This is a genomic window from Haloarcula vallismortis ATCC 29715 (assembly GCF_000337775.1).
Taxonomy (GTDB): Archaea; Halobacteriota; Halobacteria; order Halobacteriales; family Haloarculaceae; genus Haloarcula; species Haloarcula vallismortis.
This window is the reverse complement of record NZ_AOLQ01000022.1, coordinates 1-53,742: the sequence shown is the minus strand read 5'-3', so window position 1 is coordinate 53,742 and position 53,742 is coordinate 1. Positions and strand designations below refer to the sequence as shown.

57 protein-coding genes, 2 tRNA genes and 1 pseudogene are annotated in these 53,742 nt (G+C 64.0%); 22 read left to right on the top strand and 38 right to left on the bottom strand.

Features of this window, described 5'->3' with window-relative positions; translation table 11 throughout:
* From C437_RS06520 to C437_RS06510, 3 genes and pseudogenes are all read left to right on the top strand, one after another.
* Positions 1-232 (top strand): annotated as a pseudogene (locus tag C437_RS06520) (hypothetical protein); the annotation flags it as partial.
* 57 nt (positions 233-289) lie between these two features.
* Positions 290-955: a potassium channel family protein gene (locus C437_RS06515; protein WP_004516117.1), complete on the top strand. Its 666-nt coding sequence runs from the start codon at positions 290-292 to the stop codon at positions 953-955.
* A 373-nt stretch (positions 956-1,328) separates the two neighbouring features.
* Complete coding sequence (locus C437_RS06510) at positions 1,329-1,805, top strand: PIN domain-containing protein (protein ID WP_004516115.1); 477 nt, start codon at positions 1,329-1,331, stop codon at positions 1,803-1,805.
* Between the two features lie 6 nt (positions 1,806-1,811).
* On the opposite strand, the gene C437_RS06505 is transcribed toward C437_RS06510, so the two are convergent.
* The 9 genes from C437_RS06505 to C437_RS06465 form a co-directional block, all read right to left on the bottom strand.
* A complete protein-coding gene (locus C437_RS06505) occupies positions 1,812-3,515 on the bottom strand; it encodes a methyl-accepting chemotaxis protein (protein ID WP_004516114.1) in 1,704 nt (567 codons plus the stop codon).
* Between the two features lie 133 nt (positions 3,516-3,648).
* Complete coding sequence (locus C437_RS06500; RefSeq protein ID WP_004516113.1) at positions 3,649-4,446, bottom strand: SDR family NAD(P)-dependent oxidoreductase; 798 nt, start codon at positions 4,444-4,446, stop codon at positions 3,649-3,651.
* 99 nt (positions 4,447-4,545) lie between these two features.
* Entirely contained in the window at positions 4,546-5,217 is a 672-nt protein-coding gene (locus C437_RS06495; RefSeq protein WP_004516112.1) for a non-canonical purine NTP pyrophosphatase, read from the bottom strand.
* A 45-nt stretch (positions 5,218-5,262) separates the two neighbouring features.
* A complete protein-coding gene (locus C437_RS06490; protein WP_004516111.1) occupies positions 5,263-5,538 on the bottom strand; it encodes a DUF5808 domain-containing protein in 276 nt (91 codons plus the stop codon).
* Between the two features lie 265 nt (positions 5,539-5,803).
* Entirely contained in the window at positions 5,804-7,465 is a 1,662-nt protein-coding gene (locus C437_RS06485) for a bifunctional N(6)-L-threonylcarbamoyladenine synthase/serine/threonine protein kinase (RefSeq protein ID WP_004516110.1), read from the bottom strand.
* 9 nt (positions 7,466-7,474) lie between these two features.
* Positions 7,475-7,609 (bottom strand): 30S ribosomal protein S27ae, encoded by a 135-nt coding sequence (locus tag C437_RS06480; RefSeq protein WP_004516109.1) that lies wholly within the window; start codon positions 7,607-7,609, stop codon positions 7,475-7,477.
* Positions 7,610-7,918, bottom strand: a complete 309-nt coding sequence (locus C437_RS06475; RefSeq protein WP_004516108.1) for a 30S ribosomal protein S24e — start codon at positions 7,916-7,918, stop codon at positions 7,610-7,612.
* 185 nt (positions 7,919-8,103) lie between these two features.
* Complete coding sequence (locus C437_RS06470; RefSeq protein ID WP_004516107.1) at positions 8,104-9,111, bottom strand: AAA family ATPase; 1,008 nt, start codon at positions 9,109-9,111, stop codon at positions 8,104-8,106.
* 728 nt (positions 9,112-9,839) lie between these two features.
* Positions 9,840-9,910 (bottom strand) — tRNA-Gly (locus tag C437_RS06465).
* Between the two features lie 219 nt (positions 9,911-10,129).
* On the opposite strand from C437_RS06465, the gene C437_RS06460 reads away from it, so the two are divergent.
* Positions 10,130-10,963 (top strand): NAD+ synthase, encoded by an 834-nt coding sequence (locus tag C437_RS06460; protein ID WP_004516106.1) that lies wholly within the window; start codon positions 10,130-10,132, stop codon positions 10,961-10,963.
* Between the two features lie 21 nt (positions 10,964-10,984).
* On the opposite strand, the gene C437_RS06455 is transcribed toward C437_RS06460, so the two are convergent.
* Both C437_RS06455 and C437_RS06450 read right to left on the bottom strand, forming a co-directional pair.
* Positions 10,985-11,755, bottom strand: a complete 771-nt coding sequence (locus tag C437_RS06455) for a DUF3105 domain-containing protein (RefSeq protein WP_004516105.1) — start codon at positions 11,753-11,755, stop codon at positions 10,985-10,987.
* A gap of 38 nt (positions 11,756-11,793) precedes the next feature.
* A complete protein-coding gene (locus C437_RS06450; RefSeq protein WP_004516104.1) occupies positions 11,794-12,468 on the bottom strand; it encodes an enoyl-CoA hydratase/isomerase family protein in 675 nt (224 codons plus the stop codon).
* Between the two features lie 60 nt (positions 12,469-12,528).
* Between C437_RS06450 and C437_RS06445 the strand changes: the two genes are divergently transcribed.
* From C437_RS06445 to C437_RS06435, 3 genes are all read left to right on the top strand, one after another.
* A complete protein-coding gene (locus C437_RS06445) occupies positions 12,529-13,185 on the top strand; it encodes a DUF7114 family protein (protein ID WP_004516103.1) in 657 nt (218 codons plus the stop codon).
* A gap of 67 nt (positions 13,186-13,252) precedes the next feature.
* A tRNA-Thr gene (locus tag C437_RS06440) sits at positions 13,253-13,324 on the top strand.
* A gap of 205 nt (positions 13,325-13,529) precedes the next feature.
* The gene (locus C437_RS06435; RefSeq protein WP_049919649.1) at positions 13,530-14,537 is read left to right on the top strand and encodes a restriction endonuclease; all 1,008 of its coding nucleotides are present in this window, start codon (positions 13,530-13,532) and stop codon (positions 14,535-14,537) included.
* 37 nt (positions 14,538-14,574) lie between these two features.
* Here the strand turns inward: C437_RS06435 and C437_RS06430 are convergent, their stop codons facing one another.
* The 8 genes from C437_RS06430 to C437_RS06400 form a co-directional block, all read right to left on the bottom strand.
* Positions 14,575-15,018, bottom strand: a complete 444-nt coding sequence (locus C437_RS06430) for an acyl-CoA thioesterase (RefSeq protein WP_004516101.1) — start codon at positions 15,016-15,018, stop codon at positions 14,575-14,577.
* A gap of 124 nt (positions 15,019-15,142) precedes the next feature.
* A complete protein-coding gene (locus C437_RS06425) occupies positions 15,143-15,691 on the bottom strand; it encodes a KH domain-containing protein (RefSeq protein ID WP_004516100.1) in 549 nt (182 codons plus the stop codon).
* 120 nt (positions 15,692-15,811) lie between these two features.
* A complete protein-coding gene (locus tag C437_RS20800) occupies positions 15,812-16,912 on the bottom strand; it encodes a hypothetical protein (RefSeq protein ID WP_170832127.1) in 1,101 nt (366 codons plus the stop codon).
* 230 nt (positions 16,913-17,142) lie between these two features.
* Positions 17,143-18,192: a sensor histidine kinase gene (locus tag C437_RS06415; RefSeq protein WP_004516098.1), complete on the bottom strand. Its 1,050-nt coding sequence runs from the start codon at positions 18,190-18,192 to the stop codon at positions 17,143-17,145.
* Positions 18,193-18,467: 275 nt separating this feature from the next.
* Positions 18,468-19,403, bottom strand: coding sequence for a serine/threonine-protein kinase Rio1 (rio1, locus tag C437_RS06410; RefSeq protein ID WP_004516097.1), 936 nt, complete (start codon positions 19,401-19,403; stop codon positions 18,468-18,470).
* A gap of 41 nt (positions 19,404-19,444) precedes the next feature.
* Entirely contained in the window at positions 19,445-19,732 is a 288-nt protein-coding gene (gene eif1A / locus C437_RS06405; protein ID WP_004516096.1) for a translation initiation factor eIF-1A, read from the bottom strand.
* Between the two features lie 122 nt (positions 19,733-19,854).
* On the bottom strand, positions 19,855-19,983 hold the full coding sequence (locus C437_RS21060) for a hypothetical protein (RefSeq protein WP_275040378.1): 129 nt from the start codon (positions 19,981-19,983) through the stop codon (positions 19,855-19,857).
* Positions 19,976-21,499 (bottom strand): aldehyde dehydrogenase family protein, encoded by a 1,524-nt coding sequence (locus C437_RS06400; RefSeq protein ID WP_004516095.1) that lies wholly within the window; start codon positions 21,497-21,499, stop codon positions 19,976-19,978. Before C437_RS06400 ends, C437_RS21060 begins: the two co-directional genes overlap by 8 nt.
* A gap of 189 nt (positions 21,500-21,688) precedes the next feature.
* On the opposite strand from C437_RS06400, the gene C437_RS06395 reads away from it, so the two are divergent.
* Entirely contained in the window at positions 21,689-22,405 is a 717-nt protein-coding gene (locus C437_RS06395; RefSeq protein ID WP_004516094.1) for a helix-turn-helix domain-containing protein, read from the top strand.
* A gap of 1 nt (position 22,406) precedes the next feature.
* Here the strand turns inward: C437_RS06395 and C437_RS06390 are convergent, their stop codons facing one another.
* Together C437_RS06390 and C437_RS06385 are read right to left on the bottom strand one after the other, a co-directional pair.
* Positions 22,407-23,243 carry a proline dehydrogenase family protein gene (locus C437_RS06390; protein WP_004516093.1) on the bottom strand — a complete coding sequence of 279 codons (837 nt, stop codon included), beginning with the start codon at positions 23,241-23,243 and terminating at the stop codon, positions 22,407-22,409.
* A 71-nt stretch (positions 23,244-23,314) separates the two neighbouring features.
* Positions 23,315-24,280: a proline racemase family protein gene (locus C437_RS06385; protein WP_004516092.1), complete on the bottom strand. Its 966-nt coding sequence runs from the start codon at positions 24,278-24,280 to the stop codon at positions 23,315-23,317.
* Between the two features lie 140 nt (positions 24,281-24,420).
* Between C437_RS06385 and C437_RS06380 the strand changes: the two genes are divergently transcribed.
* The 7 genes from C437_RS06380 to C437_RS06350 all read left to right on the top strand — a co-directional run bounded on the left by C437_RS06380 (position 24,421) and on the right by C437_RS06350 (position 30,100).
* Positions 24,421-25,728, top strand: coding sequence for an ABC transporter substrate-binding protein (locus tag C437_RS06380; protein WP_004516091.1), 1,308 nt, complete (start codon positions 24,421-24,423; stop codon positions 25,726-25,728).
* 29 nt (positions 25,729-25,757) lie between these two features.
* The gene (locus C437_RS06375; RefSeq protein ID WP_004516090.1) at positions 25,758-26,675 is read left to right on the top strand and encodes a branched-chain amino acid ABC transporter permease; all 918 of its coding nucleotides are present in this window, start codon (positions 25,758-25,760) and stop codon (positions 26,673-26,675) included.
* Positions 26,672-27,781 (top strand): branched-chain amino acid ABC transporter permease, encoded by a 1,110-nt coding sequence (locus C437_RS06370; protein WP_004516089.1) that lies wholly within the window; start codon positions 26,672-26,674, stop codon positions 27,779-27,781. Before C437_RS06375 ends, C437_RS06370 begins: the two co-directional genes overlap by 4 nt.
* Positions 27,774-28,586 (top strand): ABC transporter ATP-binding protein, encoded by an 813-nt coding sequence (locus tag C437_RS06365; protein ID WP_004516088.1) that lies wholly within the window; start codon positions 27,774-27,776, stop codon positions 28,584-28,586. The genes C437_RS06370 and C437_RS06365 overlap by 8 nt, the downstream gene beginning before the upstream one ends.
* Positions 28,583-29,305: an ABC transporter ATP-binding protein gene (locus C437_RS06360; RefSeq protein WP_004516087.1), complete on the top strand. Its 723-nt coding sequence runs from the start codon at positions 28,583-28,585 to the stop codon at positions 29,303-29,305. Before C437_RS06365 ends, C437_RS06360 begins: the two co-directional genes overlap by 4 nt.
* A gap of 106 nt (positions 29,306-29,411) precedes the next feature.
* Positions 29,412-29,822: an SCP2 sterol-binding domain-containing protein gene (locus C437_RS06355; RefSeq protein ID WP_004516086.1), complete on the top strand. Its 411-nt coding sequence runs from the start codon at positions 29,412-29,414 to the stop codon at positions 29,820-29,822.
* Positions 29,823-29,860: 38 nt separating this feature from the next.
* The gene (locus C437_RS06350; RefSeq protein ID WP_004516085.1) at positions 29,861-30,100 is read left to right on the top strand and encodes a DUF7470 family protein; all 240 of its coding nucleotides are present in this window, start codon (positions 29,861-29,863) and stop codon (positions 30,098-30,100) included.
* Positions 30,101-30,111: 11 nt separating this feature from the next.
* On the opposite strand, the gene C437_RS06345 is transcribed toward C437_RS06350, so the two are convergent.
* Together C437_RS06345 and C437_RS06340 are read right to left on the bottom strand one after the other, a co-directional pair.
* Positions 30,112-31,155: a PAS domain-containing sensor histidine kinase gene (locus C437_RS06345; RefSeq protein ID WP_004516084.1), complete on the bottom strand. Its 1,044-nt coding sequence runs from the start codon at positions 31,153-31,155 to the stop codon at positions 30,112-30,114.
* Between the two features lie 109 nt (positions 31,156-31,264).
* Positions 31,265-33,241, bottom strand: a complete 1,977-nt coding sequence (locus C437_RS06340; RefSeq protein ID WP_004516083.1) for a DUF460 domain-containing protein — start codon at positions 33,239-33,241, stop codon at positions 31,265-31,267.
* 379 nt (positions 33,242-33,620) lie between these two features.
* On the opposite strand from C437_RS06340, the gene C437_RS06335 reads away from it, so the two are divergent.
* The 4 genes from C437_RS06335 to ddh all read left to right on the top strand — a co-directional run bounded on the left by C437_RS06335 (position 33,621) and on the right by ddh (position 36,513).
* Positions 33,621-34,181 carry a sugar O-acetyltransferase gene (locus C437_RS06335; RefSeq protein WP_004516082.1) on the top strand — a complete coding sequence of 187 codons (561 nt, stop codon included), beginning with the start codon at positions 33,621-33,623 and terminating at the stop codon, positions 34,179-34,181.
* 78 nt (positions 34,182-34,259) lie between these two features.
* Positions 34,260-34,607, top strand: a complete 348-nt coding sequence (locus C437_RS06330) for a thioredoxin family protein (RefSeq protein ID WP_004516081.1) — start codon at positions 34,260-34,262, stop codon at positions 34,605-34,607.
* Positions 34,608-34,669: 62 nt separating this feature from the next.
* Entirely contained in the window at positions 34,670-35,437 is a 768-nt protein-coding gene (locus C437_RS06325; RefSeq protein WP_004516080.1) for a hypothetical protein, read from the top strand.
* A 149-nt stretch (positions 35,438-35,586) separates the two neighbouring features.
* On the top strand, positions 35,587-36,513 hold the full coding sequence (gene ddh, locus C437_RS06320) for a D-2-hydroxyacid dehydrogenase (RefSeq protein ID WP_004516079.1): 927 nt from the start codon (positions 35,587-35,589) through the stop codon (positions 36,511-36,513).
* 20 nt (positions 36,514-36,533) lie between these two features.
* On the opposite strand, the gene C437_RS06315 is transcribed toward ddh, so the two are convergent.
* Positions 36,534-37,169 carry a DsbA family oxidoreductase gene (locus C437_RS06315; protein WP_004516078.1) on the bottom strand — a complete coding sequence of 212 codons (636 nt, stop codon included), beginning with the start codon at positions 37,167-37,169 and terminating at the stop codon, positions 36,534-36,536.
* Between the two features lie 71 nt (positions 37,170-37,240).
* Positions 37,241-38,629 (bottom strand): bifunctional hydroxymethylpyrimidine kinase/phosphomethylpyrimidine kinase, encoded by a 1,389-nt coding sequence (gene thiD / locus C437_RS06310; protein WP_079992054.1) that lies wholly within the window; start codon positions 38,627-38,629, stop codon positions 37,241-37,243.
* 205 nt (positions 38,630-38,834) lie between these two features.
* Here thiD and C437_RS20510 point away from each other — a divergent pair, with 205 nt between their 5' ends.
* The gene (locus tag C437_RS20510; protein ID WP_004516076.1) at positions 38,835-38,999 is read left to right on the top strand and encodes a DUF7331 family protein; all 165 of its coding nucleotides are present in this window, start codon (positions 38,835-38,837) and stop codon (positions 38,997-38,999) included.
* Positions 39,000-39,004: 5 nt separating this feature from the next.
* Here the strand turns inward: C437_RS20510 and C437_RS06305 are convergent, their stop codons facing one another.
* The 8 genes from C437_RS06305 to C437_RS06270 form a co-directional block, all read right to left on the bottom strand.
* The gene (locus C437_RS06305; protein ID WP_049919650.1) at positions 39,005-39,886 is read right to left on the bottom strand and encodes an EamA family transporter; all 882 of its coding nucleotides are present in this window, start codon (positions 39,884-39,886) and stop codon (positions 39,005-39,007) included.
* Between the two features lie 40 nt (positions 39,887-39,926).
* Positions 39,927-42,233: a M61 metallopeptidase family protein gene (locus C437_RS06300; protein WP_004516074.1), complete on the bottom strand. Its 2,307-nt coding sequence runs from the start codon at positions 42,231-42,233 to the stop codon at positions 39,927-39,929.
* 217 nt (positions 42,234-42,450) lie between these two features.
* Entirely contained in the window at positions 42,451-42,744 is a 294-nt protein-coding gene (gene yciH, locus C437_RS06295) for a stress response translation initiation inhibitor YciH (protein ID WP_004516073.1), read from the bottom strand.
* Positions 42,745-42,788: 44 nt separating this feature from the next.
* Positions 42,789-45,023, bottom strand: a complete 2,235-nt coding sequence (locus C437_RS06290; RefSeq protein WP_004516072.1) for a transglutaminase family protein — start codon at positions 45,021-45,023, stop codon at positions 42,789-42,791.
* Positions 45,020-45,994, bottom strand: a complete 975-nt coding sequence (locus C437_RS06285) for a DUF58 domain-containing protein (protein WP_004516071.1) — start codon at positions 45,992-45,994, stop codon at positions 45,020-45,022. Before C437_RS06285 ends, C437_RS06290 begins: the two co-directional genes overlap by 4 nt.
* Positions 45,991-46,950, bottom strand: coding sequence for an AAA family ATPase (locus C437_RS06280; protein ID WP_004516070.1), 960 nt, complete (start codon positions 46,948-46,950; stop codon positions 45,991-45,993). Before C437_RS06280 ends, C437_RS06285 begins: the two co-directional genes overlap by 4 nt.
* A gap of 194 nt (positions 46,951-47,144) precedes the next feature.
* Complete coding sequence (locus C437_RS06275) at positions 47,145-47,414, bottom strand: DUF7573 domain-containing protein (RefSeq protein ID WP_004516069.1); 270 nt, start codon at positions 47,412-47,414, stop codon at positions 47,145-47,147.
* An 82-nt stretch (positions 47,415-47,496) separates the two neighbouring features.
* Positions 47,497-48,180: a class I SAM-dependent methyltransferase gene (locus C437_RS06270; RefSeq protein ID WP_004516068.1), complete on the bottom strand. Its 684-nt coding sequence runs from the start codon at positions 48,178-48,180 to the stop codon at positions 47,497-47,499.
* A gap of 162 nt (positions 48,181-48,342) precedes the next feature.
* Here C437_RS06270 and C437_RS06265 point away from each other — a divergent pair, with 162 nt between their 5' ends.
* Entirely contained in the window at positions 48,343-49,686 is a 1,344-nt protein-coding gene (locus tag C437_RS06265; protein ID WP_049919648.1) for a tryptophanase, read from the top strand.
* Positions 49,687-49,784: 98 nt separating this feature from the next.
* Positions 49,785-50,003, top strand: coding sequence for a hypothetical protein (locus C437_RS06260; protein ID WP_004516066.1), 219 nt, complete (start codon positions 49,785-49,787; stop codon positions 50,001-50,003).
* Here the strand turns inward: C437_RS06260 and C437_RS06255 are convergent.
* The 5 genes from C437_RS06255 to C437_RS06235 form a co-directional block, all read right to left on the bottom strand.
* Positions 49,960-50,937 (bottom strand): 5,10-methylenetetrahydromethanopterin reductase, encoded by a 978-nt coding sequence (locus C437_RS06255; protein WP_004516065.1) that lies wholly within the window; start codon positions 50,935-50,937, stop codon positions 49,960-49,962. The genes C437_RS06260 and C437_RS06255 overlap by 44 nt on opposite strands.
* Positions 50,924-51,697 (bottom strand): coenzyme F420-0:L-glutamate ligase, encoded by a 774-nt coding sequence (locus C437_RS06250; RefSeq protein ID WP_004516064.1) that lies wholly within the window; start codon positions 51,695-51,697, stop codon positions 50,924-50,926. Before C437_RS06250 ends, C437_RS06255 begins: the two co-directional genes overlap by 14 nt.
* A 107-nt stretch (positions 51,698-51,804) precedes the next feature.
* On the bottom strand, positions 51,805-52,293 hold the full coding sequence (locus tag C437_RS06245; protein WP_004516063.1) for a metallophosphoesterase family protein: 489 nt from the start codon (positions 52,291-52,293) through the stop codon (positions 51,805-51,807).
* A 68-nt stretch (positions 52,294-52,361) separates the two neighbouring features.
* Positions 52,362-52,658, bottom strand: coding sequence for a winged helix-turn-helix transcriptional regulator (locus C437_RS06240; protein WP_170832126.1), 297 nt, complete (start codon positions 52,656-52,658; stop codon positions 52,362-52,364).
* Between the two features lie 111 nt (positions 52,659-52,769).
* Complete coding sequence (locus C437_RS06235) at positions 52,770-53,423, bottom strand: hypothetical protein (protein WP_004516061.1); 654 nt, start codon at positions 53,421-53,423, stop codon at positions 52,770-52,772.
* Positions 53,424-53,742: the final 319 nt, after the last annotated feature.

The window sequence follows — 53,742 nt, the reverse complement described above, 5'->3', positions numbered from 1 at the left end:
AGCGGACGAGACCGAGGAGCCACCAGCGAACGAGACAGAAGAACCGCCAGCGGACGAGACTGAGGAGCCACCAGCGAACGAGACAGAAGAGCCGCCAGCAGACGAGACTGAAGAGCCGCCAGCGGACGAGACCGAGGAGCCGCCCGCTAACGAGACTGAGGAGGGTGACGAAGGCGACGAGACTGACGGAACAGACAACGCGACCGAAGAAAACGCGACGACAGAAAGCTAACTCGCGCCACCCTGTCACCCGTTCACATTTTTAATGCTGGCCGTCGTACCGTAGGCCATGAAGTTCGTTATCGTTGGCTATGGCCGCGTCGGCATCCGGACCGCACGGATTCTGCAGAGTGAGGGCCACGAAGTCGTTATCGTCGACAACGACCCTGTGAAGGTCGAACGGGCCAGGGAAACCGGGTTCGAGACTATCCAAGGCGACGGCAACGAGGAAAGCGTCCTCGTTGATGCCGGCATCGAAAGTGCGGACGCCATCGGCGGTCTCACGGGCGACCTGAACACGAACTTCACTGCCTGTATGATCGGCAAAGAGTTCGGCTGTCGGACCGTCCTGCGGATCGACGCCGACTACCGCGAGGAGATCTACGAAAAGTACGCCGCCGACGTGGACGAGATTATCTACCCCGAGCGGCTGGGCGCGGCCGGCGCGAAGACGGCGCTGCTGGGCGGTGACTTCAACGTCCTCGCCGATCTGACCGAACAGCTCTCGGTCGCCAGCATCCGCATCCCCGACGGCTCGCCGTTCGTCGGGAAACGGGTCGTCGAGGTGGAGCTTCCCGGCGACGCCCACATCTATGCACACGGGACGGACCACGAACCGATGACGATTCCGCTCCCACAGACTGAAATCGAACCCGGTGACAGTGTCGCAATCATGGCCGACCCCGGCGGGCTAGACGAGATCCGAGCGTCGCTCCGTGGTGACGCGTCAGCCTGACATTCACGGCATCCGGTCCGCTCCTTGCAGTCGCGCTCAGACTGACAGAACTCGCTGTATTCGACGAAAGCCGGGGGGAGTAGGATATGAAAGGGAGGATCGCGGTGTCCGGGCGCGCCTGGGGAGGATAGGATGGCACGCAGTGTCACCGACATTCACTGGAGCCGTGGAAGCACGCCCGTACCGGGTGAAATGCTACCGGTAGACATAAATGCCCGTCAGACAGGTGGCAGACAGCACGGGTTTTTCATTGTTCGACGACTGCGTACCCCTATGACATGGGCGACGCTGTTTGAACGTGCAGCGGACCACCAGACTACGGTTGACGCTGTCTGTACGGCTCTCGAAGAGCACCGGGCGGAGGACGAAGACGATGTCTGAGCCGTCGCCAGCGCGCGTCGTCGCGGACGCCGATGTTCTCGCCGCCGACCTGTTGTGTGGGCCAGACAGTGACGCCCGTAGCGCTCTCGACCACGTTCGCCGCCACTCGTGGGTCACGCTCGTCGCAAGTGACCATCTGTTAGACGACGCCACCGCCGTCATCGCCGATCTCGCCGATGACGCTCTGGCAACAGACTGGCGGGCGCGGATCGAACCCGACTGTGACATCGTCGACCACCCGGCTGGTGACCATCCTGCGCTGGCTTCGGCATACCGTGGCGGCGCACAGCATCTCCTTTCTTACAATGACGGCCTGCGGAGCGCCCGGACTGGCGCGTCGCTCAACCGTCACATGTCCCTGAGTGTCAGGCCGCCGGACGCCTTCGCTCGCCTGTTTGACCCGGAGTCACTGTACCCGGTCGTCGAAGGCGGTGAGTATCCCGGCCCGGATCGAGACCCACGCGCGTAGCGATACTCAGTCGTCAGCCGTCGTTACTGTGGCTGCGGAGACCGTTCCCGACGGCGCGGTCGTGTCCCCCGAAACGTCGAACTCTGCAAGCACCTCACGCAGCTCGTCGGTCTGGGCTGCCATCTCCTGTACCTCGGTGGTCACTTCGGTAATCGTCGCGGTCTGTTCTTCAGTCGCGGCGGCAACGGCCTCGGACTCCTCGTTCGTCTGCTCGCTCACTGCCGCGACCTCGTCGACCATATCGACGACCTCCTGCGTGGTCTCTGCCTGCTCGGCGGTGGCTCCTGATATCTCCTGAATCGAGGCGTTGACCTCGCCGAGCACGTCGACGATATCCTCGAAATCTCGGAGTGCCGACTCGATGGTTGCGGCGCTGTCGGTCACTTGCTGGTTCGTCGCTTCCACGTCGCTGACGGTCTCGCTGGCCTCGTGCTGGACTGCCTGGATACGGTCCGATACGTCCGTTGCTGCGTCGCGGGTCTCTTCTGCGAGTGTCTTCACCTCATCGGCGACGACGGCAAATCCGTCTCCGCTTGCGTCCGCTCGGGCCGCCTCGATTGAGGCGTTCAACGCGAGCATGTTCGTTTGCTCAGCGATATCGGTGATGACCTCGACGATGTCGTCGATTTCGCTGATCTGGTCGACCAGACTTTCGACCGCGACGGCGATATCGTCGATGCGAGCTTCCATCTCGTCGAGTTCGTCGATCGCCTGCTCGGCGTCTGCACGTCCCTCGCGCCCTCGCTGAGTCGCCTTCTCCGCGGTGTCAGCCGCGTTTTCAGCGGTCGCGGCAATCTCTTCGACAGTGGCAGACAGCGTGTTCATCTCTGAGGCGACGTCGTCGTGACGCGACGCCTGCTGGCTGGCGCCGGCTGAGATCTCCTGAATCGACCGAGAAATCTCGTCGCTCGCGTCGTCGATCTCTTCGATGCTTCGGGTGACGTGATCGCTTGTCTCGTCGACGTCTTCAGCGAACGCGGCAACGGTTGCCACCGTTCCTCCAAGCGTCGTCACGAGGTCGTTGTAGTTCTCGACGACAGCATCGAACTGTTCGTCGTCGGCCTCGAAGTCCTCGTCGATGGTGGCCGTCAGATCCCCGTCTTTCGCCTGTTCGGCGGCGTCACCGAAGGCGACGACGAGGTCGTTAAGCGCCTTGGAACGCCGTTCGAGGTCGCTGGTCATCGTCTTCAGTTCGGTGGTGTAATCGTCCATACTGGCGGCCATCTTCTCCAGTGACTGGCCGAAGGTCCCGGGCACGTCCTCGTCGAGAATGTCGGCGTCGAACTCCTGCCGGGAGAGCGCGTCGGCCTGCTCGGACACTGTCAGCAGATACGATTGCATCGAGCGAAACGACGAGAGCAGTTCGGCAACCTCGTCGTCGCGCTCGCTCTCTGGCAGTTCCACGTCGAGTTCCCCGGACGCGATATGATCTGCGCCTGCAGCCATCGCTGTAACTGGTTCGACGAAATCCTCGCGGGTGATGAACACCGTGTTGGCGAATGCGACGATAGCGCCAGCCAGCAACACGCCTGTGACGACGAACCGGACGGTCCCGCTGGCGACAAGCGAGACAACTGCCAGCGCGACCGACGCGGCAAACTGCAGGCCGACGGCTGCAAGCACCTTCCGTTCGACTGAACCGGAGACGCCGAAGAGGTCAAGTGATCCACGTATCACCGATTTGTACTGTCCGACCGGGTCTGTGAGCATACGCTCCTTTTTCTTACAGTGTATAATAAGGTTCGAGTCCAATTCTCGGAGATTGAAAAGGCATTGATGGACGAAAACCAGACAGGTGGCAGTGGTGAACACTGGAACCAACGGCAGTCTCAGAGCTGATTCTCTACCTGTCCTGGTTGACCAGCGCTGTAACGCGCCGGACGACCCAGCGCGGTGTCACTCTCACCAATCGGTCGATAAGCCGCATCGACCGCCGCGGAATGACGACAGTCTCGCCAGCCGCGGCCCCTTTATACGCCGCCGATGCGACCGTCTCGGGTGAGTTCGTGGCAACCGACCCGACAGTTGAGTCCGTCATCCCGGCTCGTTCCTGAAACTCTGTGTCGACCGGGCCGGGACAAACCACTGTCACGTCGACCGGCGACCCTCGGAACTCCTCTGCGAGCGCCTCGCTGAAGCTGTTGATATACGCCTTGCTCGCGTAGTACCCGGCGAGGTTCGGCCCCGGCTGGAACCCGGCGACTGAACCCATGTTGATAACCGCGCCACCCTCGTCGAACTCGTCTATGAATAGCCGGGTCAGTTCGACGGGAAGCATGACGTTCAGGCGTAACTGCGTCCGTTCTTCCGACAGATCACTCTTCGCGAACGGGCCGTAGGTCCCCACGCCGACGTTGTTGACGAGGATATCGATGTCCAGACCGCGCTTCGTCACCTCTTCGTACAGCTCTTCGGCAGCCCCAGAGCGGTCGAGGTCGATAGAGATTGGCGTTGCCGTGACACCCCTCGTTTCGAGGTCCTCAGCCAGTCGCGCCAGTTTCCTCTCACTTCGGGCGGCCAGCACCACATCGTGGCCGCGTGCGGCGAACTCACGCGCCAGCGCTTCACCGATGCCCGCTGACGCACCGGTTATCAGGGCGGTACCGCCGGTCCCGACGACCGGCACGTCGCTACCGCTCACCGTCCCACTCCGCGACTGTTGTCGCTTCGGGTTCCAGCGCCGTCGGTCCCTCGCCGCTGGAACTTCCGAGGGATGGGACATCCCTCGACGGACGGTTCGTTACCGCTCACCGTACCACTCCGCGAACTTCGCCAGCGCCCGCCCGCGGTGGGAGATTGCGTTCTTCTGCTCGGTGCTCATCTCCGCGAACGTCGTCCCGTCGTGCTCGAAGATGGGGTCGAAGCCGAACCCGCCCTCGCCGCGCGGGGCGACGATCTCGCCGGCGACGCGCCCTTCAAACAGCTTTACCGGTACTGTCTTGCCGCTCTGTTCCTCGTTCCCGCTGTGTACCTGTTCATCCGTCGTCGCCACGCCGCGGTCGTCGGCCGCCAGGTCCTGTCCGCGACGGTCCTCACGGTCGATGCCGTCCGGGTCCGGCGTCGCCTCGAACCCATCGCCGTCGCAGTAGGCGATGACCGTCTTGAACGCCGCGCCGCGGTCGTCCTCCGGCTCCGTCATGCGCCAGACGCGCTCCACGCCAACAGTGTCCTCGACGTAGGAGGAGTACGGCCCGGGGAACCCGTCGAAGGCGTCGATGAACAGCCCCGCGTCGTCGACGATGACCGGCCCGTCAGCCGTTCGGTAGGCCGCCCGCGCGCCCTCGGCCGCGACCGTTCGCAGGTCGTCGGCCTGAACTTCCGGGTAGTCGAAGTCGAACTGGTTGACCTCGTCGTCGAGATATTCGGTCGCCTCCCGGACTTTCCCGGGATTGGTCGTGACAAAATTGAGCATACCGGCACACGGCGACCGGTGATAAAAGAGGCGTCGAAACAGCGGTCAGTCGACGACGACTTCGACCGGCTCGTCCTCGCTCTCGGACTCGAACTCCTCGCTGCTGCCGCCGCGTTCCAGATACAGCATCACGCCGGCGACCGCCAGCACGACCCACGAGCGCCAGTTCGCCAGGTTCAGCGTGTAGCCGATGCCAAACGGCTTTTCGACCAGCATGTCTTCGCCCGGCTTCCAATAGGCTGACACCAACCGCTTGAGACTCGGTCGTTCGAAGTTGTACGGCACGCCGAACAACGTTCCCGACTGGGGTTTTTCTGCCATACTGAGTGCTATTCGTGCCGAGGTTAAAACCATTTGTCCACCACCTTTTTCCTCGTCGGGTTTCCTCGCGGCGCGAAGCGCCGCTGCGGGAACCCTCCTCGAAAAACGTGGTCTTGCTGAACGGAGTGAAGCAAGGCTCGAAAGACGAGCGGCGCGAGTCTTTCGGTGGCGAAAAATGCGCGAATCGCGACGCGATTCGCGTGAAACCGCGGTCGAAGACCGCGGTATGCTTGCTCCGCCGACCGCGACTCAGATAGTCCTTATATTACTGATACCGCCCGCGCCCCTCGATGTCGTCGAGACTGGTGAACACCGCGTCGGCGTGATCGCTCTCTGTCCGGTAGGCGTCCTCGGCGGCCGACAGCAGCGTCTCGGGGTCGTCCGCAGTCCCGGCGAGCGACTGTGCGAGGACGTGGAGGTCCATCGCGTGGTCCTCTGCCTCCTGCGTGTAGTAACCGAGGCCGAAGTCGATGAGGAAGGTCTGGTCTCCCTGTCCGTCCCGGCTCCCGACCCGGACGTTGCGCGTCGTCGGGTCACCGTGGACGAAGCCAGCATTGTGGATGCGAGCGAGCCAGCGACCCACGTCCGTAACGCGGGACTCGGTCAGGCCCTCACGGAGGTCCGCGTCACCCACTCGCTGGAAGACGATGCGGGCCTCCTGCGGGTCCACGTCCCGGACCAGCGGCGTCGGGACGCCGTGCCGGCGCGCCTCGCTGGTGAGTCGGGCTTCCTGTCTGGTGCGTTCGGTTCGCAGCCGCTCATCGAGCGACGGGTGGCGGTAGCTCCGCGGGACGCGCTCCTTGATGACGCGGTCCCCGTCGAAACGGACGGTCGCCTCCGCGCCCTGAACTTCGTCGGTCCCTGTGCGGTAGCTGTCCACCGACTCCTCGGTCCCGCGCCAGGTGACGGCCACCTCGTCGGGCCGGAAGTTTGAGTCGATACGCGAGTCCTCGATGGCGATGGTGTCGCCGGCCGCGTACATCTTCGCGCCGAGCATGGCTATCATGCCGGCGTTGTCCCGCAGGAAGCGGTTTTCGGGGGCGTAGAACTTCGCGCCGCGTTGCTCGCACATCTCACCGAGCATCCGCTGGAGGCGGTCGTTCTGGCCGACACCGCCGCCAAGCACCAGTTCGTCAGCGCCGGTCAGCGACAGCGCCCGCTCGGCGACTTCCGTCAGCATCGCGAAGATGGTTTCCTCCATCCCGCGACAGACATCGTCGACCGGGACGCCATCGTCGACGGCCTGTTTGGCGGCGCTCATGATTCCCGAAAAGGAGAAGTCCATCCCCTTGACGACGTAGGGTAGTTCGTGGTACTCGCCGTCGCGGGCGTGCTGTTCGACCTTCGGCCCGCCTGGGTGTGACCAGCCGATGTGGCGGGTGAACTTGTCGATAGCGTTGCCGACGCCGGTGTCCATCGTCTCGCCCAGCACGCGGTAGCGGCCGTTCCGATAGCCGAGGATGTGGGCGTTCGCGCCGGAGGCGTTCAGACACACCGGCGAGTCAAAGCCCGAGCGGTGGCGGCCCACTTCGAGGTGGGCGACCATGTGGTTCACGCCGACCAGCGGCACGTCGAATCGCTGCGCGACGGCTCTGGCGGCGGTGGCGACGATGCGGAGACAGGGTCCCAGCCCCGGGCCACGAGCGAAGGCGACGGCGTCGATAGGGGAGCTGTCAGCTCCGCGTTCGCTCGCGCCGTCAGCGGTCGCCCGCTCGTGTGCGTGGTCGATGGCCGTCTCGACGACGGTCGGGATGGCCTCGCCCATGTGCTCGGCGGCTTCTCGCGGATGGATGCCGCCGCTGTCTGGCGCGTAGGCGTCAGTCTCGATGAAAACGTGATCGTCGTCAGTGACCTGCGCTGGGTCCGGTGTCTCGAACACCGAAGCACTGGCTGCCCAGGCGGTACCTTCGATACCCAGAATACGCATCGGGCGGCCTTACTTCCACTCGGTGTAGCCGCACTTGCCGCAGTGCTGGCGGTCCTCGTGTTCGGCGAGGACGGTGTCACCGCACCGGGGGCAGGTTTCGCGGTCGAGTTCGCCGTCGTCGTTGTAGTATTCGTTGTGTGGCATCTATGCTTCCTCCGCTTCCTCTTCGCCGTCGGCGACGATCTTGTTGCGTTCGAGCATGTGGTCCTGCTCAACGTCGCGGGCGTACTCGGGGTTGTCGTAGACCTTCGCGTAGCCGACCGTCTTCCGCATGCCGAACTTGGTGTCGAGCTTGTGGATGACGACTTCTTCGGCATCCTTGTTCAGCGTGGCCGCAAGAGAGTCGCGGACAGAGAGACGGGAAGGGGTGGCTTCGTCGTGGACGACCTCGAACCGGACGTCCGTGCGGTGCAACATGGGATTCTCGTCTTCTTCGATGATGTCGATATCCATGGTTCGTTGTCCGTATCTACCCGCCGAAGCGCGTAAAAGGATTTCGAAGCGGCTGACGCCGTCTCCGTCCGCGATTCCGTGTCACCGCGTCGTCCCCCGGTTCGGCGGTGGGGCGGGAACATGTTATAGCGGCCGGCTGTGTCCGGTACAGCGCTTCCAGAGCGATAGCGGCTGAACGCCGTCCCTTACTGTTCGCCAAGCTGTGCAAGGAGATGCGAAAGGTGGATTCGCTCGTTGGCCGCGTCGACAAGCGCCATGTCCGTCTCGCCAGCCATCGTGTGAATCTCGGCTAACCGGTCGCCGGAGTAGCGCGACCGGGCCACGTCCAGCATATCGTCGAGGATGTCGGACGCGCCGTACCCTTCGTCGACGAGCAGGTCATCGAGCGTCGACCGCGCGTCAGTAAAGCGCCCGTCCTCGGCCGCATCGATCATCTGCTCGACTTGGTCGTCGGCCTCGATGGCGTTGAGGGTCTCGAAGGCAGCGTCCATCGTCACCTCACCCTCGGCTTCGGCAGTCGTCTGGACGGCCAGCACCGCTGTCCGGAGGTCCCCCTCCGCGTAGCCGGCGACGTACTCGATGCCGTCATCGTCGTGGTCGACGCCCTCCGCGGTGACGATGTCCTCCAGTACCGACGCCGTCTCCTCGTGGGTCGGCTCGCGCATCACGACCGGGAAACACCGCGAGCGGATCGGCGGGATAACAGCTGAGGGCTGACGTGTTGCGATGACGAACTGCGTCGCCTCGTAGTACTGCTCCATCACTCGACGCAGCGCCTGCTGGAAGTCCTCGCGCATCCCCTCGGCGTTGTCCAGCAGGATGGTCTTGTAGCTGCCCGACACCGGGGAGTAGCTGGCTGATTCCTTGAGGACGTGGTTAATGAGGTCGGCCTTCGAGGACTCGCGCCGTCGCTTGCTGTCGATGAACGACGCGAACCGCGGGTCGTTTGCGACCTCTTTTTTCGTCATGCCGAACACGTCGGCCATGTTGAGTTCCGTGAAGTCCGCGTCGGGGTTCTCGTGGACCTCACGAGCAAAGGCTCGGACTGCGGCCGTCTTCCCGCTTCCTTTCGGCCCGTGGACCAGCAGGTTCATCGGCTCTTCGATGGCTCCCTGCAGGTGCTCGCGGGCCTTCGGCTGGCGGATATCCGACAACTCCGGGGCGTGTGTCTCCGTCCACAGCGGCGCGTCCATCTGTTGGCACTGGGTATGCCCGGCCCCGACAAGTATCCCGCGGTCCACGGGCTCACGCTTCCCGTTAGTACCAACGGTGTCGTAGCGACACATTCGGTCCGCCCCACGCCCGACATTTACCGGTGACCGGCACACCAGCACCGGCCACCCCGAATCTCGATTACGAGAGCGGACTGTCTGCTGCTGGCTGCCATCCGCACTCCACGCACTCGAACTCTGCGTCTGCTGTCTTGATTACCGGTTCGCCGCATTGCTTACATTCCCGGAGAGGATTGTGAGGTCGAGTAGATGGTCGTGGCATATGTTAGCTAAATACACATACTGCTCACATAACTATTCACTCTACGCACCTAGAAGAACACCAGCGAAGCTGGAGTCGTATTCCGCCTGTGTATCGGTCTGCCACTCACTTCGCGTCTCTGGCTGTTCGCAGCAACATACGTCGGCCGGGAGTGAGCGAACTAGTGGTTCACGAACATCGGGCGGCAAACGACCGCAGGGAGTGCGCCGGCCGGGAGTGAGCAAACGCGGAGCGTTTGCGAGCCACGACAGACGGAGTCTGTCGGTGATTGAACCCGATGGCGAGACTCACTCCGTTCGCCTCGCGTGATTCAATTCCCTGTGGACTGCATTTGCTGCTCGCGAATTGCTCGCAGCAAAATGCGCCGGCCGGGAGTGAGCAAACGCGGAGCGTTTGCGAATATCGGGCGGCAAACGACCGCAGGGAGTGCGCCGGCCGGGAATTGAACCCGGGCTATTGCCTTGGGAAGGCAATGTCCTACCACTGGACCACCGGCGCGCATCGGCCACTGCGTTCACTCGCGCGCCGAGGCTCGCAAATCTGTCGGCTTTGCTCACCACGGGCGCACTTCGGTAGACTGCAGGTCCGTCGGACCTGCGAACCCCGTGTCGAACTGTGCACAGCGACTGCACTTGAACGTAGCGTTTTGACTGGACGCGTGTCCGAAAATATCACGCCGATAGATGGGTATTAGTTCCGTCCGTCCAACTAGAGACTATGGCAACGGCCGAATCCATTGTCCGTGCCGATGAGCCGCTGAACCTGACGTTCTCTGAGGCTGAATTGGAGGCGCATCACGACCATATCACGTCGTTCATCGAGGAGCAGGTCGACGCCGCCGGTGTCGACACCGTTGTGATGGGGCTTTCGGGTGGCATCGATAGCACGCTTGTCTCGCATCTGGCCGTCGACGCGCTCGGCCGTGACGCCGTTCACGGACTCGTAATGCCAAGCGAGGTCAACCGTGCCGACAACATGAGCGACGCCGAACGGGTAGCCAACGACCTGCTCGGCATCGAGTACGACGTCATCGAGATCAACCCGCTGGTCGACGCGTTCCTCGATGCCTATCCGGACGCCGAGGACGATCAGCTCGCCGTTGGCAACCTTCGGGTTCGCTGTCGAGCGGTGCTGAACTATCTCGTCGGCAACCACGAACAGGCGCTGGTACTGGGGACTGGAAACCGTAGCGAGGCATTGGTCGGCTACTACACGAAATACGGCGACGGTGCCGTGGACTGCCATCCTATCGCGCCGCTGTACAAACAACAGGTCCGGCAGCTGGCGAAACATATCGGTGTCCCTGATGACCTCGCCGAAAAGACCGCTAGCGCCGAGATGTGGGCCGGACAAACCGACGCCGACGAGATGGGGATGGACTACGACACGCTCGACTCTATCCTCGCTCTGCACATCGACGGCGGTGTTCCGGCGGCTGCGACAGCCGACCGGCTTGGTGTCCCGCTCGATGTCGTCGAGACTGTCCGTGAGATGTACAAATCGAGCGCCCACAAGCGCGCGATGCCACCGGGTCCGGACCCGCTGTACTGAGTCTTTTTGTCGTTTCAGGCGCTAACGAACCGGGTTCTCTGGGCCGCGACCCAGATACTCCGAGAGGAACGCGTGGATGGTTTCGGCGTCGTAGCTGTCCATCGTTAGCTCGTGTCGCCACGCGGTCACGACGTATGGTGCCCGTGGATCGTCGTTGGGGTTCGGGACGGCGACGACGCTCCGCCAGGTGCCGGTGTGGGTGCTGGAGAACTCCCGCAGGCTCTCCTTGGCCTCGGGTGAGATCTCGTCGGGGTCGTAGTAGACGACGACCGCGCCGTGTTCGAGCGTGTGGACGAGCGAACCGAGCAGTGGCGTCGCCTCGTAGAAGCCTGCATCGACTGTCGAGGCGTAGTGCGTCCCGGAGAGCGGCGGGACCCGCTGGTAGTCGATGGCGCTCCCCGCTTCGACGTGGTTGGTCCCTCTGTCCGGGAACTGCTCGACGCCGGCCAGGCGGTCGCTGTTCCCGGCCCCATCGAGCGACGACGCCTCGACGCCGTCGGCCTCGACCGCCGAGAGCGGCTGTGCGCCCGTCGTTCCGACGAGGTCTGTGTCGCTGCCGCCGCCCCCACCACTCAGCTGGGTCGCGTACGCTGTAAGCCCGATAGCGAACACCACGACGATGCCGATGACGATTGGTCCGACCGGGAGGGCGGTGCCGTCCCCGCCTCCGGTATGCTCCTCGACTCGCCGTCGGTCAATCGCACCCAGCTCGCCGTCGTGAGCGTCGGCGAGGTGGTCGAGATAGGCGTCGTCGCCGTCGAACGATTCAGAGCAATACTCACAGTCGACCATTAGCAGTCCGTACGCGAGGCGGCGTCTTGTACCCTTTCCTACTCCGTCTTGGCGTTGAGCTCGGCAAAGGCCCGCTGCTCGCGGCGCTCCTGTGTCTCGCTGTCTGCATCGTCTCGTATCCGTGCTTTCAGCACTCGAAGCGCGTCCGCGTCGACGCCCGCCAACTCTTCGGCGACGGCCCGCGGCTCCGCAGTGACTCGCGAGACCAGCCCCATCTGCAGTGCCGTCTCGGCGTCGAGCGTTCGACCAGACAGCGCGATATCCAATGCGTCGCCGGTCCCGACGATATCGGGGAGCCGCGCGGTCCCACCCCACGCGCCGAACAAGCCGAGCTTGACTCCTGTCTCGGCCAGCGTTGCATCGGGTGTCGCTACACGGATATCACAGGCTAGTGCCAGTTCGACGCCGCCGCCCCGTGCCGCGCCATCGATACCGGCGACGACGGCCCCGTCGTAGGATTCGAGTGTCCGGGCGACCCGCTGGCCCAGCGCCGCAAACGCCTCGGCGCGCTCCGAATCGAGGGCCTTGACCTCATCCAGATCCGCGCCGGCACAGAACGCCTCGCCATCGCCGTGTAGATACAGCACTGGCTCGGTCGCGGACTCGACCGCCGCTTCGAGGTCACGCAGCGCCGCGCTGGTGAGCGCATTGCGCTGGTCTGGCCGGTCGAGCGTCAGGGTCCGGATACCATCGCTGTTCGTGGTCTGTACCATGCTTGCTGTGACTCTGCGGTTTCCAAAGGTCTTTGCCCTTCCCGTCGCTAGACCCTCATAATGGAGGAAGTGGCGGCAGTTCGCCGAGCGGCGTTGGCGGCAGTCGACGATGTCGAGCCTGACCGGCTTCACGAGCGCATTGACGCTCGTCTGGATGACGCGTCGCTGGCGCCCGGCGTCCTGACGCTCGTCAGCGCGGGTGTAACCAGCGACCCACCGGTCGACCTGGCTGACGGCGTCGCTGACCGAGCCGCCGGCGTCCAACTCATCTACGAGGGGCTCTCGCTCACTCGGCAACTGGCCCGCGATGACCCCTGGGTCAACGGTGACCGCGACACCGCCGACCTGGACATCCTCATCGCGGACATCCTCGTCTCACGTGGCTTCTACCTGCTCGCCAGAACCGAAGCCGCCGACGCCGCTGTCGCTGTCGTCCGTTCGTTCGGCCACGACCAGACAGTTCGTCAGACGACCGACGACGAAAGCCTCGACACCGCGCTGGAAACCGACGTTCTTGAACTCGCCGTGGTCGCCGGTGTCACCGCTGCCGGCATCCGACCCACGCCGACGCTTCGGGAGTACGCGACCGAACTGGCCGTCGACGGCCTCCCGTCGAACGGTGACCTGCTCGGTGAGGAGGTCGCTGACGCCCTTCGAGCTCGCGCGGGTGCCGAACAGCCGTCCGGGGACGGGACCGAGGCCGCCGCCGACCACTGATACTAACCGACACACCGGTCCCGAATCGAAACGACTTTAGACAATTGCCGGATACACATTGATGCGTGCCTGGGTAGCTTAGCGGTAAAGCGCGTCCTTGGTAAGGACGAGACCCCGGATTCAAATTCCGGCCTAGGCTTCTTCCGACCACACTTCTGCGAGACGGTCCGTCGCCGAGTGGCTACTGTCGTTGGAGAGTCAGAACCGGGATTTGAATCTCTGGAAGGCGAGCGACGCGATTCTGCCTCCGGTGCAGATTCCGGCCGGCTCGATTCCGAAGCGCATTGTCGCGGCCACCGAAACCATGCCCGGCGCTTATGTGAGCGTGGCCGCTGGTGAGAGATATGCACGCCGCGGCTATGCAAGACCATCTCCGAGACAGGATGTACGAGGTGTCGCCGGAGCAGTTCGAGATTCTGTGCAAGATGGTCCTCAGCCGCCGCCTCGAGACAGAGTCGATGCAGGTAACGGCGTTCCGGCAGGACGACGGCATCGATGTCGAGGGCGTCATCGATGAGGATGTCGTCCGGGTGTTGTTCGGCGCGCAGGTCAAGCGATACGACGAAGGCAATACGGTTAGCAGCGGGCACGTACAGCGGTTCAGTGGGGCACTGACACAGGGAAACTACCAGACGGGAACCTATCTCACCTCCAGTTCGTTTACAGGGCCGGCGAGACGAGCGGCCGAGAACCTTCAGATACACCTCGTCGACGGGGCGCAACTCGCGGCAACGATGGTCAGCAACAACATCGGTGTTGCGGAGAAGGTCAGTGGCTACGAGCTACAGCCGGCGTTTTGGGACGCGCTGACCGAACCGGAGCGGATCGATACGATTCCCTCGAACGAGGTCCCGCTTGCCAACAGTTTCGAATCGCTTCGGGAGTTCTTGACGGCCATCGACGAGACGGACGGCACCAGAGCAGAAATCAACCGTGCCGTCCCGGAGTTTGACTCGCGGCACGCTGACCTCTACGGCACTGCGGGCTGGCTGTTGGGCTTCGTACACGAGGACACGCCGACGGAGGTCGACGGTCGTGAGGTCCGTCGCTGGGGGTTGACGAAGCATGGGGTCGAATACCTCCGCCTGCACGAGTCGTGCGATACCGACGCGGCCCGTGAGCGACTCATTGCTGGGCTTCGACAGGTCGAAATTGTCGACCGCCTTGCGACGGTGATAGCGGAGCGCGGGTCCCTCTCGTACGATGAGCTGAAGGCGGTGCTGGCTGCCGAGACGGACCTGTCCGACTCAAGCGTGGCTCGCCGAGCGAGTACGCTCGGCCAGTGGCTCACCGTCCTCCCAGAGATAGCCGAGCGGCCCGAAGGCCGTAGCAAGAAGTTCATCAGCGTCTAATTGCTGACCGGCACACCTCCCAGCCGACTGACTCGCCTCAGTCTCGCTCGGGTTCCTCAGCCAGCGCTCTGTCCCGCAGTTCACGGCACTCCTCGCTTTCGGCGGTCAGTTCGGGGACGGGCGTCGGTGTCCCGTCGTCGACGGCGACGAAGGTGGCGTACGCGCTGGTCGTTTCCTCCGTTTCGCCTGTGTGGGGGTCCTCGCGAGCGACCTCGATACGGACCCGGACGCTAGTTCGGCCAGTCGCGTAGGCATATGAGTCGATAAGGGCAGTGTCGCCGATAGGAATCGGCCGCTCGAAGTCGACGCGGGACATCTGTGCGGTCACGCAGGACTCCCTGGCGGCCCGCATGGCCGACATCGCCCCGATCTCGTCCATCCACTTCATGACGATGCCGCCGTGAGCGCTCTGGTAGTTGTTCGCGTGAGTTGGCTGGACGCGCTCGCGGTTGACGATGTGCGTCTCGGCGATGGTCGGCATACCTCCTCGTAGAGCCTGTTGCGGCAAAACGGTGTGGTGCGTCTGTGACAACCTGACAGCGACCACGCGTGCTTACACCGTCGCGTGGCGCGCAATCGTCGGGCGAACGGCCGAACAACAGTATCTACCCGGTGAACTGGTGGTATTCGAGGCCCTTGTGCTTCATCTCGTTGTGTTTGCGTTCGAGGAACGAGTAGACGGAGCCGTGTGGCGCACCGTCGAGAATCATCTCAGCGGCTTCTCGGACGGCGTCGACCTGCTCCGGACCGCCGATGATGCCCAGCGTCGAGCCGTAGATGACCACAGCCGCGCCGGAGAGCTCTTGCATGAGTTCCCGCGTTCGGCCGCCCTCGCCGATGAGACGCCCCTTCTGGCGACGGAAGTCGTTCTTGTTACGGGAGGCGGCCTCGATGTCGATGAGTTCGAACATCATCATGTCGTCGTCGAGGAGCGCCAGCGCATCGTCGGGGGCGAACCCGCGGCCGATGGCCTTCACGATGTCAGGGCCTTTCAGTGCCGTTACGGGGTCGCCGACGGACTCGACTTTCACTGTGCCGTCCTCGGAATCGATATCCAGTCGGACCTCTGCGCGCTCCTCGATCTCGCGCATGGTCTCACCGCCCTCGCCGATCAGCACACCGATACGGTCCTGCGGAATCTTCACGTGTTGCATAAGTATACCTCTTTTTAGGAGGGTCTGCCTGTTTAAAACTTCGGCGTCTGGACTGGCTGGTACCAAGTGACACCCCTCGGCTGGCGGTCAGTTGTCCGTTACATAGTGCGACGTGGCCGGTCAGACGCGCAATACGGCGGAAAGAAACCAGATGAGACCGAAGACACAACCGGCTGCGCCCGCCAGTTTCGTGAGCATAACGTTCCAGTCGGCTGGCTCGACCGCACTGGAACGGGTTGTGCTCCCGATGGCGTCCAGTTGCTCGCACAACTTCGTGACTCCGTACGCATACCGGTACATGAGCGCGCCACCAATCGCTGTGAGCGGGCCGAACAGGAGGCCGGACTGAGATTCCTCGGGCTGTCTTTCCTCAGGCCTGGGATTGAAACTGACCGTGTCCGGTGTCCCTGTCTCGTCATTCTGGTCCACTGTGTCCGTGGCCTGGACGGGTGACTCCGATGGCTGCCCGCCGTCCTTGGTGGTGGTCGTCGCAGTGTCGTGGGTCCCAACTGCGATTTCGTCGAGATATGCTCGGCCATCGAGCTGGACCTGCCAAGCGGTGTTTGCAGTGCTGGTCGAAACCGTTCTGATCACGCGGTCCCGGCGCTGCTGGTCAGTATCCCACAGCGCGACCTGTGCAGTCCCGTTCGGATACCAGCGGATCTCGACGGCGAAGAACCGACCAGTGGGAGCTGTGATGCGCTTGGACGCCACTGTTCCGCTTTCGTCCGTCGCGATGATGTCGATGCGGTCGTTATTCTCTCGACCGACATTCTGGATGGACACTGCAGCTGTGGCGTTCCCGTCGGCGCGCTCAACGACCCGTAGCGCCCCGCCACGACCCACGTCAACGACACCGGTTACAGTGCCCTGACTGGCGTTGACTGTCGTGGCGGTAAGCGTCGCGGTGGCGTTGTCGCGGACACCAAGCGAACAGTCTCCGTCTGCGCCGATACGGAGGATTTCGCCGGCGGTCCAGTTGGTCGCCGACGCGGCCCCGAGTCCGTCGACATAGTGGTACGAGGAGGCGGTGGCCGGTGCCTCAGGGTGTTCGTGGTGCACTGAGCATTCCGTCTGTGGGGTCGCCGACTCGGCTGTGATGGTGTGACCGTGCGTCGTCGTCGATGGCGAGTGTCCATCGGCTGTCGGGCTTCCTGCGGCAGCAGCAAAGCCCGGGTATGCGACCAGCAGCATCACACCAAGGAGGGCAGCGAGTGGCACTAGCTGTCCGGTCGTGGGGGTTGGAGGGCGTCTCATCGGTAGATAGCGGGCGATTGACTCGCAGTGATAGGCTCTCGTCGTTGGTTGTCACCGGGCCGTCGCTTATTGCTGTTCTGCTTCTGTGGGACAGTCCAACGGTGGTGGCTATCACGAGCGGTGGTTTCCATTCGCCACCCGCCGACGGTGAACGGTCAGGGCTGTGTCGGAAACACGTCCCATAGACCCTGCTGTCAGTCCAGAAACTCAACCCCAGTAACCTCGAACCGCGCGCCGCCGGTGTCGCTGTCGGTAACGATGGTGTCCCAGCCGTGTGCGCCCGCGATGGTCCGGACAATCGAGAGTCCGTAGCCGCTGCCCTCTTCGGCGGTCGTGAAGCCGTGGTCGAACACGTCGTCCTGATTGTCGGCCGGGATGCCGGGGCCGTCGTCCTCGACGTAGAAGCCGCCGTCTAGCGGACCGACGCGGACGATAACGGCGCCGTCACCGTGTCGAATGCTGTTCTGAAAGAGGTTCTCGAACAGTTCGATGAGGCGGTCGGCGTCGGCGCTCACCGAACTAATAGTGTCGTAGTGGAGCGTGGCTCGCTCGGTGGTTCCGGCGGCCCCTTCCCAAGCGGTGTCGACAACGTCCTTGACGTTCGTCGTTTCAGGGTCGGTGACGACGTTACCCTGCTCGGCAACAGAGAGCAGGTCGTCGACGAGGCGGGCCATCCTATCGCTCGTCTCTTCGAGCGCGTCGAGGTGTTCCTCGTCACCGGTTTCGCGGGCCAGATGCACTCGCGAGGAGATGACGCTGAGCGGACTCCGGAGGTCGTGGGCGAGGATATCGGTGAACTCCTTGAGCCGGTCGTTCTGGCGTTCGAGCATCTTGTCGTACTGGTGTTTCTCGGTCGTGTCCTGACTGACTGCGACGAACCCCTCCGGGTCCCCGTCCCCGAGCGGCGAGAGCGAGAGGGTCGCCCAGAACACCGATCCGTCGGCCTGCCGGTGCCAGTGCTGTGTCTCGACGGGACCGTTCGCTGCCTCCACTAGCAGCGACTCGACGGCCGTTTCCATTTCTTCGGGGTCGGCGAACAGCATCTCGACGTGGCGGCCGACCGTCGCGTCCCGGTCGTAGCCGTACAGCGTCGCTGCCGGGTCGGGCCAGGTCGTGACGGTGCCATCACCGTCGAGCATGAACACTGCATGCGATGACAGTCCCTCGATGAGCCGGTCAGAAACCGAATCGTCGGTGTGTGCTGCCTGCTGGTCCGAACTGCTGTCAGATGGGGGGCTGTCCATCAGCCGCACCTGCTCGGGACAGGCCAGCGCCGGCTCATACGGCAGCGGTAGCGCGGTGACAGGTCATCCATACTGAGATGTACAACACCTAACATCTTACACACTGTGGTTTTCACAGCCAGACCGGGTTGTGAGGAACCGGGTAACAGAAGCGCAGTCCCGCGATCTCTTCCGGGAAGATCGCTGGCATGACCGCTAATGGTGGTGGTCTGTCGTCGCTCCGGTGATAAATCCTCACCGACCGACATCCAGTGGGCCGGACAGAAAGTCGGCGACTACTCCTCGTCGCGGCGGTCGGCTGGCGTTCCCTGCGGGACGGCGTCGTCGTCGCTCCCCGGGGCGGTGTCGTCCTTGTCCTTCGGCGTCGCGTACTCCCGGACGTACGCGAGCAGTTCCGCCGGCGTGGCGTCGACGCCCTGTCTGGCGAAGAAGTTCGCGACGTTGCGACAGTCCCGTTCCAGGAAGTCGTCGGCGTTGGGGTGGTGGATGGTCACCGCCTGTCCGAGGTCGATGATGTACAGCTGGCCCTCGTGGAAGACGATGTTGTATTCCGAGAGGTCGCCGTGGACGAGGCCGGCGTCGTACAGCCGGCGGGTGTACTCCTTGACGACTTCGTAGGCGGTTTCGGGATTCTCGATGTGGACCTCGCTGAGGCGCTTGCTGCGGCCCTCTTCGGTCCCGAGATACTCCATGACGAGGACGTTCCGCTCGACGGCGATGGGTTCCGGCGTCCGGACGCCGGCCCGGCGGGCGCGCTTGAGGTTCGATGATTCCTTGCGAACCCATGCGGTGACGACCTTCTTTTTGTCAGAGCCGATTCCCTCGAAGCGGGGGTCACCGTCGAGATAGCTCCGCATGTCCTTGAAGTCGGAGGCGTTGATGCGGTACACCTTGACGGCGACCTCTGTCTCGCCCGACAGCGCCGTGTAGACGTTGGCCTCCTTCCCGGTCGAGATCGGCCCGCCGAAGGCGTCGATGTGGCCGTCCTGGACGAGCTTGTACAGCGCACCGTAGGTCGCGTCGTCGAAGACGCTGGCCTCGACTTTGAACTGGTCGGCGTCCTTGATTCGCTTTCGGAACTCGCTAAATTCGCGGTCCCGCTTGCGGGCGATACGGTCGGCTTCCGTGTCGGAGACATCGACTTCCTCCCACTCGTCGCCCGGCGAGTCAACGTCGTCAGTGTCGAGCAGGCCGAACTGCCCCTCGGTCACGCTTTTGCCTCCGTCGAGCCCGCGGCCAGATACATATCAGGCTACTCCTGGATGTGTCCCTCCTCGCGTAGCTGGTCGGCGTCCTGTTTCTCGTAGCGCCACGTGATGTCGGCCTTCTCGTCTTGCCAGTCCCATGGCTCGACCAGCACAACGTCGTCTTCCCGTATCCAGATTCGCTTTTGCATCTTGCCCGGAATCCGGGCTGTGCGTTCGACGCCGTCCATACAGCGTACCTTGACGCGGTTCGCGCCAAGCATGTCCATGACGACGGCGAACACCTCGTCCTCTTCCGGCATCCGCAAGTTCTTTCGGCTGTCGTTGTCGCTCATAGACGGTACTTCGACGGGGAGAGGTTTAAGGTTTGGAAAAGTTGGACCGCAAATGCGGTCCGTGGCCCCCGACACGGGGTGGGACAGACGCTGGGGCCGTACAGAAAAGCGCGGTCGCCGCCTCAGTCAGCGCCGAGGCAGCCGACCCACGAGCAATCGGTGCAGGTCTCGATGCCTTTCGCCGTCGTCGTCTCGCCGCGACAGCGCGGGCAAACGGAGCCGATCTCCGGCGGCTGGACGGACTTACTCATCGGTGATGATGTCCGCCGACAGGCCCTGTGCCATCTCGATGTCCTTGGAGTTGTTGAGTGTCCATGCGGTGCGCTCGGTGACGGCCTCGATGACCTCGCGGCCGCTCGGAAGGCCGTTGCCGGACTTCTTGACGCCGCCGAATGGCAGGTGGACCTCCGCGCCGATACACGGGAGATTGCCGTACGCGAGGCCGATTTCGGCCTCGTCGCGGAACTGATTGATCTGGCGGTAGTCCTCTGAGATGATCGCGCCGGCGAGGCCGTAGTCGACGCTGTTGTGCATCTCAAGCGCCCGATCGAAGTCACCCGAGTACTTCAGCAGGGCGACGTGGGGGCCAAACACTTCCTCGTTGATACAGCGCAGGTCCTCATCATAGTCGATTTCGTAGACGAACGGGCCGACCCAGTGGCCCTCCTCGTGGCCCTCGGGGATCTCTTCGGCACCGAGGTCGGCGCGGTCGACGAGCACGTTCGCGCCCTCCTCACGGGCGAGGTCGTTGTAGCGTTTGAACTTCTCGACCTGGTCGTCCTCGATGAGCGGGCCCATGAAGGTGTCCTCCTCCAGCGGGTCGCCGACGGCGATATCCGATGCGATGTCGACGAACCGCTCTTTGAACTCGTCGTACAGGTCCTCGTGGACGATGAGCCGCTCCGAGGAGACACAGCGCTGGCCGGTCGTCTTGAAGCTGGACATCACGGCCGAGTGGACGGCGATGTCGAGGTCGGCCTCTTCGGTGATGACGACGGCGTTCTTCCCGCCCATCTCGCAGGCGGCGATCTTGCCGGGTTCGCCGCCGACCTTCGAGGCGATCTTGTGGCCGACTTCGGCGCTGCCCGTGAAGAGGACCGTCTCGACGCGGTCGTCTTCGACGATGGCGTTGCCGGCGTCGCCGTAGCCCTGCACGAGGTTGAACACGCCGTCCGGAATGCCTGAGTCCTCGAACATCTCGGCGATGATGTGGGCACACCACGGCGTCTGCTCGGCGGGCTTCCAGACGACGGTGTTACCCTCGACCAGCGTTACGGCGAGGTGCCAGAACGGGATGGCGACCGGGAAGTTCCACGGGGTGATACAGCCGACGACGCCCTTTGGCTTGCGCCGCATATAGGCGTCCTTGCTGGCGATTTCGGAGGGGACCACGTCGCCGTGGGGGTGGCGGGCGTTGCCGGCAGCCCACTCGACCATGTGCCAGGACTCCGTCACGTCGGCCAGCCCTTCGCTGATCTCCTTGCCACACTCCATGGTGACGATTTCGCCCAGTTCCTCGTGGCGGTCACGTAGCTCGTGGTAAATATCCCAGAGGTACTCCGCGCGGTCGATGTGCGAAAGCGAGCGCCACTCGTCGTAGGCGTCCTCTGCCGCGGCCAGTGCGCGGTCGACATCGTCTTCGGTCCCGCGGTGGAACGACGCGAGTGCCTCACCGGTGGCCGGGTTCTGACTTGTGAACGTTTCGTCACCTGTGCCTGTCGTCCATTCGCCGTCGATGTAGTGCCGTCGTGAGTCGTCTGTACTCATGGTAGGTACTGTACGCGTCCCCCACCAATATGTTCCACCGTCCATGGTCAGGGGGGCCACTGTGGCCTGACGTATCACCGGCAAATGGGCATTACTTCCCATGGTCGGTGTTTCCCTTATGAACCGCACCTTTATTTGCGTCCATATCGTGACTACCCTTAGCATCCCTTCATACGGAGGGCGCCCAGTATGAGCAAAGCACAATCAGAACACAGCGGACTCCAGCTTACCCTGAGCATCTGGCATCCTGACTGCTGGACGCTCGAAGTGACCGACAAGACGGCTGCCGGCTTGCTGGCTCACGGCGTGTACAACACACAGAACGGTAGCGTAAAGGGCCTGTTCACGGCGTACGCCGACAGCATTAGCGATGTCGAGGACCTTGTCGACGCGACTCGTGACTCGTCGCTGACCGACTCTGTGCTGGAACTGCGCGAACGTCACGGCGCGACTGGTACGGGTTCGTCGCCGGGAAACACGACCCGTGAACTGTTCGTCGAGTACGACCCGGACAATACAATCAGCGACAGCCTTCTCTCGCGGGGATTCATCCACAACGACCCGGTTCGCGTCCGCCATGGTCGCGAGCACTGGCCGGTGTTTTTCGCGGACTCCCGCGACGAAGCCGAGTCGCTCCTCGATGAGATCCGGGAAGAACAGTCGGCCGATATCGAAGTGACGCGAATCACCTCCGCCGGCGGCGGCAATCCGCAGCAGCTCCGACGGATGGACCGCCTCTCAGACAGCCAGCGCGAAGCGTTCGAACTCGCCAGACAGGAGGACTACTACGCGTGGCCGCGGGGCATCTCGACGCGCGAACTCGCCTCGAAACTCGGCGTTTCGAAGACGACGCTGCTGGAACACCTCAGAAAGGCGGAAGCGAAGCTGTTAGACCCGGATCAATAGATTAGCTCAGCACGGCCCGGACAGCGAACAGCGCGTTCTCCTTGCGCTCGCGGACACGCCGATAGAAGTAGGAGAACCACTTGTCGCCGTAGGGGATGTACTGCCACATCGGGACGCCTTCTGCGGCGAGGTCCCGCTGTGCGTCGTCACGGACGCCCATTAGCATCTGTACCTCGTAGTCAGTGCCGTACTCGTCGTGGAGGTCCTTCGCGTAGTCTATCATCGCCGGGTCGTGGCTACCGACGCCGATGCCGCCCTCGAACTCCTCGAACATCAGCTCGAGACAGTCCCGATAGGCGTCGTTGACGCGCTCTTTCTTTTTGTAGGAGACACGCTCCGGCTCGGAGTAGGCCCCCTTGACCAATCGGACCTTCCCGGGCAGAGGCGCGAGCCGTTCGAGGTCCTCGGGCGTGCGCTTGAGGTTTGCCTGCGTGCAGACGCCGACGCCCCCCTCGTGTTCCGTAACGAGTCGCTCGTACGCGTCGAGGGTCACGTCGGTCGTGGTGTAGTCTTCCATATCGACCCAGACGAAGACATCGCGGTCGTCGCCCGCCGCGACGATGCGTTCGAGATTCTCGACGAATATGTCGTCGCCAACGTCGAGGCCAATCTGGGACGGCTTGACCGAGATAGCGCAGTCGAGGCCGCTCCTGTCGATTTCTTTTATCAACTCGATGTACTGGTCTGCGTCCTCGTCGGCGGGCTGGCGCTCGTCGTAGTGTTCGCCTAACAAATTCAGGATACCCTTGACGCCGTCGTCATTGAGCGAAGCGACGTGGTCGAGCGCCCCCGGCGCTGTCTCCCCGGCGACGAAGTTGTTCGCTATTGGCGGAATCATTATCGAAACTACGCCACTATATGGGCCTAAACGCACCCCCTACCAAAAAAATCAGCTCTTATCGATTGAAATCAAGTGAGCGTGAAACTGCCGAGCGTATCGTCGTCGGTCCGGTAAAACGTGTGCTCGCCCGTGATATGTGCTGTGCCCGAGACGACCGGCTTAGTCACGGTGACGCCGTCGTTGACGCTGGTGTCAGTGATATACCCCTCAAACGTCGACCCGACCGGACCAGTCACTTCGACACGCTCGCCGGTAGCGAGGTCGCCGTCGACGTGATGGAGCGTCAGTCGCGCGCACGTACCTGTTCCGCAGGGAGAGCGGTCGACGGACCCGTCGGCGAACACCACACAGCTCCGGTCGTCGCGGGCGGTGAGTTCGACTGCAGAAACGGTCACCGACGAACCGGTGAGCGGGTCTTTGGGTGCAACATCGTTGACTGCCCGGCGGAGTTCCAGCGCGGGGCCGATACACTGCGTAGCGTCTTCACAGTCGAGCGTGACGCCGATGGTGTCGGCGTCGACAACGGCGAAATAGTTCCCGGAATAGACGATACGAGCCGCGACCGGGTCGCCGTCCTGTTCGACAGTAACCGTCTCACAGACGTAACTGTCGACGTTTTCGAACGCAACGCGGCGGACGACACCATCAGTTATCTCGGCCGTCACGTCGACCAGTCCAGCGGGGGTTTCGACGGTCAACTCTGGTGTCTCAGGAAGTTCGCCCTGCTCGATGAGTGCGGTCACGACCCCGATGAGGCCGTGGCCACACATATCCAGATAGCCATCAGTATCCATGAAGAACACCCCGAGATCGGCCCGGTCGGTCGGCACCGGGACCGCTCCGAACATATCCGCATGCCCACGGGGTTCCTGCATGAGGAGCTTCCGGATGTCGTCGGACGTGGCTGCGAACCGGTCGCGTCTCTCTTCGACGGTCGCTCCAGCGAGTGTGTCGGCCTCGATACCGTCGAGTACGATGCGCGTCGGTTCCCCGCCCGTGTGTGTGTCTACCGTGGTGAACTCCGTCTGTTCCATAGCCGTAGCGATACTCTATGCGACAGACGCGTTCCAGAAGTATTAATTTAGGGCTTCTCGTATGCCGTCGAGAACATGGTGCCTACCATGGACGGGGACACGGTTATACAGGGACTTACGAAAAAGGATATCAGTATACCATGAACGACCATGACAAGCGTTCGATTGACAGGCGAAGCGTAATCAAAGCCGCTGCCAGTGCTGGACTCGTCGGCCTCGCCGGCTGTTCCGGCGGTGCTCCCGAAGACGGTGATGGTGGCGACGGCGGTGACAGCAGCGACGGCGGCGACGGCGAATCAACGGACTCCTCGACGGACTCCGGTTCCGAAACCTATACTATCGGAATGGTAGACAGCCTCTCCGGCTCGCTGTCGGCGTTCGGGCAGCGGAACCAGCGCGGCAAAGAGATCGCGCTCGACGACATCAACTCGGTCGGCGTCGGTGGTGGCGAACTGGAGATCTCACAGCAGGACGACCAGAGCACGAGTCAGGGTGGCGTCAGCGCAGCCCAGACACTGGTCAATCAGGAGGAGGTCCCGCTGCTCATCGGGACCGTCGGCAGCGGTGTCAGCACGGCTATCCACGAGAGCGTCGTCCAGAACACGGACGTCGTCCAGATCAGCCAGAACAGCACTAGCCCGAACCTGACGAACTTCCCGGACCTGCTTCGGATGCCGCCAGCCGGCAAGGCACAGGCGGAGGCGATCTCCACGCTCCTCGAAGACGACGGCCAGGAGTCCGCCGCGCTAGCCTGGATCAACAACGATTACGGCCAGTCCGTCGGTGAGGCCTTCCTCGATTCGTTCGACGGGGAGATCGTCTACAACGAACCCCACGACCAGGGGCAGTCCTCCTACAGCAGCACCATCTCGTCGATGTCTGATACCGACGCCGACGCGTGGGTGTTCATCACCTATCAGCCGGAGTTCGCGACGATGTCTCAGGAGGCGTTCGACCTGGGTGTCACCGATCAGGCCGCCTGGTACGGCGGCGACAGCGTCAAAGGGCCGAAAGTCCTCGAATCGGCTCCGGAAGGCAGTCTCAACGGGATGAAGGCAGTGGTCCCGAGCGTCCCACAGGACGCCGAGAACTACCAGGCGTTCGTCTCGGAGTTCGAGGACCGCTTCGGCGAGGAACCCACGTCGTGGTCGGCGTACGCCTACGACGCTGTGGTCGTCAGCGCGCTCGCCATCGAGGCCGCGGACGAGTTCACGGGCTCGGCGCTCATGGAAGTCGTCCGAGACGTGACCCGGCCCGAAGGCGAGGAAGCGACCACCTACGAGGAGGCACACGAAATCCTGGCAAACGGTGGCTCGCCGTCGGACGTGGACTACACTGGCGTGAGCGGCCCCATCGATCTCGACGAGAACGGCGACCCGGTCGGGTTGCTACAGGTGTTCGAAGTCGTTGACCACGCGTACGAATCCGCCGGCTTCATCGAGGGCTAAGGCGGCCACGACCCTTTCCATTTTCACCAATGGCGCAGATATTACAGTACCTGGCAAACGGGCTCGTTTTCAGTAGTATCATCATCCTCGGGAGTATCGGGCTCTCGCTGGTCTACAGCATCGCCGACTTCGCCAACTTCGCTCACGGCGATACGATGACCCTGGGTGCCTACGGAGCGTTCGTCGCCTTCGGCGTGTTCGGCGGCCTCGGCGGCACCATTCTCGGTCTCCCGATCGGGTTCTTCCTGTCCCTGGCAGTCGGAATGGCGATTGCGGCCGTCGTCGCTGTGCTGACCCACATCTTCGTGTACAAGCCCCTCGATACGGACTCAATCGGGCTGCTCATCACGAGCATCGGCGTGGCGTTTGTCTACCGCGCGGTGTTACAGGGGACCTTCGGAACAGACTTCCTCCAGTACGACATCCGCCGTAGCGGGCCGATTCCGGTGTTGTTGGACACGCTTGACGTCGCAGTGACACAGCGCGATGTCGCGATTATTGTCAGCGCGGCGGTGCTCGTCGCCGCTCTGCACCTCTTGCTCCAGCGGACGACGCTGGGGCGGAAGATGCGTGCGACCGCGGACAACCCCGATCTTGCACGCGTGAGCGGCATCCGGACCGACCGCGTTATCCTCGTGATGTGGGTCGTCGGCAGCGCCCTAGCCGCCGCCGGTGGCGTCTTCCTCGCGCTGTACAGCCAGCTCGACCCGCGCATCGGCTTCGAAATCCTGCTGGTCGTGTTCGCCGCGGTCATCCTCGGCGGTATCGGCTCGGTGTACGGCGCGATGCTCGGCGGGCTCCTCATCGGGATGCTCCACGAACTGACGCCGCTGCTCAGCGACATCGGCCTCCCGATTGGGACCGCTTACGCCCCGGCTGTCGCCTTCGTCATCATGGTCGCGGTCCTGCTTGTCAGGCCCCGCGGTATTGCGGGTGATATGACATGAGTACGCTCGATGTCGGGACGTACTCGCCCCGAGAAAAAGGCGTCGCGGGGCTGCTGGGCGCGCTCGCCGCGCTCCTGCTTCTCGCGGTCATCACCGGCGTCCTCGCCCCGGCGTACCTGCTGTATCTCGTCGGGCTGTCGGCGATGTATATGCTCCTCTCGATGGGGCTGAACGTCCAGTGGGGGTACGGCGGCATGATCAACTTCAGCGTCGCGGCCTTCTTCGGCCTCGGCGCGTACGGGACCGCGTTGCTGACGGCGTCCGGCTCGCCGATATCCGGCGGCGTCAGCCCCGTCATCGCGCTGTTCGGCGGCCTCGGCCTCGCTGCAGTGCTCGCGGTCATCATCGGGTATCCGACGCTGAAGCTCCGCGACGACTACCTCGCAATCGCGTCGCTGGGCCTTGCAGAAGTCGTGCGTATCTTCATCCTCAACGAATCGCAGTGGACGGCGGGTAGCGCCGGACTGACCGGCATCCCGCTGTTTTTCTCCGACTGGCCCGTGCTCGGCGACCTGACCTACCCGTACATCTTCTACGTAGGCGGGACGCCGCTGTTCAATATGAGTCAGTCAGTCGTCACCAGCGCGCTGAACGTCGTGCTGGTCACAGTCATCGTCGCGGCCGTCTACCTGTTCCTCCGTCGGATTCACCAGTCGCCGTGGGGCCGCGTCCTGCGGACGATTCGGACCGACGAGGACCTCGCGGAGACGCTCGGCAAGGATACGTTCGCATTCAAGATGCAGGCGTTCGTCATCGGGAGCCTCATCATGGCGCTTGCGGGTGTGTTCTACTCCCATCTCGTGTTGTTCGTCAGCCCCTCGGACCTGCAGCCCATCACGACGTTCTACGTCTGGGTCGCCGTCATCCTCGGCGGCACCGGCAGCGACCGCGGCGCGATGCTGGGCGGGTTCACAATCGTCGCTATCCAGCAGGGAACCCGGTTCATGACCGACACGGGGGCGCTCCCAATCGGCGCGGCCCCGCTGCGACTCATGCTGGTCGGCCTGCTTATCATTTTCATCGTCAGACTCCGCCCGGAGGGAATCCTCCCACCGGAGCGCGAACTCATCTGGCCCGACTCGCTGGGCGGTGGTCGCGATGAGTGAGCAGTCGCTCGTCTCCGACGGCCCCATTCTCGGGAAGGACGACCCGGTGCTCCGTGCTGAAGGGCTGGAGAAACGCTTCGGCGGCCTCGTGGCGACTGACGACGCGTCCATCGAGGTCGAACGCGGCACGATTACTGGCCTCATCGGCCCGAACGGGGCCGGTAAGTCCACGCTGTTTAATCTCGTCTCGGGCTTCTACGAGCCCGATGCGGGCTCGGTCGCCGTTAACGGTGTCGACGTAACCGGCCAGAAGCCCCACGAAATCGCCGATCAAGGGATGATCCGGACATTCCAGACGCCGCGCAAACCGGAGGGGATGACCGTCCGGGAGGCGCTGCTGGTGGGGCCACACAACCAGACCGGGGAGTCGATTATCCCGCTGTTCACCTCGCCGAGCACCGTCGAACAGGAGGAACGGCGCTCGCTCGAACAGGCCCAGACGATGCTCGAACGGTTCGAGATCGGCGACCTGGCCACCCAGCCCGCGACGGACCTCTCCGGCGGGCAGATGAAACTGGTCGAACTGGCACGCGGGATGATGGCCGAGCCCGACCTGTTGCTGCTGGACGAACCTGTTGCCGGCGTCAATCCCGTGCTGGCAGACAAACTGGCTGGGTTCATCGAAGAACTCAACGAGGAGGGCATCACCTTCCTCATCATCGAACACGACATGAACTTCATCATGCGGTTGGCCGACCCGATTGTCGTCCTCAATCAGGGGAGTGTCCTCGTCGAGGGGCCGCCCGAGGCGGTCCGGAGCGACGAGCGCGTCATCGACGCCTATCTGGGAGGGCCGTCGGAATGACCGACCCCATCCTCACCGTCGACGGCGTCGACAGCGGCTACGGCGAGGTGCAGGTGCTCGACGACCTCTCGCTGACGCTCGGCGAGGGAGAGATCGCCTGTCTCGTCGGCCCAAACGGGGCCGGCAAGTCCACCGTCCTCAAAACGGTGTTCGGGATGCTCGACCCGTGGACCGGCTCTATCCGCCTCGGCGACCGCGAGATCGGCGGGATGGCCCCCGAGGATATCGTCCGCATCGGTGTCGGCTACGTCCCACAGACCGAGAACGTCTTTGGCTCGCTGACCATCGACGAGAACCTCCGGATGGGTGGGGTCGCTCGCGACGGCGGCCTCGACGAAGTCGTTGCCGAACTGTACGACCGGTTCCCTATCCTTGACGACAAGCGCACTGCGAACGCGAAGACGCTGTCGGGCGGTCAGCGGCAGGTGCTTGCCTTCGCCCGTGCGCTGGTGATGGAGCCCGACGTGTTGCTCATCGACGAGCCAAGCGCCGGGCTGGCACCGAACACCGCAAAAGAGGTGTTCGACGACGTGGAGACCGTCAACGAACTCGGCACGTCGATTCTGATGGTCGAGCAGAACGCCCGCGAGGGACTGGGTATCTCCGACCGCGGGTTCGTCCTCGATCAGGGGACGGTCAAGTTCGAAGGCGAGGCCGACTCGCTGCTCGACGACCCCGAGGTGTCCCGGCTGTATCTCGGCGGCGAATCGCGCCGCTGAGGCCACATTTCGCTGTTTTACTCGGGTTCGCTGTGGAGCCGCGACGGCGACGCTCCCCGAGCGGACAAGGCAACACAGAAAAGCCCCCCTTGCATACCGCCTGCCAATGACTGTGACGCTGCCGACCGAGGCCGACGACTGGGCTGCCGCGTGGCGCGACCGGATCAACGACCGGTCTGAGTTCGCCGACAGCGCTGACGACTTTACCGCTGTATTCTGTTTTGAAATCCGCGCCGACGACGCCTACACCGGCGAATCAATACAGTTCGTCGTGGTGATCAAGGATGGTGTCTGTACCGCCGCTGGAACGGTCGCAGACCCCGAGTACGACTTCGCGTTCCGTGGCCCCTACAGTCGGTGGGTCACAATGTTGCAGGGTGATCTGGATATCTCCGCCGCCGCGATGGACGGGACCTTCGAGGTCGAGGGCGACACGATGCGGCTACTTCGCCGGCAGGACACCATCGCCGAGATGGTCGCGGCAGCACAGAATGTCGACACCGAGTTCGAGTACTGACCGACGGGCTTTTGTCCGCCCGCTTGGCCTACACGGGTATGCTCGACAAACTCGGTGCGGTTGGTATCGGCGGCATCGTCGTGTTGCTCGCCGGCATCGGTCTGGTCGCGTGGCAGGCACCTATCGTCGCCGTCGGTATCGCTCTGGTCGTCGGCGGCCTCGGACTGGTCGTCTACGGTCTCGTCACGAGCCTGCTCGGCGCGTTCGGACTCGGTGGCGGCATGGGTGGTATGGGTGGCATGGGTGGCGGCGGTATGGGCGGCGACGGCATGCCCTGAATCGGACCTGACTAACAGGTGGTGTCCGCATCGACGTCGAACTCGAACCGTGCACCGCCGCGTTCTCCTGCTGTGGCACGTACTGTCCAGCCGTGGGCTTCGGCGATTGCTCTGACGATGTAGAGGCCGAACCCGGTCCCGTCAGCCGCCTGTGACGCGCCCGGTTCGAACACCCACTCCCGTTCGTCGGGGTCAATCCCCTGTCCGTCATCCTCGACAGCGAAGCCGTCGGTCGTCGGCACGAGACGAACTGTGATCTCAGTGCTAGCTTCGCGTTCTGCCTCAGATGCGTGGTCGTCGCTTGCAGGGCCGTGTGTGACGGCGTTGACGAAGATATTCTCGAACAGCCGGAGCAGCCGCTTCGGGTCTGCCTCGACCAGTATTGGTGGCGGCGGTTCCAGCGCTGCATTGCCGGTTTCGACGTGGTTCCACGCCGTCGTCGCCACGTCGGCGATATCGACCGCCTGCTCGGCTGTTGCCAGCGCTCCCTCCCTAGTCGCGGTTCGCATATCGTCGATAATGGCCTCTAACCGCCTCAGTCCGTCTCTGGCGGCGTCAATATGTTCAGACGACATCTCTCGGGCAGCGAGCTCGAGGTGGCCGCTGGTGACGGCAAGCGGTGTCCGGAGGTCGTGTGCCAACAGGTCAGCGAACTCCGTGAGCCGCTCGTTCTGTCGCTGGAGGTGCCACTCCCGTTCACGCCGGTCCGTGATGTCGCGACCGACACCGCTGAACCCCTGCACTGTGCCGTCGTCCCCCATGAGGAGCCGGCCGCTGAGTTCGAACGTCACCACCCCTTCTGTCGTCTCTGCCCGCGCCTCGACGTTCGTTTGCCCTGACTCAAACACCTCATCGATGGCTGCTTCAACGGCCTCCTGGTCGTCTGCGATGAAGAACTTGGTCGGCGCTGTTCCCGACAGTTCACTATCTGTCAGGTCGAACAGCTCGTTCAGCCGAGCGTTCCAGTGTGCCAGTTTGCCGTCTGCGTCGTAGACGTAGAAGACATCATCGAGCGTCTCGACTGCGGCCGCCAGAACACGACACTGGTCTTCCATGCGAGAGAAACGCACCCGAAGGACATAACTACGCAGTATAGAGAGCGCACAATCGGCGCAGCAGATCCGGTAGCAGGGCGGGACCGCCCGCGGAGTCTCAGCACTGCGCCTAGTTCTCGCTCGTCGGCCGGTCGGCCCGGTGTTCGCTGATAATCTGATCGACCATCTCCGCGTTCTGCTCCTTGCGGCGGTCGGCGGCCCGCTCCTCCCAGTCCGCTATTGCCGCCTCAATCTCGCCTTCGCGGGCGACGGCCAGTTCGTCCACTTCCTGCACGGTGACCAGCTCCGTCGGCGCGACGGGGATGTCGTTGTCGAACAGCACCTGATCGGCGATGTCGGAGAGGTTCCCGTTCCGAAGCACGATTTTCGGATCGATATCCGCCAACTGCTGGGCCGTTGACCGGCCCGCGCCGGAGGCGTCCCGAAACATGACGATGTCGTCCTCGACGAGGCCGAACCGCTCGTCGGCGTCGGCGATGGCGTCCCTGGTGAACTGCTCGACCACCTTCACTGGCGTCAGCCCCTCCTGTTTCTCCGAGACGTCGGCGAAGTTCGAGTGGTCGAGCTTCCACAGCGCTTTCAGTCGGTCGAGCTTGTCGGCCAGCGCCTCGCGCTTCTCCTCCTCTTCCTCGACTTTCCGTTCGAGGGCCTCGTTACGCCGCTGGAGCCGTGTCACCTCGCGGTCCTTCCTGACTTCACGCCGCCCCTCGCTGCGGGCTTTCTCCAGCTGTTTGTCTTTCTCGGAGAGTTGGTCGTCCTTGCGTTTGATGGTCTCTTTGAGGTCGTCGACGTGTGACTCAAGTCGTTCGATGCGGGCATTCAGCCGCTTGATTTCCTTCTCGTCGTCGGTGAGTTCCCGCGGCTCGTGCGTCGTGGTGTCCTCGTCCTCGCCGTCGTCATCTTCGAGGTCCCGCAACACTGTTTCGACGCTCTCCTCGCCGGCGACGACGCGGTCGATGACTGGTCCCACGTCGTACTGTGGCGGGACCTTGCCCGCGACGCGCTCGAACTGGTCGGCGTGGTGGTCGAAGGCATAGAGGGCGGCGGCCATCGCGTCGCGTTCGTGGTCGTTGTCGTAGGCCTCCTCCCGAGTCCGGTGTTTCTTCTCGTCGACCGGGAGGTCGGTGTCGGGCTCCCAGCCGGCGGCGCTGAAGGAGCGCCGGAGCTTCTCGACGGTTTCCGGCATCGGTGTCACGTCGGCGGCGACGACGACCGGCCGCCCGCGCTCGATAATCCACTCCGTCGTCGCGGCGGTGTCGTCGGTCCGCGAGGAGTACACGTCCAGCACGGTGCCGTCGAGAGAGACGATGGCAACGGCCGTCGTCGTCCCGGGGTCGACGCCGACAATGACGTGGTCGCGCCGTTTCGCCAGTGGCCTGAACTCGATGCCGTCGCGTCGCTGGCGCTCGATTTCGACGCGTGTGTCGCCTGACCGCGCTCTCGATACGGGGATGTCCTGCGGTCGCGCCGACACCCGGAACACGGCGTTGGAGAATCCGCCGTACTTCTCTGTCACGTCTCGCTCGTACTCTAGCCCAGCGGCATCGAGTTCGGACTCGATTTCCCGCGCCCGCTTCCTGACCGCGCCGTGGATGCGCCGGGTGTAGCGGTCCTCTGACCAGCCGCCTTTTCCGGTCGAGCGGCCCCGCGAGACCTTCACTTCGGTCGTGTCGGTGAACGCCGACACCTCCTGGCCAACGTTGGCGGCGGCAAGCCGGGCCGCGGCTTCGGCCTCCTCCATCGGGTCCTTGCCGTAGGGGACGCCGTGGCGCTTGGCGACCCGCGAGAGCGGCTCCGGGCGCTCGTCGCCGGTCACCTGCACCAGTTTCGTCTCGTCGGGGAGCGACCCGAGGACGTGGATCAGGGCGTCCTTGTCCTCGGCGAGTTCGTACATATTGTCCGTCGCGACGATAGCCGGCTCCTCGTCGTCGATACGCCGGCGGAGCTTTCGCCGCGAGACCACGTCTCGCTCGACTGATTCCCCGTCGAAGACCACCAGCGCGTACGACGGCGCGTCGCCGCGCACGTCGCCGCTCTGGATATCGACACCGAAGACGACTGCGTCGAGCGCTGCCGTGCGGTTCACGGACCATGGTAGGCGGTGGTCGATTATAAATCCGTTCCGGGCTAGCAAGATGGGGCTGGTTTGATCGTGCGATAGAAATTCCGAACAGCCAGAAAGCCCCCTCGCGGACGACGTGTCTGACTCCGTGCGCTCCTCGCTTCGCTCCGGTGCTACGGTCGTCAGACACGCCCTCCGCTCGGCCCCTTTCAGTCCCACCCTGCACAGACTGACTAACCGGCTTGCGGTGGTGGTTTCTGACTCTCGATAAGAACGGCTGATACCGGTACGACTCCCGCTAGTTCGGGATTGCCGACCCAAACATCTCTTACCAGGGCGGTCCGACGGCCCACTATGCTTACACCTCGCTTCGCCCCGAGCGACACTTCGGAGGACGATTGGGATGACCGCTGAGCGAGAGAAGATGCTCGCTGGCGAGCGCTACGATGCGAGCGACCCGGAACTCGTCGCCGCCCGTGAGCGGGCGAACGAACTCACCCGAGAGTACAACCGGACCGAGCCAGGGGAAACCGACACCAGACGGTCGCTCATCGAGGACCTGTTCGGCTCCGTCGGCGCGGATTGTCACGTCGAACCCCCGTTCCGGTGTGACTACGGCGACAACATCCACGTCGGCGACGGGTTCTACGCGAACTTCGACTGTGTCGTGCTGGACGTCTGCCGGGTCGATGTCGGCGACGATTGCTTGCTCGGGCCGGGCGTCCACATCTACACCGCGACGCATCCGCTGGACCCGGATGAACGACGCAGCGGCGTCGAGTACGGGAAGCCGGTGTCTGTCGGCGACAACGTCTGGATCGGCGGGCAGGCGGTCATCAATCCGGGCGTCACCATCGGTGACGACGCCGTCATCGGGTCCGGCGCGGTCGTCACCGATGACGTTCCGTCCGGCGTCGTCGTCCAGGGAAACCCCGCGTCGGTCGTGCGGGAAATCGAGGACTGACGCCCCCCTGTAGGGGGGTACGTCCGAACGGGTGTGGCCCGTCGCGGGGTTCTTCGCGCTGTGGCACGTACCGACTGTATGAACACAACAACCGAAAACAGCGTTCGGACGGTCGAAACACGGAGCGAACTTGACGACGTGCTGGCGACGACTGACCGCGTACTGGCGATGGTCCGGACAAGCGGCTGTACAATCTGCAAGTCGATGGAGCCGATACTCGACATCGCCGCGAAAGCCACCGACGCCACAGTAGTCGTGTTCAATCCGAAGGGTGACCTCGATGCCGTCGACGCGTTCGATGTCCGGAGTGTCCCGACGTTCCTGCTGTTTGCCGATGGAGAACTTATCGACCGCCGTGCCGACGGGTTCGTCCCGGCCGAGGAGCTTATCGAGTTCATCGAGAGCGGGTCAGAATCGGGCAGCTGAACTGAGTAGAATTGTCACACTGCGACAACACTTATACCACCACTTGTCGAAGCGCTCTCTTGATGGCCCTCCAAATTGGCTCCGCCCTCGAAGAGGCGGGGTATCGGCTGTTCAGTCGCACCGGCGCGATACTGTTCGGGGCGTTTCTCGCCCTGATGATTAGCTTTCAGGCACTGTTTAACACAATCATAGCGACAACCTTCACCAGGCTGGGGTACGGTGATGTCACCGCAGCCCTGCCATTCACCTTCGACATCCCGCTCAACGTCGCTGGTGCTGGTATCGCCATCGGCTCCGTTGTCTCGCTGTATCTCACTATCGTCAGCTTCCGGACGTTCGCCGGCGACGCACGCGACAGCTTTCCTGCCGGCGCGTTTACGCGGAACGTGCCGCTGGCGATGGTGAACGTGCTTGTCGGCGGCATCGTCTACAGCCTGCTGGTGTTCATCGGGTCGGTCCTGTTCCTCATCCCCGGCATTTTCGCGTACGTCGTGTTTATCTTCATGATGCCGTACGTCATCGTCGACGACCGGAACTTCGTCGCGGCGCTCAAGGAGAGCTACCGGCTCACTGAGGGCGACCGGGTTGGGATGTTCGTCCTGCTGTTCATCGTCGTTGCTGTCGGGGCGCTTCTCGGCGGTGTTGTTGGGCTCGTCGGCTCGCTGGCACTCCCACAGCCGGCCGCGCAGTTGCCGACCATCGTCATTCAACCGCTGGTGTCGCTGTACAGCACCGCAGTTATCGCGGTCGCATTCGAGCAACTCCGCGAGAGTGACGGGACGCCGCCGTCGGCCCCGAGCGAGGACGGCACGCCGACAACAACTGTCTGATTGGCTGCTGTCCGCGTCTCATCGAGCCTCTCGGTCGAGACCGCTCGGCGGCGGTGGTCCCCGCACCGTGGCTCGCTTGCCGCCGGGAGGTTTCGGGGCCCGGTCACGTTCCGGGAAAACGATATACAGTCACTGCGACAGCAATAGGTATGGATATCGCCAGAATCGCTGTCCACGAGTCGGTTGCGAAGGCCTGTCCGCTGGAGGCGATGGTCGCCGCGTTGGAAGGGTTTGACGTCCCTGTCGAAACCGTCGGCGACGACGTGACCTTCGACGCCGGTGATTGCGTCGTCACGTTCTCCCCCCGAGACGCGTTTCTGGACGCCACCTGGGTCCACGGCGTCCGCGCCGGCTACGACGAGTTCGACGTGGACGTCTACGAAGCGACTGGGACGGCACTGACGAACAGCACCGGCATTCACGGCGACACCGTCCCGGAAACCGTCATCGGCTACCTGACGGCGTTCGCCCGTCGCCTCCACGTCTATCGGGACCGGCAAGGTGACAGCGACTGGACGCAGGAGCCCTACGACGCGCCGTTCACGCTGACCGGCGAGCAGGTGTGCGTGGTCGGCCTGGGCACCATCGGGCAGGGCATCGCCGACCGGGCCGACGCACTGGGGATGGATGTCATCGGCGTCCGCCGCTCCGGTGCCCCCGCGGAAAACGTCGAGCGCGTATACACCCCTGACGAACTGGACAGTGCCGTTGCCGACGCGCGCTTCGTCGTGCTGTGTTGCCCGCTCACCGAGGAGACCGAAGGCATGGTCGACGCCGCTCTCCTCGAAGCGATGCGGGCGGACAGCTACCTCGTTAACGTCGCTCGGGGGCCGGTGGTCGTTGAGGACGCGCTGTTGAACGCCCTCGACACTGAGACGATTGCCGGAGCGGCTCTCGACGCCCACTGGGAAGAACCGTTGCCGGGCGACCATCCGCTCTGGAACCACGAGTCGGCTATCGTGACGCCACACGTCGCCGCGTCCACGAGCCGGTATCACGAGGATATCGCGGCTCTCGTGAAAGAAAACGTCGAACGGGTCATGCGTGGCGAGTCACTGCGGAACCGCGTCGCGTGAAGGTAATCAGGTGGTCCCGCTCAGGTACCTTCGACCAACCGTTCTAGCTGCTCTGGCGGAACCGCACCGCGGGCGGCGTGCCCATCGTAGGCGAACGTGGGGACGCCAGTGATACCCTGTTGCTGGGCCGCCGTGAACTTCTCGCGGACCGCAGAGCGGAGCGCGTCGTCGGCGAGCGCCGACCGGATTTCGTCGCCGTCGACGCTCGCGTCTTCGGCCAGGTCGACCAGCAGGTCCTCGTCGCCGATGTCCCGTCCGTCCTGCCACAGCGCATCGAAGACGGCCACGTCGAAGGCAAGCCACGTCTCGTAGTCGTAGTGCTCTTTGATGTAGTACGAGGAGATTTGGGCGGGCAGTGAGTCGATATCGGTGGTGATGTCCAGATCCATCTCAACGTCGTATTTCGCCTGAAGCCGGCGAACACTCTCTTTCGCCTGCTCGTAGTAGTCCTCGTCCTTGCCGTCGTCGACGGAGTGGTCGATGGAGCCGTCGGGGTTGCGCTTCCCGCTCCGGAGGTCGAAGGGGTGCCAGTCGATTTCGAGTTCGGCCTCGCGCGTCGACTGGTACTGCCTGAGCGATTCGCGCCCGAGATAACAGAACGGGCAGACGTAGTCCGAGAAGACCGTAATCCGCTCGCTCGACTGTGTTTCACTCATACGTCCGGGTATGCGTTGCTCGCGGTTAAACGCGGCCACCGTCTGTGTCGAACCAGCGCACGACCGCTTCGCTACGCGTCGTCTCCGATGGCCTCGTGGACAGTCTCCACCCGGGAGACGAGGTCGTCGGCGTCCGTCGCAAGCAGCGTTACGCGCCCGTTAACACCCATGCCTGCGCGGCCGACGACGGCGACCGGTGGCTCGTCACTTGCCTCGAAGGCCCGGTCGACGCCCCACCGCGCCGTGGCGTCATCGGAAACCGAATCCGGCCGCTCGTCGGGGGTGTACGTTGCGACAGCGCCGTCAAGCGACGCCAGTGCCTCCTCGACCGAAGCGGTCAGCCGGCAGTCGGCGGCGAACCGCAGTTCCGGGGCGTGCTCTCTCGCGGCCAGCAGGGCACGCGCCACCGTCGTCGACGCGCCAAAGCGGACGCCGCGGTTCGGCCGGACGCCGTCCATCGTGCGGGCGATGCGGCCCTCGACGGCCGCGACCGAATCCGGCGTCTCTGCGTACGGTGTCGCGCCGGCGACGGTCATCCCTCGCTCGGGGACCAGCGCCGACACGTCCGCATCGACGAGCGTCGACACAGCCCGCTCGACGGCCTCGCTCGTCGGATTGCGCGCGGCGTCGTTGCGCGTCTGGACGAGGTGGTGGACCGCGCCGGGTCCCTCGCCCACGTCGACGTTGTACCGGACCGCGCTCGCAAGCAGGTCGATACCGCTTCCGACCGCCGTCGACAGGTCGTCGCCGTGGGCCAACTGCGTCGCGATGGCCGAAGAGAGCGTACAGCCGGAGCCGTGGGTGGCCTCGGTCTCGACCCGGTCGTGGCGGAACGTCGTCACCCCGTCCTCGGTCACGAGGGTATCGACGACGGCGTCGCCCGGGACGTGGCCGCCCTTCACGAGCGCGCTGTCGGCTCCCATTTCCACGAGCTCCTTCCCCGCTCGTTCCGCGGCCACGGGGTCGTCAACGTCGCGGCCGGTCAGGACGGCAGCCTCGTCGGCGTTGGGCGTGACGACCGTCGCTTCGGCGATGAGTGACTCGTATGCGTCTTCGGCCTCGGCGGCCAGCAGCCGGTCGCCCGACGCCGCCACCATCACCGGATCGACGACGAGGTTCGGCAGGGCGGCGGCGTGGTCCGCGACCAGATCGATGACCTCGCTCGTCGCGAGCATGCCCGTCTTGACTCCGGCCACGTCGAAGTCGTCGACGACGGCCTCGATCTGAGCCTCGATCTCTGCAATCGGAAGCAGATGCTGACCCTGTACGCCCGTGGTGTTCTGTGCCGTGACGCTGGTGATTGCGCTGGTCCCAAACCCGCCACAGGCCTCGATGGTCTTGACGTCAGCCTGGATGCCGGCCCCGCCGCCCGAGTCGCTGCCGGCGACGGTCAGCACGACTGGCGGTGTCACTGGGGCATCCGTTCGTGTCATATCTGATGCCTTCGTTGGCGGCCACATATCGGTGCTGGTCTCTCATACGGATTGCTGTAGATTATCTCCGGATAGTGCCGACACCCGGGACCGGCACACACGGGTAAATCGCTACACCAATCCGTATCAGTCGGACGTTGTTATGCGGCAAATCCTAGTATGCTAATAATACTTCATACTACATCTGAGAAACATTTATGTAGCGCTGTGTCGGATGTGCCCTTGTACCACAATGGAACCAGCGTCGCGCGATACTACCGACTCCGACGAGCAGTACGGTAGCTTCACCACTGGCGGCGGCGACGTCGTCGTCTACGACACCGAGAACCCGACCGCATGGCTTCAATCGAGCTATGCGGTACAGGTTGGCTGCCCGTCGGAACGAAAGTCGGCCTGACCTTTCTATCCGACCGATATCATTGCGATACCGACGATAGCAAGCCCTGCAGCGGCCAGGCGTGCCCGGAACTGCGCCTCGTCGAGCACAATCGCGCCCAGAATAACGGCGACAATAGCTTGCCCGTTGACGATGGGCGAAACGATACTCGCCGGGAGCAACTGGAAGGACAGTAACACGATGTGGTTCGCGTAGGCGACGAACATCGCCGCGACGACGAACTTCGGGAGGTCCCCCCGCCATCCCGGCGGGACCTGGTATCGGAACGCGAACGGCGTCATCAACGCCGCGATACCGACAGCCATCACCGGAATGTATGTGGTCGGCTCGATGGCCAGTTCCTGCATCAGCACCCGCTTGCTTACATCGACGAGTGCGAACGCCGCAGCCGACAGCAGCGCCAGTTGTGCAGGCCGGGACCGCCGGGCCCGCTTAAGCGGGGCCAGTAACGCTGTGCCCTGCCAGTTCGCGACGTAGACGGCCGCAGTCGCGACAACGACGCCGCCGACCTGCAGCGCAGAGAGGTGCTGGCCCAGCAGGCCGACTTCCAGTGGCAACACGAACACGGGAACGATTTTGCTAATCGGCGACACGTAGGAGACTTCGCCGACGCGGATCGCCCGAAAGAGGGTGAGTAGTCCAACTGCCGTCACCACTGTCACGGCGAGTATCGACGAGAGGACGTTGATGCGGTTTCCCGCCGGGAGGAACGGCTCGTTGCTGGCGAAGACAATAGGGAGGTAAACGACGGGGACCAGGCTGTATGTAAGCAACAGGAACACCGGCGACGGGTAGTCGGTGAACCACCGCTTCATCACGAACAGGTACACCCCGAACACCAGCGCCGACAGGACGGCGTACGCGATTCCGACGTTCACGGTTGACAACGACTGGCCGACCGCAATAACTGTTCCCTTCGGGCCCGTGTCAGGAACCACGCTGGCGGGCGATCAGCGCCGCAAGCAACACTGCAAGACCGGTCATAAGCGCGGTAAAGCCGTCTCCCTCTTCGGCTGTCGTCTGCCTGTCTGTGGACATCTCCGTCGGCGTTGGCGTCGACGTTGGTGCCGCCGTTTCCGTCGAGACGACCACATCGACCGTCGTCGTGGTCCGTCCGTCACCCGCTGACAGCGACACCGTGCCGGGTTCGTCGAGAGTAACGGTCCGCGTGACCGTTGTCGTCGCCTGTGGCGAGAGATACAGTCGCTGTTCGGCGAACACGACGTCGTTGCGGCGGAACTCGGCCGTTGCTGTCCCCGGAATATCGTTGTCGTTGACGACAGTGGCGGTCACGTCAACCCTGTCCCCCTGTCTGACTTCGCGTGGACTCACGGCGACATCGGTCACGCTGGCCGCTGCTGGTTCTGACACGATGACTGTGGCAGTGTCGCCGTCGACGCTGACCACGTATCGCCCGGGTTCGGTGAATGTGTGTGTCAGCTCGACTTCGGTCCGTACCCCCGGTTCGATCTGGCCCTGTTTCGTGGCGACAACGGTCTCGTTGACCGCGAGCGTCAGGTTGTACATCCCTGCCTCGCCGCCAGCGTTCTCGACGACCGCATTGACCGCGAGCGTCTCGTTGGCCGCCAGCCGGATCGGTTCGCTCCCGCCGACTGGTGCGTCCGACCGGTAGAGACTATCTGCGCGGTAGGCGTCCGCCCGGTCGACCGGTGGGAGACTGTAGCCGATGCGAGCGGGAATCGCACCGAACAACCGCTGGTGTGTCGTCTTGTTCCACATCGCCACCGTTGCTGTCGTTTCGGTCTCCGTCGCGGTCGCGTCTCGAACGCTTGGCCCACTAACGGCCTCGATCTCGGTGAGGAGCTGTGACTGCGTAACCGGGTCACGGTAGCCGTTCAGCGACTGAAACACGCGCTGGAGTGTCTGGTTACGGCCAGTAGCCGAGCGGATATGGACGTCGGTCCGCCCGGCGACGAGCGCACCCTTCCAGTAGTTCGCGTCGTTCGTCCAGCTTGACCTGTCGGCCAATGTCACGTCACTGTAGACCGGCTGCTCGCCGGCTGCGAGCTGTGCCCGGAACTCGTCAAACCCGATCCGGTTCTGTTCCAGCGTCAGGACAGCGGCGTAGTACGTCGCCCAGCCCTCGACCGTCCACCGCGTCTCCGCTGTCGTCTCGTAGGCCTGCCGGCTGTGGACGTACTCGTGGAGCCAGACGTTGTTGGCGGTATCGAGCGACTGCCGGGACTGGACCCACATATCTGCGTCACCGATCTGGTACCCCTCGACACCCCAGTTGACAGCTCCGGATGGCGCAGCGACGACGAACACCTGCTCGTCACGGTCGCCCACCCGAAGTGCGTTCGACGCGTTCGCCATCGAGTCCAGCACCGAAATCGGCGAGGCCGTCATCGTCGCCCGCTCTGGCACAGCTAGCGTGAACGTCTGGTTGTGTGCCGACTCCTCGAAGGTCGCGACGTCGCCGAGGTACACGATCTCCTCGCCCGCTGCGCCCGGACCTGCCGTCCGGAGCGTGCGGTTGTACTTGACGGGGTCTTGACCGGTGTAGCGCCAGCGCGTCGGCGTCAGCGACCGCGTGAGTAGCGCCCACTCGCCCGTATCGACGCTGAGATACCGGCCATCGGCCCCTTCCGGACCGCTCTTTTGGATGGTCTGGTTTGGATTGATACGGTAGCTGATCGTCGCCGGACCCGACGTCTCGTCCCACTCGTACACGGACCCGTTGACGCGCTCGAACCCGTCCGTTTCGGTCACCGTCGCCGCCGCCGGAACGTGTGCTTCGAGGTCGACGACTCGGTCCGGCACCTCGTAGGTCAGGGTGACCGCGACCTCGCCCGGCTGTTCCGGCACACGCGCGTAGGTCTGTGTTTGCCGAATCACGTCACCGTCGCCGGTCTGTGTTGCACCCGATGTGGCTGTCTCCGTCTCCATGCTGGCCGCTGTCGAAGCTATGTCACCGCCTTTGCCTCGTGGCTGGCGTCGATGAACGTCGGCGCTTCTCGTTCGGACCGTCGAGCCGTTCGCCTCCGTAGTGTCTGCTGACGACTGCACTGTCTCGACTGTCGGATCACTCTGATTTGGCGCTGTATCGACTCTGTACGTGCAGTTCTCACCGACTCCGGCCGCCGTCCCGTTGTCGGCGTCGGTCACAGCCCCGTGGTCAGCGGTCGCCGCCACCGGGAGCGACGCGATTCCCCCACCGAGGAGCAGGACCACGAGTCCGACGGCCACCACCCGCCGGGGTACAACAAGCATTGCGAACAGTTACCGTCCCATGGTTGAAATAGTTGACCGCCGATAATGGGTGTTGATATCACGCACTGACCGCCGTCTCTCCCGATGGTGCGCAGAAGTTCTCACGACGGCAGAAAAACGGCTGGGTCTGGTTCACTCACGGGCCGAAAAGCCAGCGAGCAGGTCACAGCAGGAGCTTGCCACGGCGCTCTCACGAGAACCGTTGGCAGTCAGGAGTTCAGGCGACGTTGAAACCTTTGTCGCGGAGGAAATCCTCGACGCGGCCCGTGTGATTGCCCTGGAGCTCTATCTGCCCGTCCTCGACAGTGCCACCGCAGGCGAACTTCGATTTGAGGTCTGAGGACAGCGAGTCCATGTCGACGTCTTTCGGGTCGAATCCCTCGATAATCGTTACCTCCTTCCCGTAACGGCGCTCGTCGATGCGGATGTTAATCTCCTGGGACTCCTTAGCGACGTCCTCACAGACGCAGAGCTCCTCAGGCAGCCCGCACGTCGAGCAGACTTCCGACATTACAATCGCGCCTACGAACACGACCTATTAAACACTGTCGGGGACTACCGGTCGGAGACGATTCCGTCGGCGATTTCGACGGCCTCGTCAGCTGTTGTTCCGTCGATTTCACCACCGTAGCGGAGTCGTTCCCGTATTGCGGCTAGCCGCCTGACCCGGTCGTCAGCCCCTATCGCGTCGAGATACGCCCGCACCGTCTCACCGTTCTCCCGGCGCCGGTGTTCCTTCGCGAGGACGTACATGGCCCGCTGGAACGCCCGCTCAACGTCGGTCTCGGGATCCACGCGGCGCTGGTATCGCAGCCACACCGCCCGGTAGGCTCGCTCGCTGAGGCCGGACCGGCGCGCGCCCGCCGCGATGCCGAGTAACGCGACGACGCCAAGCGTCATCGCCTCGCGCGACGGGAGCGCCGGCAGGCTCAGCTCCAGCCCCTCGTCCGCGCCTGACGCCCCTGTTGTGCTGGTGGGTGTGTCCGTTTCGGTGGCCGTTGGTGTCTCAGTCGGCTCGGTCTCGGTCCCATTGGTCTCGGTCAGCGGGGCAGGCGTCGACGTGTCGGATGGCGTGTACTGCTCTACCGGGTTCCCGTCGCCGACAGTGGGCGACGATTCGTCCGAGTCTGCCTCTTCGATACGCTGCTGCCTGATGTCCTCACGCGGCCCGGACGGCGTCGGGTCGAACTGCACCCAGCCCTGGCCGGGGAAGTACACCTCGACCCAGGCGTGGGAGTTGAGCCCGCGGACGACCCACTGGTTCTCCTCGATGCGCTGGCCGGACGTGTAGCCGACAGTCATCCGCGCCGGGATGCCCTGCGTCCGGAGCATCGTCACCATCGCCGTCGCGAAGTAGACGCAGTACCCCTCGTCCATCTCGAAGAGGAAGGCGTCGGCGACGTTGAAGTCGGGCCGGTCGACATCAAGTGAGTAGCCCTTGCTGTCCTGCAGCCAGCGCTCGATGACTAACGCTGTCTCGTAGGGGTTCTCGGCGTTCGCGGTGAGAATAGCCGTTCGCTCCTCGACACGGTCCGGCGTGCTGTCGGGGAGCTGGGTGTACAGCTCTACGGTCCCGTCGTCGTAGTCGGTCCCGGCCTCACGCAGCCCGTCCGGCGTCGCCACGAGCAGTTCGCTCCTGACCTCGTAGCTGTCGCCCGTCGACAGCGTCCCGTCAGGTTGGAATCCGCCTTCGCTGGAGATCGATACCGACGGCTCCCCAGAGTAGCGGACGGGCTTCCAGGCGGCTGGGACGGTCCCGATGGCCGACTCCGCCCGGAACTCCTGTCGAAGCATCCGGGTTTCACCCGGTGGACTGTCGAGGCGCTGGTCGCCGTACGGGCGGGGGTTTCCAGTCCGGACCCACCCGTTGCCGGTGTAGCGGTCGTAGGAGGCGACCCGCCAGTAGCGCGGTTCTTCGCTTTCGACTGTGTACCGTATCTCCGGTGTCAACGAAATACTCCCCTGTACTGAGAGGGACTCCCCGGCATCGAAGAGACTCCCCTCGACGGTCTGGCCCCCCGACTCATCGTCGTAGGACAGCAAGCTGTCGCGGGTGATTGGCACCTGTGACAGCGCCGCCGGGACGACAATTATCGCCGCCAGCTGTTCGAGGACGGCGCGCCGTCCGGCGTCGATGCCCTCGCTGTCGTCGTCCACGTGTTCCGTCCCGTCACTGCCAGTCATCGCGTCGGGTCGCTTCGTCAGGTCTGCCGGCCCGTCCGCCGACAGCGTGTCGAGCGTCCCGAAGCCGATTGTCGCGGCGATGCCGACCACGCCCAGCAGCGTCGTCACCACGCCGGCGTCGGTCGTCAGGGCGAAAAACGCCAGCGCCGTACCGGCCGCCACTGTCGCCGTCACGTACCAGCGCCGCAGGGCGAAGTACCAGGTCAGAAACACTGGTGCCGGCGCGAACGACAGCACCCACAGCCTGACTTGGGCTATCTGGAGCAGCGACCGCCCGGTCAGCAGAGCGGCGGTATCGGCCAGCAGTTCCGTCACCGCGGGGTCCGTCGAGAGGTTCAGGATGTACGCGCCGAGCCCGCCGGCAAACAGCACCGCACCGACACCGACCGCGAGGGGCGGTCTGAGCACGCGAGCCAGCAGCGTCGCGCCGCCGAGCGAGAGCGCGATAAGCGCCAGAAACAGGGTCGGGTCGCCGACCACGTCGCTGAGAAAGTACATCGTCCGCAGCGGCGCGCCGATGGCCAGCGCCGCCGCAAGCAACGCCAGTAGTCGGGTCCCGCTCCACGGAACTCGGCGACGGACCCGCTCCACGGCGGCGGCGCTCATGCGTCTATCTCCCCCGCGAGAGGGTTGTCTCGACTGGCGGTCACGTCAGCGAAGGGCCGGCGGCGGCCGTCGACCGATACCGTGACGCCGTCGCCGTTGGCCGTGACGACCACGTCGGCGTCGTCCACGCGGTCGGTTCGGCCCGCGTCGGCCCGCGCGAGCAGTTCGAGCAGTCGCGTCCGGTGGGTGTCGCCGTACCCCTGTTCGACCGCGCCGTTCGGAACGGCGAGTTCGACCGAGCGCCCATTCTCCAGGGCGGCCATCGTGATAGTCGCCGCCGCTGCGGCCATCGCGTCGGCGTGCCCTTGCTGGGCTTCCGCGGCAACGAGGAGGCTCCTGTCGCTCCGGCTGTCGGTGAACTCTTTGACCAACAGGTCCTCGCGCTTGGCGCTGGATTTCCAGTGGACGTCCCGCAGCGAGTCGCCGCTGACGTACTCCCGCAGCCGGTCGAACGACTGCCGGTCCTCGTGCTCCGGCGTGAACGTTCGCGCGAACGCCTCCTGCCCGCCCAGCCGGTAGACCGGTGGATACACCAACACGTCGGCTTCACTCTCGACAGCGTATCGCTCCGTGACGAGCCCAAGCGTGTCCGTCACCGTCACGTCGACGGGGCCGGCCCGTTGCTCGCCCCGGGCCGTGTAGGTGACCCGGTAGGTCACTGTCGCCGGGAGGGACTTCGTAACTGTCGTCTCCCCCGCTAACCCCTCGGAGAGCCGGTCGGTGACTGTCGCGATACCGCTGCCGTCGACGCGGAACTCCACAGGTTTCGTCTCGCCGGGAAAGCCACGGCGGAGTCGGCTCCGTTCGACGGTCGGCGCGCCGCTCCAGCGAACCTGCACGGCGGCGGCAAACACGCTGACGAACAGGGGGCCGGCGACGGCGGTGAGCCCGGGCTGACCGAATCTGGCACTGACCAGCAGAGCGGCAACGGCAACGGCGAGAACGGCGAAGCCGCGGCGTGTCGGTCTCATTCGACGTAGACGGTATCGAGCGCTTCCGCGACGAGTTCCCGGGCGTTCTGCTCGCTGCTCTCGGTCCGTATGCGGTGTGGCAGGACGACCGGCGCTTCCGTCTGGACGTCGTCGGGGATGACGTAGCTGCGCCCGTCGAGGACGGCCCGAGCCTGTGCCGCCCGGAGCAGCGAGATGCTCCCCCGCGGGCTGACGCCCAGCTGCGCGTTCTCCCGCGTGTACCGGGCCAGCCGGGTCGCATACGAACGGATCGGCTCTTCGACGGTCACATCGGCGACTGTCTCCCGGGCGGCGGACAGCGCATCGAGGGTGGCGACCGAGGTGAGTTCTTCGATGGGGTGGTGGCCCACCACGTCACCCAACATCTCTGTCTCGGCCGCCTCGTTCGGATAGCCCAGATGGAGCTTCGTCATGAATCGGTCGAGTTCGGCCATCGGCAGGTCGTAGGCCCGGTTCTGCTCGACCGTGTTCTGCGTGGCGATGACGGTAAACGGCTGTGGCACGGGATGTGTCGTCCCGTCGACTGAGACCTGCTGTTCCTCCATGGCTTCCAGCAGCGCCGACTGCGTTTTCGGCGGCGCGCGGTTGATTTCGTCGCCGAGGACGACGTTGGCGAAGATCGGTCCCGGGCGGAACTCGAACTCCTGTGTCTTCTGGTTGTAGATGTTGACACCGGTCACGTCGGTCGGGAGGAGGTCCGGCGTGAACTGGACGCGCTTGAACTCGCCGTCGAAAGACGCCGCGACGGAGCGGGCTAACATCGTCTTGCCGACACCGGGGACGTCCTCGAGCAGAACGTGGCCGCGGCCGAGCAACGCGATGACGATGTGTTCGATGGCGTCGTGTTGTCCGACGATGACCTGCTCGACGTTTTCGATCACCTGATTGGCGACGCGTGTGGCGTCGCGGAGGGGACTGTCCGACTGTTGACTGCGTGAGGTGTCAGTGTCTGTCATAGTCGCAATCTCGTGGGACGACGCCGTGGCACGGGAACTGATGAGATAGTCTGTCCTGTCGACCAGTAAGTGTCTTGTGTGGTTCGCCACAGTCCCCGGGCCGTTCAGTTGTAGCCCTGCCTACGGCGTGAGCGTATGTAACTCTGTGGATGGGTGAGAACAACACACATCCGACTGACGGCCGGCAGCGCCCGTCACCAGGCCTTACACGCCCCACAGACGAGCTGGCCGTCCTGTGTCCACCGGCGCTCGACGACCTCGCCACACTCGGCACAGGCCGCCCCTTCGGACGACCACGCGTACGTCGTCACGGCTGGGTCGACCGCGTCAGTCGAGGCTTCGGAGTCGGGGGCGTCGCTTTCCATCTCTGTCGTATCGTCTCCCGCAGGCGTATCGCCCTCTCTTTCGTCCTCGCTCTCGTCGCCAGCGTCGAGAAAGTCCTCTAGCGAGGCGTCTTCGGCCATACATCCCTGTTTTACCCGCGGTCACAAAATACCCTGTCGGTCGTACGGACCGCAGCCGTGTTTTGACAGACTGTCCAGACCGTTATTCGGTAGCGACGCCGACGGTCAGCAGCGTCCCCAGTTCGCGGTAGCGCTCGACCATCGCCTCGCGGGTCTCGAACTCGTCCGTCGGGAACGCGTCCGCCGGCGGGATCTCCACTTCGCGGTCGGGGATGGTGTCCTGCGACGCAACGGCTAAGCCGGCCTCGCGGAATGCCGTGCGGTACTCGTCGGCGCTCCAGCGAGTCATCTCGATGTCGATAAACCCCTGCCACTCGTGGGAGTGGACGTTCTCCTCGTAGTAGTTCACCGCGATGTGGGCGGTCCCACCCGGTCGCAACACTCGTGCAATCTCTTCCAGCGTGTGTGGCGGGTCGCTGGCGTAGTAGAACGCCTCCATCGAGAACACATGGTCGATACTGTCGGTCGCAAACGGCAGGGCGTCGAAGTCCCCACGCAGGAACCCGATGCCGTCGTCGTCCGTGTACTCGCGGGCGTTTCGGAGCATTTCTGGGGACCCGTCGAGGCCATAGCAGGGACCGGCATCGTTAGTGTCGCGGAGCGCACGGAGCGCATAGCCCGACCCCGTCCCGAGGTCGAGTACTGTGTCGCCCGGCTCGACCGGCATCCGGGCGAGGACGTGCTTGGCGGTGTGCCAGTGCCGGTCCTCCATCCCTCTGTCCTTGCCCTCGGCCGCCCACGCATCGAATTCCTCACGAACGCTCATACGTCCCTCCAGCAGTTCTGGCCTCAAAATGTCCGCTATTTTGACCTGCCGGAAACACGTGTCCACCGATAGCCGCACTCGTCTGGTGATGGACATCTCAGCCCACCGCTGTACACAAAATATCAGATGGGAGATAAGTCGGTCGGCGTACTGCGACACAGCATGCGCTCGTACAAGGCCAAATCGGTAACGTCGATACAGCTGCAGCCCCGTGAGCGACGCGAGACAGCGCTCGGCGAGGCTGGACACAACGTGTTCAACCTCGCTGCAGAAGACGTCTTTATCGACTTGCTGACTGATTCGGGGACTGGCGCAATGAGCGACGAACAGTGGGCGGACGTGGTCCGGGGAGACGAGGCGTACGCCGGTTCGCGCTCGTTCGAACGCTTCCACGAGACGGTTGCCGATGTGATGGGATTCGACCGCGTTGTTCCGACACATCAGGGCCGCGGCGCGGAGAACGTCCTGTTCGGGGCGCTACTGGACGACGGTGACGTCGTCCTCAACAACACGCATTTCGACACCACCCGCGCACATGTGACAAATCAAGGTGCAACCGCGGTTGACTGCCCGGCAGAGACGGATCTGACTACTGATAGCGTCGGGACGTTCGCCGGAAACTTCTCTACAGACCGTGGGTGGGACGCCGTCGAAGAATACGGGCGGGACGCTGTTTCAGCTGTCGTCCTGACCATCACGAACAACTCCGCTGCCGGCCAGCCGGTGTCGATGGAAAACATCCGCGAGACGGCTGCCTTCGCCACGGAAATCGACGCGACGTTCGTCATCGACGCCTGTCGGTTCGCCGAAAACGCACAGTTCATCAAACAACGCGACCCCGAATACGCCGACACACCCCTCAGTGAGATCGCTCGCGAGCAGTTGCGTTCTGCGGACGCAATCACGATGAGTGGCAAAAAGGACGCACTCGCAAACATCGGCGGGTTCACGGCCGTCCGCGACGCTGCCCTGTTCGAACAGTGCAAACAGCGCGCGATCCTGTACGAGGGGTTCCCGACTTACGGGGGCCTCGCGGGTCGTGACCTCGAAGCGATGGCGACCGGCCTCCGGGAAGCGGTCGAACCGCCGTACGTTGCCGAACGGATCGAACAGGTCGCGACCCTCGGCGACCTCCTCCGTGACCGCGATATCCCGATTGTCACGCCGACCGGCGGCCACGCCGTCTACATGGATGCGGCCGCCCTGTTCCCGGACATTCCCGCCGAGCAGTTCCCCGGACAGCGGCTCGTCTGTGAACTTTACCGCGAAGGCGGCGTCCGGACAGTCGAACTCGGCTCGTTCGCCTTCCCCGGCACCGACCGCCCGGAACTCGTCCGTCTCGCCCTGCCCCGCCGGACGTACTGGCGTGAACACCTCGAACACATCGCGGAGACCGCTGCGCGCGTCCGCGACCGTCGCGACGAGTACACCGGCCTGAAAATCGTCTGGGAGCCACCGATGGACGAACTCAGACACTTCTCAGCGGAACTCGAACCCGTCGCGTAAGGTCGCTTGATTGTGACTCCGGACGAGAGCGGCTCCCGAGCGTCCACGTGGTGGCCGGGAACGCAAACGCAAAGTAGGGCCACGCTAACGTTCAGGTAATGCAAGGACTGCTGTCGGAACTGCTCCAGAGCATCATCGACATGCCCGGCTGGTTCATCGACGTGGCACTGAACGACCCGCTGGCGGCACTCATGCTTGCCGTCGGTGCCGTCATCACGACTGTCTCGGTCGCCTTCTTCGGGTATCTGTCGCTGGGGGCCGTGCTGTCGCTGTTTAGCGGCTCCGGCGGTCGAGGACCGCCCCAAGCAAATCGATAGCCGTCTCGACATCTGGCCCGAGCGGCGACGCAAACACCACGCTGTCGGCATATTCCTCTAACTCCGCCGTGCGCTCAGCGACTGCCTCCGGCGTTCCGGCGATACAGAACGCGTCGAGCATCGCGTCGGTCACCGTCTCGAACGCGGTCGGGAACTCGCCGGCCGAAATGGCCTGCCCTATCTCCTCGGCGGCCTCGTGGTCGATGCCGTGGCGGTCGAGCACCGGCGGCGGCGACCCCGCAGCGACGAACGCGACCGGCGGTCGAGCGGCCTCCCGTGCTTTGGCCTCGTCTTCGGCGACCGAGACGCTTGCGTAGGCCGCGAGGTCGAACTCGCCGTACTGCTCGGGCCGCTCGTCGGCCATATCCTCCACCTGCTCGCGTGCCCACGCGAGATCTTTTGGGTGCGCGCCGTTGTACAGCGCGCCGTCGGCGTGTTTCGCCGCCATCCGGGTCATGTGTGGACCCTGTGCACCGACGTACACCGGAATATCGTCGACCTCGTAGTTCAGCCCAGCGTCGACCGCTTCGAACGTCCCGTCGTGGTCGACCCGCTCGCCGTCCCAGAGCTTCCGCGCGGTTTTGAACGTCTCAAGCACGCGGCGCAGGGCGTCGTCGTGGTCGAAGCCGAGGTTGCTAAGCGTCGATTTATCGCCCGGCCCGATACCGAAGACTGCCCGCCCGTCGCTCAGCTCGTCAAGCGTTGCAACCCGCGAAGCCAGCGTCACCGGGTGCGTCTCGTAGGGATTGGCGATGCCGGGGCCGAGTCGGATCTCGTCGGTCCGTTCGGCCATCGCGGTCAGTGACATGAACTGGTCTCGGTTGTTGTAGTGATGGCTGACGTATACGGCGTCGAGCGGGTTCGATTCGGCCTGTTCGGCAAACGAGGCGAGCTGTGCGACCGGGTGTTCCGGGGTGAGTTCAATCGCGTACATGTGACCACTCTCTGAGTGCTTGTCTGACGACGTCCTTCTCCTCGTCGCGGTACAGTTGCTCGCTGCCCGCGTGATCGCCGAAGTCGAAATCACGGACGACTGCGGCGGGTGTTCCACCGTCGCCTTCGCCGGTGACGAGGTTGGCCGCGGCGGCGAGTTCGTCGACGACGGCCTGGACGGTGGCTTCGAGTTCACGGCCGTCACGGTCGTGTTCGCCACGCCAGTCCCGCGAGGCAGGAAGACCGGCCCAGCCCAGCGCAACCCCGCGCTGGCCGAGACGGAACGGCCGGCCCGACGTGTCGGTAACGATGACGCTGGGTTCGACGCCTGCCCGCTCGCGGATGCCGTCGCGGATCGCTTCGGCCTCCGCTGTCGGGTCTTCGGGAAGTAAGAGGAGGTCCGCGCCGGGCACGTTCGAGCGGTCAATGCCCGCGTTGACCGTGATATGCCCGAACTCTGTCACCCCAAGGATGAATGGGGATTCGACCAGCACTTCCTCACACTCGTCGAGAATCGCCTGTGCCATCCGCGGGTCTTTCTCCTCGCCGGCGATGTCCTCGATGGTCGCCGCGATGCGCTCGGCGCGCTCGCCCGGCGCGTACGATGACAGCGACCGGCCGCGTCCGTTAGCTTTGGAAACGATGGTGCTGGCGACACAGAGCACGTCGTCGTCCCGCAGGTCGGCCTGCTCGACGAGCAGCTCGGCTACGTCGTCGGCGGGTCGGACCTCGGGCAGCCCCTCGACCGCGAAGACTTCCATACAGTTTCTGGGGTCCCTGCGGGAAAAAGACCCGCGTTCGCTGCAAAGCCGGCCAACAGTGGCAACAGCTGCCGGTACGTGCGAGCGACCCGCGACAGCCCTGCGCTTTACAGTTCGTGTTGGGCCACGTCGAGCGTCCCGTCCTCGACTGTCGCGGTCAGCATCGTCGGACGGTCTGCCGGCGAGGCTCCCGTGACGCTGCCAGGGTTCAGGAGCCGTACACCCTCGTAGACGGTGTCCACAAGTTCGTGAGTGTGTCCGGCGACGCCGATAGCGGTACTGTCGGCTTCATCCCGAACCGCTCTCGCGACGCGGTCCGCCCAGCCCCGCGGCGACCCGGTGCCGTGTGTCGCGACGAACGTGACGCCGCCGAGTTCGACTGTCGCCCGCTCCGGCAGCCCGATCTGCGGGTCGATGTTCCCCGAGACGGCGGTCAGTCCCGCCGCCATGTGCCGGATGTCAGCGAGCGCTCCTTTGCTGTCGAAGTCGCCGGCGTGGATGACGTGGTCGGCGACCTCGATGCGCTCCCGGAACGACGGCGGAATTTCGTGTTCCCGGGACGGAATATGCGAATCGCTGATGAGAGCGACATCCATACCGGCTCATTGCATCGGCGTTCGAAAAGGGTTACTGCCACGGAAACGGAGTCGACTGACCGTTCCGGCTACTCTGTGGACGAGAACACGTCTCGCAGCCCGTCCAGCTGCTCGACCAGTCGGTCGATTCCCCCGTTGATCGTCGCCACCCGCTCGTCGATGTTGTCGACCGGGATCGCTCCCTGCGGCGTCGGCTCGATGAGTTCGTCGTCTTCCAGCATCCGTAGCGAGTACCGCACCTTATGTTTCGGGACCCCTGTCTCCTCAGCGAGCCGAACGATGCCGATTGGCCCGTTCTCGATGACGGCTTCGAGGATCGACAGGTCCCGCCCCTCCTTCTCGACCTGATCTTCTAGTCGGTCCATTCCCATAGCAAGTCGTACCTGTGCATTTACGGCCGCGACACATAAACGCCCCAGTTGCGGTACTGTGGTTCTGGTTTGTTCCCTCTGACTGGGCGTCCGGAGCGTCAGTCGCTACTCGTCTGAGACCGGTGTTCGCCGAAGCTCGTCAAGCTGGTCCCGGAGCTTGCTCAGCTCAGTCTCCAGCTCCTCGCGGCGGTCGATGAGCGCGCTCAACTCCTCCGTGTTGACTGAGTAGTCGTTGTCCATCGCCACGTCCAGCGCGTCGGTCGTCGCACCTGTGAGGTCAGACGCGACCCGCAACACCTCGCTTGGTGTCCCGCGGGACTCGTACAGCTCCTGTTCGCCCGACAGCGGACTGTAGGTCACCATCGGCGACTCGACCCCGCGGTGGTAGCTCACGGCGTAGCTCGTGTCCGTCACCGGATTGAGTCGGTCGTCTGCCCGCTCCGTACGGACGATATTGAACGGCTCAGCCAGCGCCGGGAACGTGTCGGCGAGGTCTCGGAGCCGGTCCGCGGCGGTCACATCCAGTTGTGCTTCCACGTCGCCGAAGAACTGCCGCGAGTTGGTGAGACTAAAGGCCACGGTGTAAAACACCGACTCGTCGCTGTCGGCCAGATTGCGAACGCGGTCGCGGACCTCCTCGTGACGGCCCTCGATAGTGAGCTTCTCCAGTTCCTCAAGCAGCGCCCGGACGCCCTCCTCGCGTTCGAGGAACGCCTCGACGATCGCGCCGGGCATCTCCTCGCCATCCACGTCCTCCATGGCCCCTCTTTTGTGGGGGCTCGTAAACAGTTTGTCGCTGGCAGCCGCTAATCGGCACGGCTTACACCCAACACAAAACATATGCCATCCCGCGTGAAGTGATAGCACGTCCGATTCCGGTGGACGGACACTATGACAGGCCAAGGGGGTACTTCCCCGGACGTCTGCTGTTGTCCTACTCCTGTGATATCAATATATGCCGTTTTCCCGGACAGTAGGCGGTGTTTACTGTCTGCTGGACGGGTTCTAAAGGTGTACCGATGTGGCTGTAGAACGGTAGCGACGCGATGAAACGCGTCGCTTGTCGAGTTGATTTCAG

Coding starts and splice junctions, on each gene's coding strand:
- C437_RS06515 (WP_004516117.1), top strand. CDS start 290: ATGAAGTTCGTTATCGTTGGCTATGGCCGCGTCGGCATCCGGACCGCA.
- C437_RS06510 (WP_004516115.1), top strand. CDS start 1,329: ATGTCTGAGCCGTCGCCAGCGCGCGTCGTCGCGGACGCCGATGTTCTC.
- C437_RS06505 (WP_004516114.1), bottom strand. CDS start 3,515: ATGCTCACAGACCCGGTCGGACAGTACAAATCGGTGATACGTGGATCA.
- C437_RS06495 (WP_004516112.1), bottom strand. CDS start 5,217: ATGCTCAATTTTGTCACGACCAATCCCGGGAAAGTCCGGGAGGCGACC.
- C437_RS06490 (WP_004516111.1), bottom strand. CDS start 5,538: ATGGCAGAAAAACCCCAGTCGGGAACGTTGTTCGGCGTGCCGTACAAC.
- C437_RS06485 (WP_004516110.1), bottom strand. CDS start 7,465: ATGCGTATTCTGGGTATCGAAGGTACCGCCTGGGCAGCCAGTGCTTCG.
- C437_RS06480 (WP_004516109.1), bottom strand. CDS start 7,609: ATGCCACACAACGAATACTACAACGACGACGGCGAACTCGACCGCGAA.
- C437_RS06475 (WP_004516108.1), bottom strand. CDS start 7,918: ATGGATATCGACATCATCGAAGAAGACGAGAATCCCATGTTGCACCGC.
- C437_RS06470 (WP_004516107.1), bottom strand. CDS start 9,111: ATGGACGCGCCGCTGTGGACGGAGACACACGCCCCGGAGTTGTCGGAT.
- C437_RS06460 (WP_004516106.1), top strand. CDS start 10,130: ATGGCAACGGCCGAATCCATTGTCCGTGCCGATGAGCCGCTGAACCTG.
- C437_RS06455 (WP_004516105.1), bottom strand. CDS start 11,755: ATGGTCGACTGTGAGTATTGCTCTGAATCGTTCGACGGCGACGACGCC.
- C437_RS06450 (WP_004516104.1), bottom strand. CDS start 12,468: ATGGTACAGACCACGAACAGCGATGGTATCCGGACCCTGACGCTCGAC.
- C437_RS06445 (WP_004516103.1), top strand. CDS start 12,529: ATGGAGGAAGTGGCGGCAGTTCGCCGAGCGGCGTTGGCGGCAGTCGAC.
- C437_RS06435 (WP_049919649.1), top strand. CDS start 13,530: ATGCACGCCGCGGCTATGCAAGACCATCTCCGAGACAGGATGTACGAG.
- C437_RS06430 (WP_004516101.1), bottom strand. CDS start 15,018: ATGCCGACCATCGCCGAGACGCACATCGTCAACCGCGAGCGCGTCCAG.
- C437_RS06425 (WP_004516100.1), bottom strand. CDS start 15,691: ATGCAACACGTGAAGATTCCGCAGGACCGTATCGGTGTGCTGATCGGC.
- C437_RS06415 (WP_004516098.1), bottom strand. CDS start 18,192: ATGGACAGCCCCCCATCTGACAGCAGTTCGGACCAGCAGGCAGCACAC.
- eif1A (WP_004516096.1), bottom strand. CDS start 19,732: ATGAGCGACAACGACAGCCGAAAGAACTTGCGGATGCCGGAAGAGGAC.
- C437_RS21060 (WP_275040378.1), bottom strand. CDS start 19,983: ATGAGTAAGTCCGTCCAGCCGCCGGAGATCGGCTCCGTTTGCCCGCGC.
- C437_RS06400 (WP_004516095.1), bottom strand. CDS start 21,499: ATGAGTACAGACGACTCACGACGGCACTACATCGACGGCGAATGGACG.
- C437_RS06395 (WP_004516094.1), top strand. CDS start 21,689: ATGAGCAAAGCACAATCAGAACACAGCGGACTCCAGCTTACCCTGAGC.
- C437_RS06390 (WP_004516093.1), bottom strand. CDS start 23,243: ATGATTCCGCCAATAGCGAACAACTTCGTCGCCGGGGAGACAGCGCCG.
- C437_RS06385 (WP_004516092.1), bottom strand. CDS start 24,280: ATGGAACAGACGGAGTTCACCACGGTAGACACACACACGGGCGGGGAA.
- C437_RS06380 (WP_004516091.1), top strand. CDS start 24,421: ATGAACGACCATGACAAGCGTTCGATTGACAGGCGAAGCGTAATCAAA.
- C437_RS06375 (WP_004516090.1), top strand. CDS start 25,758: ATGGCGCAGATATTACAGTACCTGGCAAACGGGCTCGTTTTCAGTAGT.
- C437_RS06370 (WP_004516089.1), top strand. CDS start 26,672: ATGAGTACGCTCGATGTCGGGACGTACTCGCCCCGAGAAAAAGGCGTC.
- C437_RS06365 (WP_004516088.1), top strand. CDS start 27,774: ATGAGTGAGCAGTCGCTCGTCTCCGACGGCCCCATTCTCGGGAAGGAC.
- C437_RS06360 (WP_004516087.1), top strand. CDS start 28,583: ATGACCGACCCCATCCTCACCGTCGACGGCGTCGACAGCGGCTACGGC.
- C437_RS06355 (WP_004516086.1), top strand. CDS start 29,412: ATGACTGTGACGCTGCCGACCGAGGCCGACGACTGGGCTGCCGCGTGG.
- C437_RS06350 (WP_004516085.1), top strand. CDS start 29,861: ATGCTCGACAAACTCGGTGCGGTTGGTATCGGCGGCATCGTCGTGTTG.
- C437_RS06345 (WP_004516084.1), bottom strand. CDS start 31,155: ATGGAAGACCAGTGTCGTGTTCTGGCGGCCGCAGTCGAGACGCTCGAT.
- C437_RS06335 (WP_004516082.1), top strand. CDS start 33,621: ATGACCGCTGAGCGAGAGAAGATGCTCGCTGGCGAGCGCTACGATGCG.
- C437_RS06330 (WP_004516081.1), top strand. CDS start 34,260: ATGAACACAACAACCGAAAACAGCGTTCGGACGGTCGAAACACGGAGC.
- C437_RS06325 (WP_004516080.1), top strand. CDS start 34,670: ATGGCCCTCCAAATTGGCTCCGCCCTCGAAGAGGCGGGGTATCGGCTG.
- ddh (WP_004516079.1), top strand. CDS start 35,587: ATGGATATCGCCAGAATCGCTGTCCACGAGTCGGTTGCGAAGGCCTGT.
- C437_RS06315 (WP_004516078.1), bottom strand. CDS start 37,169: ATGAGTGAAACACAGTCGAGCGAGCGGATTACGGTCTTCTCGGACTAC.
- thiD (WP_079992054.1), bottom strand. CDS start 38,629: ATGTGGCCGCCAACGAAGGCATCAGATATGACACGAACGGATGCCCCA.
- C437_RS20510 (WP_004516076.1), top strand. CDS start 38,835: ATGGAACCAGCGTCGCGCGATACTACCGACTCCGACGAGCAGTACGGT.
- C437_RS06300 (WP_004516074.1), bottom strand. CDS start 42,233: ATGCTTGTTGTACCCCGGCGGGTGGTGGCCGTCGGACTCGTGGTCCTG.
- yciH (WP_004516073.1), bottom strand. CDS start 42,744: ATGTCGGAAGTCTGCTCGACGTGCGGGCTGCCTGAGGAGCTCTGCGTC.
- C437_RS06290 (WP_004516072.1), bottom strand. CDS start 45,023: ATGAGCGCCGCCGCCGTGGAGCGGGTCCGTCGCCGAGTTCCGTGGAGC.
- C437_RS06285 (WP_004516071.1), bottom strand. CDS start 45,994: ATGAGACCGACACGCCGCGGCTTCGCCGTTCTCGCCGTTGCCGTTGCC.
- C437_RS06280 (WP_004516070.1), bottom strand. CDS start 46,950: ATGACAGACACTGACACCTCACGCAGTCAACAGTCGGACAGTCCCCTC.
- C437_RS06275 (WP_004516069.1), bottom strand. CDS start 47,414: ATGGCCGAAGACGCCTCGCTAGAGGACTTTCTCGACGCTGGCGACGAG.
- C437_RS06270 (WP_004516068.1), bottom strand. CDS start 48,180: ATGAGCGTTCGTGAGGAATTCGATGCGTGGGCGGCCGAGGGCAAGGAC.
- C437_RS06265 (WP_049919648.1), top strand. CDS start 48,343: ATGCGCTCGTACAAGGCCAAATCGGTAACGTCGATACAGCTGCAGCCC.
- C437_RS06260 (WP_004516066.1), top strand. CDS start 49,785: ATGCAAGGACTGCTGTCGGAACTGCTCCAGAGCATCATCGACATGCCC.
- C437_RS06255 (WP_004516065.1), bottom strand. CDS start 50,937: ATGTACGCGATTGAACTCACCCCGGAACACCCGGTCGCACAGCTCGCC.
- C437_RS06250 (WP_004516064.1), bottom strand. CDS start 51,697: ATGGAAGTCTTCGCGGTCGAGGGGCTGCCCGAGGTCCGACCCGCCGAC.
- C437_RS06245 (WP_004516063.1), bottom strand. CDS start 52,293: ATGGATGTCGCTCTCATCAGCGATTCGCATATTCCGTCCCGGGAACAC.
- C437_RS06240 (WP_170832126.1), bottom strand. CDS start 52,658: ATGGACCGACTAGAAGATCAGGTCGAGAAGGAGGGGCGGGACCTGTCG.
- C437_RS06235 (WP_004516061.1), bottom strand. CDS start 53,423: ATGGAGGACGTGGATGGCGAGGAGATGCCCGGCGCGATCGTCGAGGCG.